This is a genomic window from Rothia sp. P13129, assembly GCF_048512865.1.
In the GTDB taxonomy this organism is placed as follows: domain Bacteria; phylum Actinomycetota; class Actinomycetes; order Actinomycetales; family Micrococcaceae; genus Rothia.
In genome coordinates, this window is record NZ_JBLXYA010000007.1 from 57,672 (window position 1) to 115,342 (window position 57,671).

Sequence of the window (57,671 nt, forward strand, 5' to 3'; positions counted from 1 at the left end):
TTTGACGACTTCTTATTCGAAAGCGAGTCAGAAAACTGATGGAAACCCTATGAGTGCCGCACGATGAGTACTATTACGTGCTCTGACACTGGCAAAACGATGGGTGGTTACAACCGTAATACACCCGTTTATCTCAAGTACTGAAGGTTCGCGCCGTCCTCGGCGTGAGCCAGGACAGGAGAAAAGTGGCTAAACCCCGCGTACACGAGATCGCGAAAGATCTCGGTATCACCTCTAAAGAAGCCGTCGCAAAGCTTCAAGAACTCGGCGAATTCGTCAAAAGTGCGTCTTCGACCGTTGAACCTCCCGTAGAGAAAAAACTACGTGCAGCGTTCCCCAAGAAAGAAAACTCTGCAGAAAAAGCTGAAAAAGCTCCGCAGAAGAGTTCTTCCCCTAAAACAACAGGTGCAGCGAAGCCTGCGCCTAAACCTTCTACCAGCTCAGCTGTTAAACCTGGACCTAAACCTCCAGCTAAAGCACCAGTTGCGGAAGCTAAAACTTCTCAGCCTTCACCTGTTGCTAAGCCTGCAGCGCAGCCAGAGAAACCCGCTCAGCCTAAGAGCTCTGCAAAGCCCTCTGGTCCTCGCCCCGGCAACAACCCCTTCTCTACGCAACAGGGAATGGCTCAGCAGGCACCCACACCGGCTAATACCCCTAAACCAGGTGCTGTCTCTGCTAAGCCTGGGCCTAAACCTGGCCCTCGCCCCGGCAACAACCCCTTCTCTACACAACAGGGAATGGGCAAGAGCTCTGAACGCGGTGGACGCCCCGAACGTGGCGGTAATGCTTCTGCTCGTGGCGGACGCAACCAGCGTGGTGGCAACAACGCTCCTCGCCCCGGTGGTGGACGTAATCCACGTCCTGCCGGAAATGGTGCTCCTCGCCCCGCAGGTAATAATGCTCCTCGCTCTGGTGGTGCAAATGCTCCTCGCCCAGCGGGTAATAACGCTCCTCGTCCTGCAGCTAACGCAGGTAGCGGAGCAAACCGTCCATCACCTAATATGATGCCGACGAAGATGACCCCTGGTGCTAGCCCTCGTGGTGGCGGCGCTGGTGGCAACTCTCGCCGTGGCGGCAATTCCGGTGGCGGATTCAACCGCGGACCAGGACGTGGTGGCCCCGGTGGTGGACGTGGAAATGCGCAGGGTGCTTTCGGCCGCGGAGGTGCCGGCTCTAAACGCAAGAGCAAGAAGCGTGCACGCATCAATCGTGACCTTGAAGAGATTCTACTACCGCACTTGGCAGGTGTTCAGATTCCTCGCGGTGACGGAAACACTCTCGTTCGTCTTCGCCGTGGTGCATCTATTACCGACTTTGCTGAGAAAATCAATGCAAATCCTGCATCGTTGATTACCGTGCTATTCCGTCTTGGCGAAATGGCAACGCAAACTCAGTCATTGGATGAAGAAACCTTTGAACTGCTCGGCGCAGAACTCGGTTACGTTGTTAAAATCGTTTCCCCTGAAGACGAAGAACGCGAACTCTTTGAATCCTTCGACATCAACCTTGAAGCAGAAACTGCTGCAGAAGATGACGATGTCCTAGAGGTTCGTCCTCCAGTGGTAACTGTTATGGGTCACGTCGACCACGGTAAAACCCGTTTGCTTGACGCTATCCGTAATACGAACGTGATTGAGGGAGAAGCCGGCGGTATTACCCAGCACATCGGCGCGTACCAGATTCACACGACTGTTGAAGGCGAAAAGCGAGCCATCACCTTTATTGATACTCCCGGTCACGAAGCGTTCACCGCAATGCGTGCCCGTGGTGCTAAAGTCACTGACATCGCAATTTTGGTGGTTGCAGCAGACGACGGCGTAATGCCTCAGACTGTTGAAGCTATCCGTCACGCACAGGCCGCTAAGGTTCCTATGATTGTGGCTGTCAACAAGATTGATAAAGAGGGCGCTTCACCTGATAAGGTTCGTGGACAGCTCACTGAATACGACCTCATCCCTGAAGAATACGGTGGAGACACCATGTTTGTGGATGTCTCAGCACGCGATAACCTCAACATTGATGCTCTCTTGGAAGCTGTCTGCCTCACTGCAGACAACACCATGGTCCTTAAAGCGAACCCCCATAAAGAAGCTCGTGGCGTTGCTATTGAAGCAAACCTCGACAAGGGACGCGGCGCTGTGTCCACTGTGCTGGTACAGTCCGGTACCTTGCATATTGGTGATGCGATTGTTGCCGGTGTGGCTTATGGTCGTGTTCGTGCAATGTTCGATGAGAACGGTCAAGCCCTTACAGAAGCTGGGCCTTCACGTCCAGTTCAGGTACTTGGTCTTTCTACCGTTCCTCGTGCAGGCGATACGTTCATCTCCACCGAAGAAGAACGTACTGCACGTCAAATTGCTGAAAAGCGTGAAGCTGCAGACCGTAACGCACAGCTTGCGAGCCGTCGTAAACGCGTCACCTTGGAATCCTTCGATGACGCAGTTGCTGAAGGCAAGATGGACACCTTGAACCTCATCATTAAGGGTGACGTCTCAGGTGCTGTTGAAGCTCTTGAAGAGTCCTTGATGAAGATTGAAGCTGGCGGAGATGAAGTTCAGCTCCGTATCATTCACCGTGGTGTTGGTGCTATCACTCAAAATGACGTGAACCTTGCAACCGTTGATAACGCTGTGATTATTGGCTTCAACGTTCGTCCGGCCGAACGCGTGGCAGAACTGGCAGAACGCGAAGGCGTAGAAATGAAGTTCTACTCCGTGATTTACCGTGCAATCGAAGAAATTGAGCTTGCTGTCAAGGGCATGCTCAAACCTGAATACGAAGAAGTGGAGCTTGGTTCTGCTGAGATTCGCGAAGTATTCCGTTCTTCCAAGTGGGGTAACATCGCTGGTTCTATTGTCAAAGATGGAATTATCAAGCGTAACGCTAAGGCTCGTCTGGTTCGTGATGGCTCCGTTGTTGCAGATAACCTCAACATCGAGTCATTGCGACGATTCAAAGATGACGCTACTGAAGTTCGTGAAGGCTACGAGTGTGGTATCGGACTTGGATCCTTCAACGATATTCACGAAGGCGACATCATTGAGACGTGGGAACTCCGAGAAAAGCCACGCGTCTAAAAAACATATGATGCTAGGGTGAACACTACGTTAGATAGATGTGGCGGTTCACTCCGCTAATCTATCAAGGGTGAGAGCGCAGGTGAATCTGTGCTCTCACCCTTGATAGTTTTTGAGTGCGTTGACCTTTAACCGGTAGACTGACATAAGAACCGGTATATTAAAACTATTTTTCAAGGAGAGACTGATGGCTGATGCAGCTCGCGCCGCACGCTTGGCAGATCGTATCAAAGTGATTGTGGCTCAGGCACTAGAACGTCGCATTAAAGACCCTCGTCTAGGGTTCGTGACAGTAACAGATGCTCGCGTTACCAACGATTTGCAACATGCAACCGTGTACTACACCGTATACGGCACCCCCGAAGAACAAGAATCAACAAAAGCGGCTTTAGAATCAGCTCGTGGTATCTTGCGTTCTGAGGTAGGAAAAAATATTACTGCTCGTCTGACTCCGACATTAACTTTTGTTCCTGACGAGGTGCCGGTCAATGCTTCTCATATTGAGGAGTTGTTGCGTCAGGCACGCAGCCGTGATGAGGCTCTGGCACAAGAATCTGCTCAAGCTCAGTACGCAGGTGAAGCTGACCCTTATAAAAAACCTGCTGAAGATACCGAAGACGAAGAAGCATAACCGGTGGCACGCCGAGCACCTAACGGACCTTCGGGAATTGTTGTTATTGATAAACCTGCAGGTCTAACGAGTCATGATGTCGTTGGGAAAGTGCGCCGTTTAGCGCAGACCCGACGGGTTGGACATGCCGGAACTTTAGACCCTATGGCAACGGGCGTTCTCATCGTAGGCGTTAATAAAGCAACTAAGCTGTTGACGTGGATTACGGGGGAGTCGAAGAGCTATACGGCAACCATTCGTCTGGGTGGTACGACTCATAGCGACGATTTTGATGGTCAGCTTCGTTGGTTATGTTCTTCTGAACATCTCAAGACCATACGTGATGAAGATATTGTTCAGCAGACACAGAAACTGACCGGAGACATTATTCAAGTACCTTCATCAGTTTCTGCTATTAAGGTCGATGGTGTGCGTTCTTATGCACGTGCCCACCAAGGTGAAGACGTTGAGCTTGCTGGGCGTGCCGTGCATGTGGCGGCGTTTGAGGTACTTGATATATCTCATCAGATGGTACATATCGGACAGATGTCCCGTGAACTATCTGATGATGTCGTATCAGAATATGCTGACGATACAATCGTTCCTGTCATTGATGTACGTGTTGACGTGTCTGTTTCTTCTGGTACGTACGTACGTGCTTTGGCTCGTGATTTAGGGAAGAGTCTTGGTACCGGAGGGTATTTGACAGAATTACGTCGTACCCGCATTGGCAGTGTGAACTTAGAACAATCGGTGTCTTTAGAAGAACTGGCTGCCCAAGAAGAGACTGACGGGAAGATACAGCTGATTTCTTTGGAAGATTCTGTTCGAGCTATTTTCTCTTCTCGTACCCTCTTAGCAGAAGAAGCGACAGACATTTCTTTTGGTCGAGCCATTAAAGCTCGCTCTGAGGACGTCGCTTTATACGTGGCCCCTCAAGAGCCGAATGAGCACCCCCGTACTGAAGGTGTAGAAGCCGTTTTTGCTCCTGACGGTACCTTGGTGGCGTTGGTAAAAAACCAGAAGAAGCGTGGAAAGGTCTTGAGTTTTCCATTATTGGTGTGGGAATCAGGAAAAATATTTGAGGATCCAGAAGCATGATGTTTGCTGGTTTAGACCTATGGTTTTGGGGGACTGCACTTTTAGGTGGGGTATCTTCTCTCATCTGTTGTTGGCAGTTTCTGCGAGGCCGTGTTCCCGATGACTGGTCTCAAGGTTCTGTTCTTATCCTTGAGCTATGGCTGGTGATATATCTCATCGGTTCAGTGATCATGCAACTAACTACTGACGGTCCTCGCGGAGACTGGTTAGAATACTATGGTTATCTCATCACCGCGATGCTCATTCCTGCCGGAACTTTTTTCTGGTCACTGTCAGAACGCACCCGTTGGTCTACTTTAGTGTTGGCGTTAGCTGGCGCGGTTCTGATTGTGATGGTGCACCGGATGAATATGCTCTGGTACTACTATTAGGCCGAAGCGTTTCTGCTCTATAGTGCAGGGCGGATGGGGTGCCACACTACCATGCACCTGATAATGGTGCTCGGGTTCTTTCCGAAAGATAAGAAGAGAAAAAGAGAATATGTCTAATCTCCCCGCAACAAAGTCTCGTGGCTTTGGCAGACTACTCATCGTGATTTATTGGGTGTTTTCTTTGTCTGCAACTGCCCGAGCTGGATACCAGCTGATTCGTAAGTTTGACCAAGCTCCAGTGTCTATTACGCTTTCTGCAATCTCTGCGGTGGTGTATATTGTGGCAACTATTTTTCTTGCTCGAAAAGATGCAACCTCGTGGAAGCTCGCTGTTGGGGCAGTCAGCTTTGAACTAGTAGGTGTTGTGTCGGTGAGTATCCTTTCGTATGCGCGCCCTGACTTATTTCCTCTAGCGAGCGTGTGGTCTCACTTCGGTCAAGGGTATGGGTATATACCGTTGGTATTGCCTATCGTTGGTCTTTGGTGGTTGATGCGTACTCGGAAGCTTTCTACACCTTAATGGTGCATGCTATACCAGCTCGTAAGCTCTGAAACTTTTCTGTGAGTGTGTCCTGAACCGTGATGTGTTCTTGTGGTACGGGGTTCATTGCGTAGGATAGAGATAAGAGAACCAAACTCAAGGAGAACTGTGGACGTCTACCGTCATCTCAACGATATACCTGAACAAGGTGCACCTTCTGTGGTGACTTTAGGGAACTTTGACGGTGTGCATACCGGTCATGTTGCTGTACTCAAAACTGTTGTTGAGTATGCGCAAAAACATGCGTTGCGGTCGGTTGCTATTTCTTTTGACCCTCACCCAGCGCGGGTTCATCGTCCAGAGGTTTCTTTGGAAGAGATTATGGGTCAAGAAGATCGCCAAATTTTCTTAGAAGAGGTGGGTATTGACCATTATCTTCTCATGGAATACACTCACGATTTTTCTCTTCAAAGTCCTGAAGATTTCGTAGAGTCTACTTTCATACAATCTCTTAACGCTAAATATGTGGTGATTGGTGAAGACGTACGTTTTGGGCGGAATAATAGTGGCGATTTAGCTACGATGCGCCAGCTTGGGCAACGTTATGGGTTTGACGTTGTGACCATTTCCGACCTTAAAACAGGTGATGGGCAGCGAGTGTCCTCGACCCGTATTCGTGAATTATTAGCGCAGGGTAAGGTACGTCAGGCTTCCGAGCTTCTAGGGCGTCCTCACCGTATGCGTGGAGAGATTGTTCATGGTGCAGCTCGTGGACGTTTATTAGGTTTTCCCACGGCAAATATGTCTGCTGAGGCTGAAGGCTTCATACCAGCTGATGGCGTTTATGCAGGATGGCTGATAGATGAACAGGGAACTCGTCACCCTGTGGCAACATCGGTTGGGACGAATCCAACGTTTGAAGGTATTACACGCCGACAAGTTGAGGCTCATGTGTTAGGTCGTCCTGATGAGCCTATTGAAAACTTTAATCTTTATGGCCAACATGTTGTTTTAGAGTTTACGGAGCATCTTCGGGACATGGTTGCTTATACCGGTGTTGACGCTTTGGTTGAACAGATTGCTCAAGACGTCGTTGATGCTGAACGTGTTCTCTTATCGAAAGACGTATCAGCTTAGAATAGTCGTGAATATACACGTGGGGGTGAACCGTTACAGGTTCACCCCCACGTGTATGGTCAAGGATTTTTTACATTTCTTCGTGCTCTCGTGGATCGTACCCTTTGCACGGGGCGACTTTATCGTATTCGGTAATACGTTTCATCTGTTCAGGGTTGAGTTCCCACGTGAAGACGTCGATATTCTCTTCCATGCGTTGTGGGTTAGCACTCTTAGGGATAGGTACCATCTGTTGTTGTACTGCCCAGCGAAGTGCAACCTGTGCTGGGGTGACCCCAAGTTGCTGTGCAATGTCAGCAAATACTGCGTCATTTTTGAGGGTTTTCATACGGCCTAATGGTGACCAGCATTGGGTAATAATTGCATTTTGGGCGTTGTACTCGGAGAGCTCTTTTTGACGGTAGAAGGGGCTTAGCTCAATTTGGTTGACGGCGGGGGTGACACCGCTGTCTGCCACGATACGTTCAATATGTTCGGGGAGGAAATTTGAGACTCCGATAGAACGAATTTTTCCTTCTTCTTGCATACGTACTAACGCTTTCCACGTGGGTACGTAGAGGTTTTGAGAAGGGTTAGGCCAGTGAATGAGGCACAGGTCAAGATACTCAACTTTGAGACGTTCTAAAGATGAGTGAACCGAATTAATCGTGGCGTCAAAGCCGTGGTCACGCCCTGGTATTTTGGTGGTGACGAAAAGTTCTTCTCGATCAACTCCGCATCGTTGAATAGCTTGCCCTACACCGTGTTCGTTGCGATAGTTTTGTGCGGTGTCAATGAGTCTGTATCCTCGTCGGATAGCTTCTGCAACGGCAACTTCTGCTTGCACATCGTCCATACCGTAGGTGCCTAAGCCGATGGGCGGAATAGTATTTCCGTCACGCATAATGTGGTCTTGCATCTTAACCTTCCCCTGACAATTATTTCTTTATTTTTTCTATCATACGGAGTATGTATTGCGCTGAACGTGGAGCGACGATGTCCATGGAAAGATGAAAATCTTGGTCTGCAGCTGGTCCACAAAGATCTGAGACGCATCGGACTGCGATAAATGGTACGCGATAGCTGTAGCATACTTGGGCGATTGCGGTGGTTTCCATATCGGTAGATAGGGCAGTGGGGAAGACCGCTCGCGTGTCTTTGACGTTATGTGCAGTGACGAAAGAACCGCCAGCTAACATTAATCCAATTTTGACCGGGTGAGTGCTTTCTGCTTCTACAGTGCGTGCATTCTCTAGGAGTTCGGTATTGCTGTCGTAGTATGTTGGCATGCTGGGTACTTGTCCGCGTTCGTACCCGAATGCGGTGGCGTCTGCATCGGTGTAGGTGTATTGTGTGCCGATGATGACATCCCCAACGTTAACGTTTTGGTGGAGTCCTCCGGCTGTTCCACCGCATAGGACTGCGCTGGGATGTTTAATCTGTGAGAGGGCGAAACTGGTCGCGCTGGCGGCATTAACTAACCCGATTTTTGAGCGCACAAGCAAAATGGGGTGTGCTGTTTCTTGGTGCATATAGTAGCGGGGGAAGAACTCTGCTTCTCCGATGGTGTAGCTAGATGCCGCTTCGACGGTGCTATCGAGTAGCGGTGCAGCTTCTTCGTCCATAGCGACTTGGACGATGGTAGCGTGCGAGAATGCTTCTGGTAGGTCAGGTGTTGTATGTTCCATATGTCTTATTCTCTCTCACCTCTATGTTTTTAGCTACTGGGGTGGGTATCTCTCATCTTGTTTGGGCGGGGTGCGAGAGATTATTCGGGTTTTACTCTGGTGTTTCTCAGGAGTGAACCATAGACTACAGAAGATGACTTTTGGCAGGTCGATACAAGAAAAATGTATTGACTGTGATTCCTTTGAGGAGAATAAGATGAGCGTGATGGTTCCTACGATTGCTAGCGTTACTGGTTTGATGGGCGGTTATAAGATTGCTCGTGTGACGGGTGTTCGTGCTCTTGGTGGTGTTGTGCTTGCTGCCGGTGGTGCTGTTGCGTATTCGGGGTGGAAGAAGAATGCGGGAACCTCTACTGCTCTTGCTTTAACGGGTGTGTATCTTGGTAGTTTTGGTTATTCTCATGTTCTTGCTCATAAGATTGGGGCGTGGCCTTCGGTGTGTGCTGTAACAGGTGCGACGGCTGCTGCCTCTGTGGTGTTTGGTCGTCAGGGGCGTTAACGTCTTGTATGGGGTTTTGTGACGGTAGTTGTCGTAGTTTTTTGAGTTTTAGTGTTTCTTATATCTCATATATGAGAATAACTATGCATTATTTTGTGTATTTATGTAACAATGAGGGGTCAGATTGATTCCCTAATTATTCAGGAATAGCTCATGAATGCTACCGCCTCCCCATCAACACCGGATACTTCCTCAGCGCTGAGGCGAGGACTATCTCTTCGCCACATCCTTTTTATCGCCCTCGGTTCAGCCATCGGAACCGGACTCTTCTACGGTTCTGCCTCAGCCATTTCTCTTGCTGGGCCCTCCGTCCTTTTGGCATATATGATCGGCGGCGCAGCTGTTTTTATGGTCATGCGCGCGATGGGGCAGATGGCTCTAGCACATCCTGTCTCAGGTGCATTCTCTGAATACGCCACTCGATACCTTGGCCCTTGGGCAGGCTTCACCACCGGATGGACCTATGCATTTGAAATGGCACTTGTCGCTATCGCAGACGTGACAGCTTTTGCCGTTTACATGCAGTTTTGGTTTCCATCTTCTCCTGCATGGGTATGGATTGGCGTAGTTCTATTGCTCATCATGGCCATTAACCTTGTCCAGATTAAAGCTTTCGGAGAAAGTGAGTTCTGGTTTACCACCATCAAAGTCGGCGCAATTATTGCGATGATTGCCGGTGGTATTGTGCTAATGCTCGTCGGCACCCAATCCGTTGCCGGAAACACCGCCTCCATTACAAATCTTTGGAGTCACGGGGGATTCTTCCCTCACGGCATTGCCGGTTTTGTCGCTTGCTTCACCGTTGTGATGTTCGCCTTCGGTGGTATTGAAACAATTGGTATTGCTGCTGGAGAAGCAGAAAATCCTCAAGTTTCTATTCCGAAAGCCGTCAATACCACGCCTGTGCGTATTCTTCTTTTCTACGTTTTAGCGCTAACTGTCATTATGTCTTTGATTCCTTGGAACCAGATTCAAGGGCAGAGTTCACCTTTCGTACAAATTTTTAGCGCATTAGGTATTCCAGCAGCAGCTCATATTCTTAACTTTGTTGTGCTCACAGCGGCTGTTTCTGCTATCAACGCTGATGTTTATGGTGCTGGTCGTATGCTGTATGGTCTTGCCCAACAAAAAATGGCACCTCAGACGTTTACTCGTACCGCGAAAAATGGGGTTCCCTACATGACTGTTGTATGCACAGGTTTAGTCCTTATCGTGGGTGTTTTCGTTAACGTCTTCTTTGAAAATGCGTTCTTAGTGGTTGCTTCTCTTGCAACTTTTGCAACGGTCATGGTGTGGGTCATGATTCTCCTATCTCATATCGCTTTTGCGCGAAAGAGCCAGCATAACGTTTCTTCGCGTGGCTCTTATGTGGCATTGGCATTCATGGCCTTTATTGTGCTGCAATTTGCATTCTTTGCAGATACCCGTTTAGCACTGGTTGTTGGTTCTATTTGGTGTGTATTCCTTGGCGTATTTTATGTAACTTTTGTCAAAAAGAATCAAGGAAGTTCGCTCCTGTAGTTCTCCTAGCGTTTTCTTTCAGGTAGAGTAAGAGAGATATGAGACTGCAGTCCGTGGTTGTCTCATAGTGTTCTTATTACTTCTCGGCTCTTAGCGTTGCTAAATCTGAGGCGTAATATAACGAATCCCCGACAACAAAAATGTTGTTCGGGCCGTACACGGCACTAACTCTAGGAGTTATAACAGTGGCGCTAGATCCCGCAGTTAAACAGGAAATTATCAAGGAATACGCAACTCACGAAGGTGACACCGGTTCACCCGAGGTGCAGATTGCAGTTTTGACTCGTCGTATCACCGACTTGACCGAACACTTGAAATTCCACAAACACGATCACCACTCTCGTCGTGGCTTGATGATCCTCGTTGGTCGTCGCCGCAACATGCTTGGCTACCTCAAGAGTGTTGACATCGAACGTTACCGTGCTCTTATCGAGCGTCTCGGTATCCGCCGATAAACAATAAACTTTGGGAGGGCGAAACCGGTGTAACATACTCTAACGGCTACGGCGATAAGAGTATGAAACGTCGGTGACGCCCTCTTTCGGCTTTAGAGAGTTTCCTAAACCTCTCAAAAGCCGTCACCTACTAAAAACAAAAAAATAAGAACCGATACTCACTCAGAGGATTGACCGGTCCTCGGTTGCGGTTTGCGGAGCACCACATCAACTCGTGCGTGTGCCGAAAACTTCCATCGAAGATCGATCTTGTCTGAGAGAGATATCGGCAGAGAAGAAATGGAGGAACCTTGGAAGGTCCCGAAATTAAATTTGCAGAAGCTATTATCGACAACGGAAAATTCGGTACTCGTACCGTCCGTTTTGAAACTGGACGTCTCGCAAAACAAGCAGCAGGTTCAGCTCTCGTCACCATCGACGAAGACACCACCTTGCTTTCCGCTACCGCTATTAGCAAGTCTCCACGCGAAGGCTTTGACTTCTTCCCGCTGACCGTAGACGTCGAAGAACGCATGTACGCAGCAGGAAAGATTCCTGGCTCATTCTTCCGCCGTGAAGGACGCCCCACCACCGAAGCAATCCTTGCAGCACGCCTCATCGACCGCCCACTTCGTCCAGCCTTTACCAAAGGTATCCGCAACGAAGTTCAAGTAGTCGTTACCGTTCTGACCATTGACCCTGACGAAATCTACAACACCGTAGCAATCAACGCAGCATCATGCTCCACCACTCTATCGGGCGCTCCATTTAGTGGTCCTATCGGTGGTGTGCGTATCGCCCTCATCGACGGACAATGGGTGTGCTTCCCGAAACATTCACAGCTGGAAAACGCCGTTTTCGATATGGCTGTTGCTGGTCGTATCGTCACCAAAGCTGATGGAACAGAAGACGTTGCCATCATGATGGTTGAAGCAGAAGCAACCGACAATTCTTGGACACTCATTAAAGATAACGGTCAGCAAGCACCCACCGAAGAGGTTGTTGCACAAGGCCTCGAAGCAGCAAAACCCTTCATCAAAGCGCTATGCGAAGCTCAGCTAGCCCTTAAGAATGAAGCAGGTAAAGAGCCTCTTGATCTACCAACTTTCGGTTCACACGACGAAGACGTAGACAACGCTGTCAAGAACTTTGCAGCAGACAAGCTCGTTGAAGTGTACTCCATCGCTGGTAAACAAGAACGCGAACAGGCTGCTACAGAACTACAAACTGCGCTACTTGAAGCACTCACCGCTGAAGGACAAGAGTTCGAAGGCCGTGAAGACGAAGTAGAAGCAGCTTTTGCCGCTTTGACAAAGCACACCGTACGTCAGCGTATTCTTACCGAACAGGTACGTATTGATGGACGTGGTCTCACCGATATCCGCCAGCTGACCGCCGAAGTTGAAGTTCTTCCTCGCGTACACGGCTCAGCAATCTTCGAACGCGGAGAAACCCAGATTATGGGTGTCACCACGTTGAACATGCTCAAGATGGAACAGCAGCTTGACTCTCTACACCCTGTCAAAGCAAAACGCTACATCCACCACTACAACTTCCCCCCATACTCCACCGGCGAAACCGGTCGTGTTGGCTCACCGAAACGACGCGAAATCGGACACGGTGCTCTAGCAGAACGTGCCCTTACACCAGTGCTGCCTTCTCGTGAAGAATTCCCTTACGCAATCCGTCAGGTTTCTGAAGCTCTTGGCTCCAACGGCTCCACATCTATGGGTTCTGTATGTGCTTCAACCCTTTCACTACTCAACGCAGGTGTACCGCTACGTGCACCTGTTGCAGGTATTGCTATGGGACTTGTCTCCGATGAGGTTGACGGAGAAACCCGCTACGCAGCATTGACCGACATCCTTGGCGCAGAAGATGCTCTAGGCGATATGGACTTCAAAGTTGCCGGAACCAGCGAGTTCGTCACCGCAATTCAGCTCGATACCAAACTCGACGGCATCCCCGCATCTGTTCTTGCCGCAGCGCTAACTCAAGCTCGTGAAGCACGCCTTCACATCCTCGAAGTTCTCAACGCAGCTATCGACGCCCCCGACGAGATGAGCGACTACGCTCCTCGCGTGATTTCGGTACAAGTTCCTGTCTCAAAGATTGGTGAAGTCATTGGTCCTAAGGGCAAGATGATTAACCAGATTCAAGAAGATACCGGAACCGATATCTCCATCGAAGATGACGGAACCGTCTACATCGGCGCAGTGGACGGGCCTTCAGCAGAAGCTGCTCGTGCGGCAGTGAATGCTATCGCGAACCCACAGGTTCCCGAAGTCGGCGAACGCTACCTCGGAACCGTCGTCAAGACCACAACTTTTGGGGCGTTTATCTCTTTGACTCCCGGTAAAGACGGTCTGTTGCACATTTCTGAACTTCGTAAGCTCAACGACGGCAAACGAGTCAACGATGTTGAAGATGTTGTCTCAGTGGGACAGAAGATTCAGGTTGAAATCGCCAAAATCGATGATCGTGGCAAGCTATCTCTTGCTCCTGTCGTCGCCGGCGAAGAAAACACCGACGAAGAAGAAAACGACAACGAATAATCTCGTAGGTCGTTTCTGAAAAGACGCTACATCTGTAGCGTATTGTTTCAGTAGCCTGCATAAGTGTCTTATGTACTTGTGCAGGCTACTCTTTTATAAGTTTTTAACCTTTCTAGAACAACGCCCAAAAATATACCCCCCATCTAACGGTAAAAGCTGAGCGGGCTGAATAACAGACTTAAAACACACACATTTAGGGGAATAATGGCTATATTGCTTCCAACTTCATGGAACGAACTTCGTGATGAACTAGACTACGAAAACGGAAAAATCATCGAACAAGGAGAAGGCGGCCACGAAGTCCGTCGTTCTGTTCTACCTGGTGGTATTCGAGTCATCACCGAAAAAATGCCAGCATTACAAAGTGTCTCTTTAGGTTTTTGGGTAGGTGTCGGCTCACGAGATGAACAAGCTGGAATGTACGGTTCCACCCACTTCCTCGAACACCTCCTCTTCAAAGGAACCGCTCAACGAACAGCTCTAGATATCGCCGAAGCCTTTGACAGCGTCGGCGGAGACTCCAACGCCTTCACCGCAAAAGAACAGACCTGCTACTATGCTCGAGTTCTGACAAAAGATATGCCCCTCGCCATAGACGTCATGGCAGATATGCTGGCGCACTCTTTACTGGATGAAGAACTTTTAGAAAAAGAACGCCAAGTGATTCTTGAAGAACTTGCTATGGGCCAAGACGACCCTGTAGACGTAGCATTCGAAAGTTTCACAGAACAACTCCTTGGCACACACCCATTAGGGCGACCCGTGGGCGGTACGGTAACCGAAATTGAAGATGTACCTCGCCAATCTGTGTGGGAACACTACCGCCACTACTACACCCCTGAACAGCTAGTTATTACCGCCGCTGGTGGGTTAGAACACCGCGAGGTCGTCCAACAGGTTCTCGAAGCATTCTCTCGGTACGGCTGGGAACTACCCGAGAACACTGCTCCTATTGAACGACGCGCTCAAGGAATCAGTCATATCGCTGATGGAATAAACCACAAAATTATTGATAAAGGTTGCGAACAAACACACATCTTATTGGGCGTTCACGGCATTATCTCTCAAGACGATAGACGCTATGCACTGAACGTTTTAAACTCAGCTTTTGGGGGAGGGATGTCCTCACGTCTTTTCCAAGAAGTTCGTGAAAAACGTGGACTAGCATATTCGACCTCTGCCTTCTCGAACTCATACTCTGATGCCGGAATTTTTGGTATGTACGCAGGATGTTTACCCGATAAAGCTGAACAGGTACAAGAAATCCTCCGAACAGAATTCGATAAGCTAGCTCAAGACGGCCTACACCCAGAAGAGCTGAAAAAAGTAATTGGGCAGATGCAAGGCTCTATGTTGCTTGGTTATGAAAGTCCTGAATCACGTATGACTCGTTTAGGGGTTATCGAATTAGGTTCAGGTATCTATCGAACGTTAGAAGAAAGCAGCCAGAAATTATGTGAGGTCACTTTAGAGCAGGTACAAGAGCTAGCACAATTTCTCGCCCAACAAGAGATGACAACAACAATCGTCCGATAGAACACTCCAGATTCGTGTGCCTATCCGACACACGACAAGACCTTTACCATGCGGGGGAAGTGGCTGGCTGAACAGGTTCTGCCAGCTCTTCCTCCGCCGTATCTTGGCGCTCTAAATCTTTTTCCGCCTGAGCTACTGCTGTAGCAATAGTTTGGGCATAAACCTTTTGACCGATAGCTTGAGGATGCACCCCATCCGAGACAAGATACTCTGGATGACGTTCAGCAGCCTTCGCCCAATCCGCAACAACAATATTCTTCGGATATTTTGCGGCAGCTTCTTTAATGATCTTATTAGAATCTTGAACCCACGTCAGATGCGCAGGAGCAGCACCCGTGACAAGAACAATTTTTCGTTGACCATGATCCGAAATATCTTTAACGAGCTGGTCAATCTCCTCCATCGAATACGTAGAATTAGTTGTTACCGAAAGTACGACAACAGAACCTAATTGTCCATGCTCGTTCAGACGAGAAATCACGGGGAAAGCTTTGACGATAGTGCGAGAGACTTCTCCGTCAATAATCGCTTCAGGCAACGCCTCGTGAAGGGCCTCTGCCGAAGCTAAAGACACTGAATCCCCAATAACCGTTACCGAAGGATTCTCTTCCTTCCTCGTCGCTTGTTTAGAGGAGCTTTCTTTCTCCGTAGCAGCCACAGAATCAGCGTCGGGTGCAGGCGTGGGCTTTGGGGCGGCGATATGTTCTTCATGCGCCTTTTGCGCTTGTGCTCCAGCTGCCACAATATCTTCTGCAGAGGTTGTCTTGGGTGCGGTAATGACTGCCGCTGTGGTAGCAGCAGTACACAGAAGAACCGCACCTAAAGCCACAAAAGAAGGTACTTTTTGTGCGCCAGAGAAAGCACCCCACACGGAGGAAGCACATGCCAGAAAACCGTGTTGGCGGATAGGCTCCTCAACGTACATATATGACAAGCCCGAAATGATTAAAGTCAAAAAGAGAACAAAGAACTCAACCCAAAATTTCTGATGGACACCAAAAGTGTAGTGTGCAAGAACATAGAGCGGCCAATGCCAGAGGTAAATACCGTAAGAACGTCGCCCAATCCACACTAAAGGAGCCCACGAAAGAACCTGACGTAGAACATCTGAAGCAGGATTATGCACGTCAGGTAAGAGAGCCTGAATCACCGCCAACGCTAGGAAACCAGCAAAGAACAATCCACCAGGCATAAAAAATATTTGGGTCTGTTCTAAAAGCGTTGCATAAAGTGCTAAACCAAAAAGGGCTAACCAACCGGCACCTGAACGTAAAGCACCCTGCCAATGCTCCCCATAACCGACCAGCTGATATAAACGAGAATCAGCTGGAGGATACATGCTCCACGGAATCATCAGCGCTAAAAGAACACCCAACATCAAAGGAAAAAGATGCGTATCCGTACCATAGTAGATACGGTTTGGAGAAACCTCGAAAACGTTGAGAACAACACATAATAGAACCGATAGCAACCCCAAAATAACGGGGATAAGCGCACGACGACTCCACCGCGAAACAAACATGAAAACAATAACAAGCACTACCGGCCACAGAATATAAAACTGCTCTTCAACCGCTAAAGACCAGAAATTAGTGAGCAACTCAGGGGAAGTCTGTGTGAAATAATCATTGCCAGAAAAAATATAGAGCCAGTTAGAAGAAAAAGTGAACGCACCAAAAATTTGACGCCCCAGATTCACCTGCGCATCATGGCCAATGATGAGCGTAAGCGTACCAACAACAATGATGAGCAGAACAATCGCTGGAATGAGTCGACGAGCACGACGAACCCAAAAATCAATGATGTTCATCTTGCCGGTGTAGGCACCTTCACGCAAAAGCAAAGCAGTAATGAGGTAACCGGAGATGACGAAAAAAATATCGACACCAATCATGCCCCCTGGAAGAACTCCCGGCCATAAGTGATAGACCACCACACACAATACGGCTAACGCTCGTAAACCATCTAAACCAGGTAGACGATACTTCCGTTGGCCTTCTGCAGGGTCAACACTGGAATAAAAGACATGCTCTTGATTCAACTGTTACCTCTAATTACCTACTGAGTTACTTCACGAGAAACGAAGTAACTGTATAAGTTTATGGCACAGTTGAGAATATATCCGCAATTTTTCTGCGCTACATTTAGAGTGTTATACAGACGCCGAAGAGAATAACGACCCTCTTACCTGCATCAAAACACACCTCAAGGAGAAAACGTGAGCATGAGCACCCCCTGGAAAGTTGCCATCGCCGGAGCCTACGGAAAAATGGGACAAGAAGCCGTACGAGCCGTAGAAAACGCACCTGACATGGAACTCGTCGCTCAACTTGGCTCTCACGATCCTCTAGAAAAGATGATTGAAGCGCAAGCACAAATTCTGGTAGATCTCACCGTCCCCAATAGCACCGAACAAAACGTCCATTTTGCTATTGAACACGGAATCCATGCCGTCGTTGGAACCACCGGATGGGATGAAGAAAAACTCAACCGGCTTACAGAAAAACTGACACAAAATCCAACAACCGGAGTGCTTATCGCCCCGAACTTCGCCATCGGAGCCATTCTCGCCACAGAATTTGCAGCACGGGCAGCCCAATACTTTGAATCAGTAGAAATTATTGAACTTCACCACCCACAAAAATTTGATGCACCATCTGGTACGGCCGTACACACCGCACATAAAATAGCTCAAGCACGCAAAACAGCAAATCTGCCAGTATCTCCTGACGCTACTGTCACAGACACCGGAAACTCTCGTGGAGCACTCATCGACGACGTCAGAGTACACGCTGTACGCTTGCGAGGGCTCACTGCAAGCCAAGAGATACTTCTCGGAGACGAAGGGCAACAGCTGACCATCCGCCACGACTCCTTTGACCGTTCCTCGTTCATGCCTGGGATATTACTGGGCATCCGAAAAGTCAGCTCTCACCCTGGCTTAACACACGGACTCGACCATTACCTCGAACTGAACTAAAAACCATGAACTCGCTACGAAACTTCACAGCGAGCGCATGTGTGCTCTTAGTCCTCACCATCTTCATACTGCCCTTAGAAAATCACACGAAACTTTCTCTAATCGCGGTTTTAGCCTGTAGCGCTCTATTCCTCTTCTGGGAGGTAACCGGACGAACCAAAGCCTTTGCATGGGCTATCATTATCGCGCTCACTCTTTACCTACTGATGAGCATGAGATATGCTCTGGCTTTATTCCAAGCAGGAACACCCACCGGTTATCTGATGGGCGCTGGCATGATAGGCCTACCAATACTAGGGGGGTGGGCCATGATACGAGAAATACTCTTTGGTATACGTGTTGAAAAACTTGAACAACAACTCCACCTCGACGACACCTCCAACTCGTATCGTGAACTGCTCCAACAATTAGATGACGGACAAGCCCAAGAGCTCTTTAATAGCGTAGAAGATCGTATTAAACACGAACCCCACAGCTGGAAGAACTGGTTTGTTCTTGGACGCATCTATGAAGTACTCAAAGACCGTAAACGGGCCAGAAAATCTATACGTATAGCGCTCGCCTTATCTGAAGGTAAAACACCCGCATCGTTAGAGGTGTAGAGGTGTTAGCGGAGATGATGAGTCGGCAAAATACAAAAACTGAGCAAAAGAGGGTAGTCTAAAGAATATGTCTGAGTCCTTAAACCACACTAAAGGTACGTTTGTTGAGCCGATTTTTGGCAGAATGCTCACCGCTATGGTGACTCCTTTTTCTGCTGACGGCTCTGTTGATGAAGAAAAAACAGCCCAACTGGCACAATACCTTGTTGATCATGGTCACGATGGGTTAGTTGTTTGTGGCACAACAGGCGAGTACTCCACCATGACAGACGAAGAAAATGAGCGGGTTTTCCGTATCGTCAAAGATGCGGTGGGGCAGCGTACCACGATTATTGCTGGTGTTGGTTCTAATGATACTGCCCATACTTTGCATTTGGCTCAGCGTGCTGAAGCAGTTGGTGTTGACGGTCTTTTAGTGGTGACACCGTATTACAATAAACCGACTCAGTCTGGTTTGCTCGGGCATTTTACAGCTATTGCAGATGCTGTACATACTCCTGTAATGCTTTACGATATTCCTGGGCGTGCGGGTATCCCTATCGCTCCAGCTACTTACCAGAAGCTTGCTCAACACGAAAATATTGTTGCTGTCAAAGACGCTAAGGCTGACTTTTCTGCGGCAACAGAAGTGATGGCAACAACCGATTTACAGTTTTATTCTGGTGACGACGGGCTCACCTTGCCATGGTTGGCTATGGGAGCTGTCGGACTGATCGGCGTGACAACTCATATTGCACCGCAATTATTCCGAACATTGATTGATGCCGTCGTCGCTGAAGATTTATCTCGAGCGCAACAGTTGCATCGAGAGCTCACTCCTATTGTTACGGCAACGATGTCGTGCGTTCCAGGGTGTGTAGCTGCCAAAAAGATTCTTACATGGCAAGGACTTTTGGATTCTCCAACGGTTCGCTTGCCACACGTGGAGCCGACGCAAACAGAGGAGACCCTCATGCGTTCTTATCTAGAGCAATCGTCGATAGCTTCCACTCTTATTCGCTAAAAACTCGGATGAAGCGGGTTCATGAACTCTTCTAGTTTGTGGACTCGCTTTTGCCATGACATATATTGAAGGACATAATATTGGCAGTATTTGATACAGAACTTCGCCAACCTAAAAAGTTGAAAAAAGACACTCTACGTGTTGTTCCTCTTGGCGGGCTAGGCGAAGTCGGACGTAACATGACCGTATACGAGATTAACGGCCAGCTTCTCATCGTGGACTGTGGTGTGCTCTTCCCTGAAGAATCACAGCCTGGTGTCGACCTCATTCTGCCCGATTTGAACTACATCAAAGACCGTCTTGACGACATCGCGGCAGTTGTCCTCACCCACGGACATGAAGACCATATCGGTGCGGTACCGTATCTATTGCGCCGTCGCCCTGATATTCCGTTGATTGGTTCTCAGCTAACTTTAGCGTTGGTTGAAGCGAAGCTTGCTGAACACCGCATCAAACCCTATACCCTCACTGTTGTTGAGGGGCAGACCGAAAAAATTGGTCCTTTTGAATGCGAATTTGTGGCTGTTAACCACTCCATTCCAGACGCTTTAGCAGTATTCATTCGTACAGCTGCCGGTAAAGTACTTCATACTGGCGACTTTAAAATGGATCAGCTACCTCTAGACGGTAGGCTCACTGACCTTCGCCATTTTGCGCGTTTAGGAGAAGAAGGCATTGACCTCTTCTTACCAGATTCAACCAACGCTGAAGTTCCTGGTTTCACCCCGACTGAAAAGAACATTGGTAAGGTTCTTTCTCAGGTTTTCCGTGACGCTACCCAGCGTATTATTGTGGCGTCTTTCTCCTCTCACGTGCACCGCGTTCAACAGGTACTTGAAGCTGCCCATGAGCGTGGCCGAAAAGTCGTATTGGTTGGACGTTCAATGGTCCGTAATATGACCATCGCCGAGAAATTGGGATACTTGAAAGTTCCTCCAAATACTTTGGTTGATTTGAAGAAAATTGACCAATACCGTCCTGATGAAATCGTCATGATGTGTACCGGTTCTCAGGGAGAGCCTATGGCAGCTTTATCTCGTATGGCTAATGGGGATCATAAGATTCAGGTTGAACAAGGTGACACTATTGTTCTTGCTTCTTCTTTGATTCCCGGTAATGAGACGAGCGTTTATCGCGTTATTAACTCTTTGTTGAAGCTCGGTGCTGAGGTTATTCATAAGGGCAACGCAAAAGTTCACGTTTCTGGGCATGCGGCTGCTGGAGAGCTGCTGTACTGCTATAACATTCTCAAACCTAAGAACGTTATGCCTGTTCACGGTGAAGTTCGACACCTTATTGCAAATGGTAATTTGGCAATTGAGACGGGTGTTCCTGAAGAAAACGTCTTATTGTGTGAAGGCGGCACTGTTGTTGACTTGGCAGATGGTGTAGCTCAAATCGTCGGTCAAGTACGCTGCGACTACGTTTATGTTGATGGCCGTTCGGTGGGAGAAATTACCGAAGAAGACCTCAAAGACCGCTTGGTCTTGAGTGAAGAAGGCTTTGTCTCTGTTGTTGCTGTGATTGATCGTGAAGCAAAACGCGTGGTCTTCGGGCCAGACATTCACGCTCGAGGAGTCGCTGAAGACGATTCTGTCTTTGAAGATATTGCTCCTAAGATTACCGCTGCTCTTGAAGACGCGTTGCATCTTGCTCCCGAGAAGGTTCATACGACGCATCAACTACAGCAGATTGTCCGCCGTACGATTGGTTCGTGGGTTGCTCGTCGTCTGCGACGTAAACCCATGATTTTGCCAACGGTTTTGGACACTCCTTCGGCAAAGACTTCAACAACTGAATAAGTTAAAGATAAGGTTTAACTTATTAGTTTTTATTCGTTATGATTCAAGCGGGTGAAACGACCTTTGGGAAGGTTTCACCCGCTTGAACCCACTGAAAACTTACGGGATGTATGGCACGCAGAACAGCATCAGCTCAGAAATCGAACACGAAGCGTTCTTCAACACGCACGCAAACTCGAAAGAAGAGCACTACTTCGCGCTCTTCGGCACGTTCAACAGCAAAAGTTGAGCGTCCTTCATGGTTCTCTCGTACCATTCTTGGTACGTGGAATGGTTTTGCGCACCTGATAGGTGGGGCTATTCGACGTATGGGCGAACTCCGCACTGATATTGCACCAGAAGACCGTCGTGACGGAGGCGCTTTAGTCGTTCTGTTAATGGGTCTTATTACTGCCGGTGTTGAATGGTGGGCATGGGGCACCGTTGTTTTACCCTCTTGGGTTGAAACTCCTCTGCATGGGTGGCATGTGCTTGTAGGGGGAGTATGGGGGCAAGGCGCTCTACTCATTCCCTTCTTTGCGGTCTTCTTCGCCGTTCGTATTTTCCGCCATCCGTTAGAGGTTCGTTCGAATAACCGTATTGCTGCTGGGCTGACGATTATGCTCGTTGCAGCGTCGATGGTTGCCGCGAAACTGAATGATTTTCCAACCTTTGCTCAAGGTTTTGAGGGAGTGTGGAACGGCGGTGGCGTTGTTGGGCTGGTGGTTTCTGCTCCTGCGGTACGTCTTGTTGGCGGTATTAACATTCTTGAATGGGTTCTTTGTGGATTTGTCTTTGCCTTAGGTCTGTTGATTGCGACAAAGACTCCACTGCGCCATGTTGGCCCTCGTCTCGTGCATATTATGGGGATTCTCTTAGGAGAGCCTCCTGCTAAAATGCCTAAAAAGCATGAACCTGAAGATAAGGTTGAATCACAGGTTCCGGTGTACCACGACCGTAGTTACCTCTACGAGAACGAAACAACAGCTTCAGAGCCCTCTTCTTCACGTGGCTTACTCGCTTGGTTAGGCTTTGGCAAAAATGCCCACCGAGACACCTCACTGGATCGTTACGACGGAGATGAAGCCTTCGAAACTGCTCTGCTCACTGAAGAACTAGAACCGCACGAACAACTCTCTTCAGAATCTGCTGCACCACCACAAAAAGGTCGTTTTAAACGCCGTTCAGCACGAACCGAGCCTGACACACAAAACTTAGAGACGCTCGCCTCTGCCCAAAAACTTCACAAAAAAACACCTACTATTTCTCAACCCACACCAAAACTCTTTGACCAAGACCAGTGGGCGACAAAAGAAACGAGCACTCTTGACGCTCCTGCTCAGCGTTTAGCGCAAGCTCAACAAGCTGCTATCGTTCATGGGCGACGAGAAGAACCTCAAGAACATGAAAAAATCTTCTCAACGCCTGAAGAACCTGCAACTTCTTACATTGAGCCGTCCTTTGACGCACCAGAACCTGCTGTTGCTAATATAGAGCCACCTAACACGCCAGTAGAGCTAACACCTCCACCGGCTGAAAAAACCGCAACACCAAAGCCCGCAACACCAAAGCCCGAAGTGGCCGAAAAACCTGCAATAAAGTCACCGCTAACAAACAACACTCTTAAACCAGCGGTGCAAGAGGCTCGCCCGCAACAGGTCGTACCGCTATCCACCGGCACTTACGCCCTGCCCGAAGAATCCATGCTGGTGGCAGGACCTCCTGCCAAAGAAAGCTCCGAGGTCAACGCTCAAGTCGTAGAATCTTTGACGAACGTCCTTGAACAATTCAACGTTGACGCAGAAGTGACTGGATTCTCTCGAGGACCTACCGTTACTCGCTATGAAATCGAACTAGGTGCTGGCACTAAAGTTGAACGTGTTACTGCACTATCCAAGAACATTGCTTATGCCGTGGCATCTGCAGACGTACGCATTCTTTCCCCTATCCCCGGTAAATCCGCAATTGGTATCGAAATTCCTAATACCGACCGCGAAACCGTAGCTTTAGGTGACGTACTACGTTCGAGCCAAGCACACCATAACGACCACCCCATGATTATGGGTGTGGGTAAAGACGTTGAAGGTGGATTCGTTCTAGCTAACCTTGCAAAAATGCCGCATATGCTTGTTGCTGGTGCTACCGGTGCCGGTAAATCCTCGTTTGTCAACTCAATGATTACCTCCATCTTGATGAGGGCAACACCAGACCAAGTACGTTTGGTCATGGTCGATCCTAAACGCGTAGAACTGACCGCATATGAGGGTATCCCACATCTGATTACACCCATCATTACGAACCCTAAGAAAGCTGCTGAAGCTTTGCAATGGGTTGTTCGTGAGATGGACGCTCGCTATGACGACTTAGCACACTACGGTTATAAGCATATTGATGACTTTAACAAAGCGGTCGAAGCTGGAAAGATTCAACCTGACCCAGGTAGCAAACGCACTATCAAAACATACCCGTATCTTTTGGTCATCGTCGATGAGCTTGCTGACTTAATGATGGTTGCTCCACGCGACGTTGAAGAAGCCATCGTTCGCATTACTCAGCTTGCGCGTGCTGCTGGTATCCACCTTGTCCTAGCAACACAGCGTCCTTCTGTTGACGTCGTCACCGGTCTGATTAAAGCGAACGTTCCTTCTCGTATGGCGTTTTCGACGTCTTCAGTCACCGACTCTCGAGTGGTCTTGGATCAGCCCGGTGCTGAGAAACTCATTGGGCAAGGTGACGCTCTATTCTTGCCGATGGGTGCTTCAAAACCGATGCGTGTACAGGGCGCTTGGGTGAGTGAATCAGAAATTCATCAGATTGTTGAACACGTCAAGACTCAGATGCCGGTGAACTACCGTGAAGATGTTCTACAATCGGCGCCGAAGAAACATATAGATGACGACATTGGCGACGACCTTGACGTTCTCTTGCGTGCTGCCGAGCTGATTGTGACCACACAATTTGGTTCTACCTCAATGTTGCAACGCAAACTGCGTGTAGGCTTTGCTAAAGCAGGACGTCTGATGGACCTCCTAGAATCTCGCGAAATCGTTGGCCCCTCAGAAGGCTCGAAAGCACGTGATGTCCTTGTTCCACCTGAAGAATTACCCGCTGTGCTTGCACGTTTACGAGGTGAAGATGTGCCAGAGCCATCTGCTGGTTCACAAAATACAGGTGCTGATGAGTACCTGAACGTTGATGAGCCGTCATCGGATGATGACTCAAGCGAAGATGCGTGGAGTTTAACCGGTCGGTAAAAATGACGACAGAATAGAGGAAGGTTCTATCATGGGCAGAAAAAAACAGCAGACGCTATGGAACGTGCCTAATATTCTCACCATGTTGAGAATTGCAATGGTGCCTTTATTTATGGTGCTGTTGCTGGCGTCAGGCCCATATGGGCATTCCTCATCGTCGGCACGCTGGTGGGCAGTTGCTATTTTTGCGCTCGCTATGCTAACGGATTGGCTTGATGGGTATATTGCTCGTTCTCAGAACCTCATCACAAATTTTGGAAAAATTGCAGATCCCATTGCTGACAAATTGTTGACCGGTGCCGCCTTTATCGGATTCTCACTATTGGGCGAGCTGTGGTGGTGGGTGACAGTCGTTATTCTCCTGCGTGAATGGGGAATTACGCTCATGCGTTTCTTTGTGATTCGTTATGGCGTGATGGCCGCTGGCAAGGGTGGAAAACTTAAGACTGTCTTGCAAACTATTGCCGTGATTCTTATGCTTCTTCCGTTAGGTCTATTAGGTTTCTGGGCTTTATTGCCGGGGTATGTGGTATTAGCTGCGGCAACAGTTTTGACGGTAACTACTGGCGTTGAATACGTGCGTCATGCTTTAGAACTGCGTCGTACTGCTCGTAGAAGAAGGTTCTTATGACTTCTCAGACACTTGCGGAACAAGTGGTATTCTATGCGCGACAACGACAGATTCTTATCGCTACTGCCGAGTCTTTGACCGGTGGAATGGTATCGCAACAGTTGTGTTCTGTTGCGGGGGCTTCTTCGGTGTATCGCGGTGGTATCGTTTCGTATGCAACAGATTTGAAGGCAAAACTTTTAGGTGTAGACGAGCAACTTCTAAAACGTGAAGGTGCTGTTCACCCTGAGGTGGCTCAGAGTATGGCTTTTGGTGCTGCTCAAGTGTGTGGGGCTGATTATGCTCTTGCTACGACGGGTGTTGCTGGACCTGAACCGTTGGATGGTCAACCCGTTGGTCGAGTATTTTTGGGTCTTTGTACTCCTGAGGGTAATTTTGCTCAGGGGAAGATGTATCAAGGTACACGTGATGAGATTCGTAAAAGTGCTTGTCAAGATGCTTTAGAACTCTTGTTGGGCTATGTGAAATGATTCAGCAAAAGATGTTTAGCTGAATTTTCAGTAAAACTACAGAAAACTTTGAGATAAAAGGGGAATGAAATAGCCTCTTTGTGCTGTTATATATAATGCATCTTTCAAGAACTTGATGATTCAAAAGTTCTTTGTGAATCAAGATAGTAGATGAGTGCTTGAAGATTCATCATGCGTTAGGCTATAGAAAATATAGCTTCGAAGATTCGAAGCCAGAAATATCAGGAGTTAGGTATAAAAATGACCAAGCAACCCGTATCCGTGAACGGTGTCGTCCGTTGGAAGGATGTGGGTCAGTCCACCAACACTGCACCCACTCAACACGAGCCAAAAGTACTTCTTTTGCGTCAAGCTATTGGTGAGGTGCTTCGCGATGTTCGTCAGCGTCAAGGACGTACGCTTCGTGAAGTTTCGCATAGTGCCCGTGTTTCTCTGGGATATCTTAGCGAGGTGGAGCGTGGGCAGAAGGAAGCTTCTTCTGAGCTTCTTGGTTCTATCTGTCAGGCATTAGATATTCCGTTATCACAGATGTTACGTGAGGTTTCTGACCGCATTTCTGGAGAAGAGCGATTCAGTGTTCCCGATACTGTTCCTACAGAATTTTCAGAGCAGTTTAATCGTGAGTATGGTATTGCTGCAACATCTTCTAAAGATATCCCTGCTGAATGTGCCACAACACGCTAAAGTGTAGCGGTTCATAGAATATGAAGTACGGTTGCTTACTACGGTGGGCAACCGTACTTTATCTGTGAGGACGTCATGCGTTTAAGTGAATTTTGGAGATTGATGGATGATGAGTTTGGTGCTCATTATTCTCGAGTGCTTGCCAAAGATGTTGTGTTGGGTGCTTGTGGTGATGTGACTGCTATCGAAGCGCTAGAGCAAGGTGTTGAGGTGCGTCGAGTATGGGAAGCTGTGTGCGATGTGCAGGATGTTCCTGAGTCTCGTCGTTTGGGGCGAGATATACCACCGCGAAAAAATTAGTAATTTTGTTCTATTTTATTTTCTGTGTTAGTAGAAAATGTGTTCGACAGAGGGTATGCTCTGTATTCGGAGCTTGAAGATATAACGCACGGTATCTTATCCACAGTTTTGTACTTCTCTGTTTTTCAGCGCTAACGCTTGTAGAGTGGTAACTAACAATAACAATAGTCATTCGGACGTGCCGAAGTGAGGTAACACAATATGGCAGCTAAATCTCGAAATACTCAGCAGGTAAGCCGAGTATCTGATGAAGGTCGCGAAAAAGCTTTAGAGACTGTTCTTGCCCAAATCGACAAGAACTACGGTAAAGGCGCTGTGATGCGCCTTGGCGACAAAGAAGCCGTTAAAGTGGAGACTGTCTCAACCGGCGCCTTGTCTCTGGACGCTGCTTTGGGTATTGGCGGATTGCCTCGTGGTCGTGTCATCGAGATTTATGGTCCTGAATCTTCTGGTAAAACAACGGTAGCTTTACACGCCGTTGCTGATGTTCAAAAACGTGGCGGTATCGCTGCATTTATTGACGCTGAGCATGCACTTGACCCAATCTATGCTGCAAAACTTGGTGTCGATACAGATGCCTTGCTTGTTTCTCAGCCTGATACTGGCGAACAAGCTCTAGAAATTATGGACATGCTCGTTGGCTCTGGTTCCGTGGACATTATCGTCGTAGACTCTGTTGCTGCTTTGGTTCCGCGCGCTGAGATTGAAGGCGAAATGGGGGATTCCCACGTTGGTCTACAGGCTCGTTTGATGTCTCAGGCGTTGCGTAAAATTACGGGTCGTTTGGCACAGACCGGTACTACCGCAATTTTCATCAACCAGCTACGCGAAAAAATCGGTGTGTTCTTTGGTTCTCCAGAAACAACAACCGGTGGTAAAGCTCTTAAATTCTATGCTTCCGTTCGTATCGACATTCGTCGTATCGAGACGCTAAAAGACGGTGCGCAGCCTATCGGTAACCGTACTCGAGCTAAAATCGTTAAAAATAAGATGGCTCCACCTTTCAAACAAGCTGAATTCGACATCCTATACGGCGAGGGCATCTCCGTTGAAGGTGGCATTATCGATATGGGCGTTGACAACGGCATCGTTAAAAAATCTGGCGCTTGGTTTACTTACGAGGGTGAACAGCTTGGGCAAGGTAAAGAAAACGTTCGTAAGTTCTTGAAAGACAATCCGGAGCTCACCGAAGAAATTAAATATAAGACCTTAGTTAAACTCGGCATCATCGAAGACGATACGCAGATTGGGGAGAGTGAAATTCAGGAGAGTGACCCTCTCAATAGCTCTTCAGACGGGCTCTAATATTTCTTAGATAGTGGGGTAAGGAGCGTATGCTTCTTACCCCACTATTTATTCGTGAACCATTGACGTTTCATGTTGAGCTATATTGCCTAGCATCAAAGTTGAGGAGAAGAACATGGAATCTTTTGACGAAGAGAACTATCCTTCATGGCACCCTGCAGCATGGGGCGCTGCAGAAGAAGACCTACTTAAAAGTTCTCAGGACTTCTCTGGCTCATCTTCAGCGGGGCAAAACCCTTGGGGTGATCAAAATGCCTCTGAGAGCAAAGATCTCAGCGAAGAACAGAAAGCCCGCGAGTTTACGCACGCAAAAAATATTGTGTACCAGCAACTAGCGGCTTCTGCTAAGTCACGTTTTCAGCTTGAGAAAAAACTATCCGATAAAGGAATCTCTGCAGAAATTGCAGAAGATATTTTGCAACGTTGTGAAGCTGTTGGACTTGTTGACGATGAAGAATACGCCCAGATGTATGTGCGTACAACAGCAACGCTGAAGAAATTATCTCGTGCAGCACTACGACGAGAACTACAAACTAAAGGGATTCGTGAAGAATATATTGAGCAGGCGTTAGCTCAACGTAGCGACACTGACGAATACGAAGATGCTGTGAGCCTTGTGCAAAAGAAATTACGTCCGTCAATGAATTTCAGCGACTATCGAGAAAAAGAGAAAATTATGCGTCGTCTTGTCTCCATGCTAGGACGTAAAGGATACTCTTCTTCTCTGGCATTTTCTGTAGTGCGTTCGGAAGTAGAGCGTATGGTACGCGAACAAGAGCATCTGTCGTATGAGTGAGTATTTGGGTAGGTATGCAGGGGGCACTATAACTAAACGGGGCTGATTGGTTGCTTTGGTATGAGTGACCAAAAACCCGTAAAATCTACTCTTAGTGACAGCCTGACAGTATATTTCATCGAGTAGGGTTAAAGAGTGACTTTGAATCTTCCTGAACAACAGACTTCTTCAACTACGTGTGCAACAACCTCTAAGCCTTCACGAACCTATGAAGTTCGTACTTTCGGCTGCCAGATGAACGTCCACGATTCTGAACGCATGAGCGGATTGCTCGAAGCTAATGGCTATGTACCCGCCAGTTCAGAACAAACACCAGATCTCATCGTCTTTAACACCTGCGCTGTACGTGAGAATGCTGACAACAAGCTGTACGGTAACCTTGGTCAGCTTGCTCCTGTCAAACGAGCCCATGAAGGAATGCAAATTGCTGTTGGCGGATGTCTTGCACAAAAAGATCAAGACACCATCATCAAAAAAGCGCCGTGGGTAGACGTCGTTTTCGGAACACACAATATCGGTTCACTACCAACATTGTTAGAACGCGCGCGACATAACCACCAAGCCCAAGCAGAACTTCTTGAATCTCTCGAAGTTTTTCCCTCCACGCTACCTACCAAACGCGATAACGTGTATTCTGGGTGGGTTTCTATCTCTGTAGGTTGTAACAACACCTGCACTTTCTGTATCGTGCCAAGCCTACGCGGTAAAGAGAATGACCGCCGCCCAGGAGAAGTCCTCGCAGAAGTTCAAGCACTTGTCGACGACGGAGCTATCGAAGTGACCTTGCTTGGTCAAAATGTGAACTCGTACGGGGTAGACTTTGGCGACCGTCAGGCCTTTTCAAAACTTCTACGTGCCTGCGGAAATATTGAAGGGCTTGAACGAGTCCGATTCACCTCACCGCACCCTGCAATGTTTACCGACGACGTCATCGACGCAATGGCTGAGACGCCAAACGTTATGCCCGTGCTACATATGCCTTTGCAATCTGGCTCAGATAAGGTGCTTAAAGATATGCGTCGCTCATATCGGTCTAAGAAGTTCCTCGGCATCTTAGATAAAGTTCGTGCACGTATTCCTGAGGCCGTCATCACCACAGATATTATTGTCGGGTTCCCTGGAGAAACTGAAGAAGACTTCCAAGAGACACTAAAAGTTGTTGAACAAGCACGTTTCTCTTCTGCTTTTACCTTCCAATATTCGATTCGTCCTGGTACTCCCGCTGCAACTATGGAGAATCAAGTACCTAAAGAAATTGTTCAAGAACGCTATGAGCGTCTCATTGCTTTACAAGACCGTATCGCTGGTGAAGAAAACCGTAAACAGCTAGGTAAAACGGTAGAGCTGATGGTGGTTGCAGAATCCGGACGTAAAGCAGAACAAACTCATCGTCTTGCAGGACGTGCTCGAGATCAGCGTCTGGTGCACTTCTCTGTTCCTGCCGGTTGTGAGCAGCCTCGACCCGGAGACCTCGTCACTTTACCCATTACGGAAGCCGGTTCTTTCCACCTTATTTCAGACCCTAGCGCTGAAGAGTATTCTTTACGTCGTTCACGTGCCGGTGACGCTTGGGATAGAGCACAAGCTGATTCTTGCGGTACAACTGGCACTACTCAAGTTCCTGGGACACCGGTGAACTTGGGGTTCCCCACTTTTCGTTCCTAGCCGTTAAAGGTACTGTGTGATAGCCATGTTTGCTTCTCAAATGCAAGAAGAACACAATTTACCCGTTATTGCTGTTGTCGGCCCAACGGGTGCAGGGAAAACGGACTTTGCGATTGAGTTAGCTCAACATCTTGGTGGAGAGTGTATTAATGCTGATTCGATGCAGTTCTATCGTGGGATGGACATCGGTACGGCTAAAGTCACAGTAGAAGAGATGCGGGGGATTCCTCACCATCTTCTGGATATTCTCGACATTCGTGATGAAGCGTCTGTAGCTATTTTCCAGCAGCAGGCAAGAGAACTCTTCGACCAGATTCGTTCACGTGGAAAATATCCCATTATGGTGGGCGGCTCTGGGCTTTATGTTCGTGCAGCATTGGATATTTTAGATTTTCCTCCCACTGATGCTCAGATGCGTCAACGCCTAGAGCGAGAGCTTATTGAACAGGGGCGTGGCGTTCTTCTCCAACGTTTACAAGAAGTTGATCCTGTATCTGCTGCTCGTGTGCGTGACGATAGACGTCTTGTGCGCGCTTTGGAAGTCTGGGAAATATCAGGGCGACCGTTCTCGTCCTTTATGCCAGAACGTGAGTATTATCAGCCTGCTGTACAAGTCGGGATTAATTGTGACCGTGCTCAGTTGCATCAGCGTTTAGAAGCTCGGGTTGAGAAGATGGTTCAACGCGGTCTTGTGGATGAAGTCCGAACACTAGAATCTTTAGGCCTTCGAGAGGGAAAAACGTCATCTCGTGCGATTGGGTATCGGGAGTTCTTACGTCTTATCGAGGCGGAAAGTTCTGCGTCAAAGAGCTATTCTTTGGAACAGGCTATGATGGATACGACGACTGCGACCCGTCAGTTTGCACGCCGTCAAATCACATGGTTTAACGCTGATCCTCGAGTCACGTGGCTTGATGGCGATACCTGCGAAAAACTCGCTCAGACGCAACAGCTTCTGGCAGAATACTGATAAACATTTTGATATCACAAGCAACGATAACGCGTGTTCTCATCGACGGCGAAAGGCAATGAGTATGACAGAAAATATGTGGGGAGATTTGACCGGTGTTCCACTCACCAAAGGACATGGAACCGGCAACGACTTTATTTTCGTCACTGACCCTGAAAAACAATTAAAACTACCAGAAGAACTCATTGCCCGTGTCTGCGATCGTCACTTTGGTATTGGTGCTGACGGTTTTATTCGTGCTGTTAAAGCGCAGATGATGGAATCTGACGCACCTGAAGACCGCTGGTTTATGGATTATCGTAATGCTGACGGAACCATCGCTGAGATGTGTGGTAATGGTGTTCGAGCTTTCGTAGAATATTTGGTTTCTGAAGACTTGTTGACACTTGAAGAAGGCGATCGGGTTCGTATCAGCACCCGTGCAGGGGTGAAGACTGTCGGCAAAACAGACAACGGATATGCCATTGATATGGGGCCATGGAGTTTCATCGATGGAGATGTCGCCCGTGAAAGTGGCGTAGACTCGCAGGTGAGCGTCCGAGGGCTTAAGACACCTCGTTCGGCGCTCTCCATTTCTATGGGGAACCCTCATACTGTTGTTGCTCTGGGCACTGATGGAAAACTTGATGGGCTGAGCCTTGATGCTGCTCCGAAAGTGAGCCCGACACCTGCCCACGGTACGAACGTTGAGTTTGTTGTTCCTGAAGAAATTGAGGATACAGAAGCTGAAACAGGGTTAGCGCATGTGGGCGCTATTCGGATGCGCGTTTATGAGCGTGGTGTGGGAGAGACTCTCTCCTGCGGAACCGGCGCTTGTGCAGCAGCTGCGGCAACCCGCTTCTGGGCTGGAGATGACGCCCCCGATGAATGGCTCGTGTACGTTCCTGGGGGAACTTTAGCTGTCACCTTTGTAACGGGCCCTGACGACCTCGAACATGTGGTGCTAGCAGGTTCGGCTAGTATGGTTGGAAAAGTCGTTCTTGTATAGTCGTGATGATGTGAAGTTCTATGTTTTGAGAACCTCACATCATCTTTTTATGCGTTGCGAATTAAGCGTTGCGAACAACTTCAAGGATTCGGAACCCCTTAGAGGTACTGTAGCGTGATACTTGAAAAGTTCCCTGTGGCTGTTCTTCTAATTCGTGTGCTAACCATTTTTGTAAAGAATCTGCCCCGAGGTTCTTTTGAACCACGAGATATGCGCATCCGCCCACGTTTAACCGTGGAATCCATGTACGTAATATGTTGTGTAGGACATCTTTTCCTACACGGATAGGTGGATTAGACCAGATGGTGTCAAACCGTAAATCTTGAGGTACTTCCTCTGGAGAGTAGACCGTCACATTGGTCAGCCCTAGCTTTTGCGCGTTGGTACGGGTGAGCTGCGCAGAACGTTCGTTAACCTCAACACCGGTGACCTGAGCTTGAGGGTTTTTTAATGCCAATGTCAGGGTAATAGGGCCCCACCCTGTGCCGATATCAAGAAAAGAGGTGCCTTCTGGCTCGGGTACATTTTCAAGGAGTATTGCGGTGCCTTTGTCGATACCGCTGGGACTAAAAATACCTGATGCGCTTTGTACTCGTACTCGTTGGTTTGCTAGAGTGACGTCAATTTCACGAGGGGAGAAATCGCTATTGGGTGTAGCGGAAAAATAATGTTCGGCAACCATAGCTCACTACTTTACGGGAAAACAGAAGCTGGCGCTTGAACCTTCTTCCTCTGAGCTCGAAGAAATATCGTGGCTTCATACTGAATAAGGGCTGTAGAATGAGAGCAGATTGACGAAAGGTACTATGAATACTTCTGAATTTAATGAGCAGAATCCTCAGAAACTCCCTAGCGACGAACTGTTGAGGGAAACAGTAGACCGTGTTCTTGGGCGTTCTGCATCTTCTCGTTCTGGGGCGCGTGTTTTGGACGAACAAGCACGCGAAATATCTGCCGTGGATGTTGAACATTCACACTATGATGGCGCTCAAGAAGATCTTGCTGAGCGTCGAGCCTTGCGACGTGTTGCGGGTCTATCAACAGAACTTGAAGACGTTACAGAGGTTGAGTACCGTCAGCTTCGTCTAGAACGTGTGGTTCTTGCCGGATTATGGACAGAAGGTACCGTTGCCGATGCAGAAAATTCTTTGCGTGAGCTTGCTGCCTTGGCGCAGACAGCGGGTTCAGAAGTCTTGGACGGCATTATTCAACGTCGTTTAAAACCAGATCCGGGTACTTTTCTCGGTTCAGGTAAAGCACTTGAACTTAAAGATATTGTGCAGGCGACTGGTGCTGATACTGTTATTGTTGATTCAGAGTTGGCTCCTTCTCAGCGTCGTGCGTTAGAGGATATTGTGAAGGTCAAAGTCATTGACCGTACTGCTTTGATTCTTGATATTTTTGCTCAACACGCAAAGTCCCGTGAGGGTAAAGCTCAAGTTGAGTTGGCTCAGCTTGAATATATGCTTCCTCGTTTGCGTGGTTGGGGTGAGTCTCTGTCTCGTCAGGCAGGTGGACGTGCTGCTTCTGGTGAGGGTATTGGTTCTCGTGGTCCTGGCGAAACTAAAATTGAGATGGACCGTCGTCGTCTTCGCGCTCGCATGGCAAAGCTACGTCGTGAGATTGCGGCGATGGCGCCCTCTCGCCAGACCAAGCGTTTGAACCGTCAGCGTCATGACGTTCCTTCTGTGGCGATTGCTGGCTATACCAACGCTGGTAAGTCTTCTTTGTTGAACCGTTTGACTGATGCTGGTGTCCTCGTTGAGAATGCTTTATTCGCGACTCTTGACCCTACGGTACGTAAAGCCCAGACACCTGATGGTGTGGGGTACACGCTTTCTGACACGGTAGGTTTTGTGCGTTCTTTACCTACTCAGCTGGTAGAGGCTTTCCGTTCTACGCTTGAAGAAATTGCTGATGCTGATGTGATTGTGCACGTGGTCGATGGGTCTCACCCTGATCCTGAGGGGCAGATTAAGGCGGTTCGTGAAGTTTTACACGAAGTGGATGCACACGAGATTCCTGAGATTATTGTTCTGAACAAGGCAGATGCCGCTGACCCGATGGTACTTGAACGTGTGCAACAACGTGAGCGAGATACTGTGGTGGTGTCTGCTCGTACGGGGCAGGGGATAGCGGAGCTTCAAGAGGTTATTGCGAAGCGTATTCCACGCCCTTCGGTTCAGCTGAATCTGCTTATCCCATATACGCATGGTGAGGTCGTTTCTCGTTTGCACCAGTGGGATGCAGAGATTCTATCAACAGCTTTTGTTTCTGATGGGACATATATTCAAGTGCTGGTTCGTGAACAACTTTCCTCTGAACTAGCAGAATATGCTTTAGACGACGAATTGATGGAAGTCTTACGACCAGAGATTGAACAAGCTCGTCAGGATGGTGCTGTTGAGGTTTCTTCTCGATGAGTTCTTGTGAAGAACCGGTGAGCGCTCCTACTGGAGAAGAGCTTGAGACGTTGCCTGGAGCGAAGCCTGCTCTTGAACTACTCGATCATGTGATTGCTTCTAGCGGGGGAGAACAGCGTGCTGGGCAACGGAAAATGCTCGCTCATGTGGCTCAGTCCTTTGAACTGAAACGTCATCTGCTGGTCCAAGCTGGTACGGGAACGGGAAAGTCTTTGGGCTATCTGATTCCTGCTGTTCATTATGCTCAATTTTCGGATAAGCCTATTGTGGTTGCGACGGCGACTTTGGCGTTGCAAACACAGATTATCAATCGTGATTTACCGCGACTTTTAGAAACCCTTTCGAATGTTCCTGAGGGGCAAACTGATGTTGCTGTTCTCAAGGGCCGTAATAATTATGTGTGTGTTCATAAGCTTGAGGGCGGTTACCCTGAGGATGAACAAGAGGACACTCTTTTCGCTGCAGATGTGGCCAGTGGTTCTGTTGGCCGTCTTGGTCAGGAAGTGTTGCGTCTTCGTCAGTGGGCTCAGACAACTGATACTGGTGACAGGGACGATATCAAACCCGGTGTCTCTGATCGTGCTTGGCGTCAAGTCTCTGTATCTGCTGCTGAATGTTTGGGTAAACGCTGTCCTTTGGTGGAGTCTTGCTTTAGTGAGCTTGCACGTGAGAAGGCCGCTCAATCAGACATTATTATTACGAATCATGCTCTTTTAGCGATTAATGCTTTTGAAGGTATTGGTGTTTTGCCGGAGCATGAGGTTGTTGTTATTGATGAGGCACATGAGCTGGCAGACCGTGTGACGGGTGCTGTGACGGGATCTCTTTCTGCCGGAATGGTATATTCGGCTGCTCGTTTGGTGCGTAAACACACGAAAGCTAGTTCTGATCCTTTAGAGCATGCTGGTAGCGCTTTAGAAACGTCTTTACGTGGTGTTGCTGCAGAGCTTTTACCTCGTGGCTTGACGGAGAGTATTGCTCATTCTGTGGAGCTGGTGCGTGAAGCTGCACGTGTAGCATTATCTGATACGAAAAGTGATTCTAAAGATAGCGATGCTCCTCGTCAGCTAGCTCGTAGCGCGCTGTCTGAGTTATTAGAGATAGCGGAACGGTTATTGGGCGCTGATGAGCATCATGAGGTGGTGTGGTTATCTCGTCCACAATCGTGGGAAGCTGGGCGTGGTTATGCTCCTGCCTCTGATGATGACCCCGCAACGTTATATATTGCTCCCTTATCGGTTGCGATGCAGATGCGTGATGGGCTTTTTGATGGGCGAACTGTGGTATTGACTTCTGCAACATTAAAGTTGGGGGAGTCCTTTGATATGGTTGCTCATTCTTTGGGGTTAAGTGGTGCCGGTGCTCCTCGTTGGGAGGGGCTAGATGTTGGTTCTCCTTTTGATTACCCTAAGCAAGGTCTGTTGTATGTTGCTGCTGATATTGCTAAACCATCTCAGGGGATTTCTACTGCTCAATTAGAGCGTATGCGTGAGCTGGTAGAGGCTTCTAACGGTGGTGCTTTGGGGCTTTTTTCTTCAAGGCGTGCGGCTGAAGAAGCTGCGGAGTATCTTCGTGAACATACTGATGTTTCTGTTCTGGTGCAGGGGGAGTCTTCGCTTGGCTCTTTGGTGAAGGAATTTTCTGAGGATAAAGATTCGTGTCTTTTTGGGACGATGAGTTTGTGGCAGGGTGTTGATGTGCCGGGGGATTCTTGCCGTTTGGTGCTGATTGACCGTATTCCGTTCCCTCGCCCTAACGATCCTTTGATGCAGGCTCGTACTCGGGCTGTTGCTTCTCGTGGTGGTAACGGTTTTATGAGTGTTTCTGCGTCATATGCGGCTGTTCGTATGGCTCAGGGTGTGGGGCGTTTGATTCGTTCTAGTGATGATCGTGGTGTGGTTGCTGTTCTTGATTCTCGGTTGGCTACTCAACGGTATTCTGGATATTTGATGAGTGCTTTGCCTCCTTTTTGGAAGACTACAAGAACTGATGTTGTATGTGGCGCTTTGCATCGCTTGCATGCACAAGTGAGTTAGCGCACAAAAATATTGGGTGTGTTCCTGTGAGAGGCAGGAATACACCCAATATTTTTTATGTGGTTTTGGTATTAGAGACTTCGTAATACTGATACGACTTTGCCCATGATGGTGGCGTTGTCGCCGAGTATGGGTTCGTATCGGGTGTTTTGTGGTAGTAGCCAGGTGTGTCCGTCGCGTTGGCGGAAAGTTTTGACGGTTGCCTCGTCTTCGAGGAGTGCTGCAACGATATCTCCATTATTTGCGGTGTGTTGTGCACGGACGACAACCCAGTCTCCGTCACAGATTGCTGCATCAATCATGGAGTCTCCTTTGACATGGAGCATGAATAAGTCTCCGTTGCCAACAATTTGGCGTGGCAATGTCATGACGTCTTCGACGGATTGTTCTGCGGTGATGGGACCGCCTGCGGCGATTCTTCCGACTAGGGGTACTACCGCAAAATCTTCGCTGTTGTGTTGAGGTGTTGGTAACTGAACGATGACCGATTCGGTGCTTTTTTCTTCAGTTGTTTCTTGTTCTTCTGCGAGTATTTCGATGGCTCGTGGGCGCTTGGGGTCTCGTCGGATGTAGCCTAATTTTTCTAGTTGTGAGAGCTGGTGTGTCACTGATGATAAGGATGCGAGACCTACGATATCTCCAATTTCTCGCATTGAAGGGGGGTAACCGTGGGTGTCTATAGCTTCAGAGATGGCAGTCAAGATGTGTTGTTGACGCGAACTGAGAGGTTTTCTGCCAGATTGTGGCGCAATAGTAGCGCTGGAGTATGTGTTATCGCTCACGGCGTTCCTTTGTCCATATTGAGGGGCTTGTCTAATGATGTTCTGGCGTAGCACCCCTAGCCATTGCTGAGATAGGGGATTTTAAAAGTCGTTAAACACTACCTGCCAATAAACAGTGTTAGGACAAGAGTATGGCACGTATCGAAAAAGTTCAAACATTTGTTCTAGTTTTTCTCGACTATATTCGAATTTTCTGATAGAACATATGTACTATATAGAACATAGTTTCGATTTATTCAGGGTGAATATTCGATATATAGCTCTATTGCTATCAGGAGGAAATATGTCAAACGTTCTGTATCTTCAGAGTTCAGCGTCTACACGTACCGCAGGTGCTTCACATCCAAATGCGCAGAACGCCTCAGATATTTACTGGGGTAAGTATCGTATTTCCTTCTTGTTGGGTATCGCTCTTTGCTTCATAGCAATATTGACCTTATTGACTTCTCTCTACCTCGCAAATACCGCTCATGCTTCAACGATGCAAGAATTACAACAGGTGACGGAGCAAGTTACGGTTGGATACGGGGATACTTTATGGAGTATTGCCGAAGAACATTCTGCCGGTATGGACGTTCGTGACGTTTTGCTTCACATTATGCACATTAATGATTTATCATCAACATCCCTAGATGTTGGGCAAAAACTTGAAGTGCCTCTTTACTCATTATGAGAAGTATAAGAGAAGAATATGCGAGGGGTATCTGTTCTCGTTAGACTGTAAGAGTGAATGAAGCATTAGACCCCCTTTCAGTATTACCTATTCGTGACGACTTACGAGGGCGCTCCCCATATGGTGCTCCCATGATTGACGTTCCCATTACCCTTAACGTCAACGAAAATACGCACCCTATGCCTCAAGAAGTGATTGACGCAATCAGCTCAGAAATTGCGACAGTGGCGCAAACCCTTAACCGTTACCCCGATAGAGAGTTTACGACTCTTCGCGAAGAACTTGCCCAGTATCTAGGGCACGGTCTTAAACCTGAGAATATCTGGGCTGCTAATGGCTCTAACGAAGTGCTACAACAACTCTTTCAAGTGTTTGGCGGGCCTGGGCGAAGCGTCATGAGCTTTGTTCCCACCTATTCGATGTACCCTCTCTTAGCTGATGGGACAAATACTCGCTTCATCGCTGGGCAACGTGGCTCCGACTTCTCTCTTGGCCTCGAATCTGCCGTAGCTCAAATTCAAGAACATCGACCAAATATCGTGGTTTTGTGTTCTCCTAACAACCCCACGGGAACAGGGCTTGGGCTAGATGTTATCGAAGCTGTCTATGATGCGATGCAAGAACATGATGGCATTACCATCGTGGACGAAGCATACGCTGAATTCGCTCAAGATACCTCTGCGCACGCGCTAACACTTCTTCCGGGGCGCCCTCGACTAGTCGTAAGCCGTACTATGAGTAAAGCTTTTGCCTTTGCCGGTGCCCGACTAGGATACTTCGCTGCAGACCCCGCAATTGCTGATGCGGTACGACTTGTACGTTTGCCATACCATCTTTCTAGTGTCACTCAGGCTGTTGCAATAGCCGCCTTGCGCCACCGAGAAGGACTGCTCGCTAACGTGCAAGATATTAGAAACCAACGTGACCGTATCGTAAAAACTCTCAAAGAATATGGGCTACAGCCAGCCGTATCAGATTCTAATTTTATCTTTTTTGCTGGACTACGTAACGAAAAAGAAGCTTGGCAATGGCTCCTTGACGACGGCATCTTAGTCCGTGATAACGGCATCGCAGGACATCTGCGAGTGACTGCCGGAACAGCATCAGAAACAACAGCTTTCCTTGAAAGTCTTAAGAAGTATTTGGAACATTCTGGAGAACTACCCGCATCTTGCTAACATCATCGTGAGATGATTCTGGTAGTAGAACATTTCTCCTGAACTATCACTAAAACTAAGGTATCTGTCACCTAGTAGCGATAGATACCTGACGTGTACATCATATAAACCAAGAATATATAGGTAACCAATGCCAGCAAGCACTACAGGAATTGGCCCCCGCACCGCCAGACTAGAACGCACAACGAGCGAGTCCTCTGTCTTCGTTGAAATAAACTTAGACGGTGAAGGACGTTCTGACATCGACACTAGCGTGCCTTTTTACGACCATATGCTCACAGCTCTTGCGAAACATTCCCTGATTGATATGACGATCAAATGCAGTGGCGATACCCATATCGACGTGCACCATACGGTAGAAGATACCGGCATCGTCATCGGCGAAGTCTTACGCGAGGCTCTTGGTGATAAAGCTGGTATCCGTCGTTTTGGGCAAGCAACAGTTCCTTTGGACGAAGCATTAGCACAATGTGTTGTTGATATTTCAGGACGCCCCTATCTTGTGCACACGGGAGAGCCAGCAGGCTACGAATTTCACCTCATCGGAGGGCACTTCACCGGTTCGATGGTTCGCCACGTTCTTGAAGCTATCGCTTACCACGCAGGAATCTGCTTGCATATGACGGTGCTAGGAGGGCGAGACCCCCACCATATTGCAGAGGCACAGTTCAAAGCACTTGCACGTGCGTTGCGTCAAGCGGTTGAACCTGACCCTCGTCATTCTGGTATTCCTTCCACGAAGGGGGCGCTCTAACCATGGGCGTAAGCGTTCAATCCTCTCAGGACAAACCCGTTGTCGTCGTTTTAGATTATGGTGCTGGCAACGTTCGTTCTGCTGTGCGTGCTTTAGAGCAAGCCGGAGCTGACGTAATTCTTTCTCGCCAAGAATCCGATGTGCTTGGCGCAGACGGTTTGGTTGTGCCAGGAGTCGGAGCCTTCGACGCGGTAATGACGAGTCTGAAAAAAATTGATGCTCCTCGTCTAATTGGCCGGCGTATTGCTGGTGGACGCCCTGTACTAGGCATTTGCGTCGGATTGCAGATTTTCTTTGAACAAGGTAACGAACACGGGGTGCTTTCTCAAGGTATGGGAGAGTGGCCAGGTACGGTTGAAAAACTACGTGCTGAAGTTATTCCACATATGGGGTGGAATACTGTCTCTGCCCCCGAAGGGTCAGTGCTCTTTGACGGAATCGAAAACGAACGCTTCTACTTTGTGCATTCCTATGCTGTACAAGAATGGTCTTTTGACCAGAATAATGAAGCGATGTTGCCCCCACAGGTGACGTGGTCTACTCACGGCGTGCCCTTTGTTGCAGCTGTCGAAAATGGTCCGCTGAGCGCAACACAATTTCATCCAGAAAAGTCTTCTCACGCCGGTATTCGCCTCTTGCGGAACTGGATTAATTCTTTGCCTCGCACGGGGCGCCTTAACTCCTCAGAAGGGAAGGAGCAATGAGCCCTTTTCTCTCTGGAAGCTTGTTGATGTTAGTGGGAGCTTTTTGCCTTGGTGGCACAATTTCTCTACGACAGCAAAAAGTTCCTCTTGTCGTTCAGGTCGCGATGCTGTGTGTGGCTTTACTGTTCATCGGCTATGGGGGATACGTCCTCTTTGCCTACAACTAAACTTTTACTTTTAAGGAATATGCGATGACAAATCTTTTAGAACTTCTTCCCGCCGTGGACGTTGCAAATGGTCAAGCAGTACGCTTGGTGCAGGGCGAAGCCGGCTCAGAAACTGGGTATGGTGATCCTGTTGAGGCAGCTCTTGCATGGCAGGATGCCGGCGCACAGTGGCTCCACCTTGTTGATTTAGACGCAGCATTTGGTCGTGGACATAACCTTGAGGTGCTCACCTCTGTTGCTAAACACCTCGATATTAATATTGAAATGTCGGGCGGTATTCGTGATGATGAGTCTCTAGAGCGCGCACTGTCTTTGAACCCTGCTCGCATTAATCTGGGTACTGCAGCTCTCGAAAATCCTCAATGGACTCGAAAAGTTATCGCAGAACACGGTGAGAAAATTGCTGTGGGGCTCGACGTGCGTGGAACAACTTTAGCTGCTCGCGGCTGGACTAAAGATGGCGGTAACCTGTGGGACGTACTAGAACGTTTAGAAGCTGACGGTTGCGCTCGTTATGTGCTCACCGACGTAACCAAAGACGGCACTTTGACTGGACCAAATCTTGAGCTTCTTAAAGAGGTCGCGCAAAGAACCGATAAGCCGGTGGTTGCCTCTGGCGGTATCTCTACCCTTGAAGATATTCGCGCATTACGGGAATTAGTTCCTTATGGTGTTGAGGGTGCCATTATGGGTAAGGCTCTTTATGCCGGAAAGTTCACTTTAGAACAAGCCTTGGACGTTGCTGGCTATCCAGCGCAGAACGTTGCACCATAATGAGCAATCATCATTCTTCGAAGCCTCCTGCATCGCGTTCTTTGCCCGCTCATATTCAAGCTCAGCTCAATAGTGCTGGGGGTGAGACTGATACGGGTGGGCAGCCTTGGAAGGGGCGAAATTTAGGTGAAGGAACGAGTCATCGTCATCAATTTTCTGAGGATGATGGTGCGCGTGATGCTGTTATTGCTGAGGTTTTTGAGAAGTTCGTTTCTGGTTCTTGTCGGGAAGAAGATGTTGTTCGTGCTCTAAGCCAATGTCGAGTGTTTGTTCCCGTGGTTGCTGAGGTATCTCATTCGGTTGTTACTGATGAAGGTCTCGTTGCCGATAAAGAAGCAGATATGGCGTTAGTAAGTATCCAAGCGCCCGATGGGAGAAAAGCTCTTCCCGTCTTTACCGATGTGAAAGCTTTGCAACGATGGCATCCTGATGCGCGTCCTGTTGCGGCTTCGATGAGAAAGACTGCTCTTTCTGCGGTAGAAGATGGACAGCAGTTGTTGGTTGTTGATCCGAGTGAGCCGATAACATTTGTGGTGCGCCGTCCTGCATTATGGGCATTGGCTAAGGGTGAGCCTTGGATTCCCTCATATGCTGATGCGCGCGTAGAAGAAGCGTTGAATGCGTTGATTCCAGAGGGTAGCGGTATTGTCCGTGTCCGTGCTGTAGCTGGTGACGGTGTTGCCTCTCAGACGGCTGAGGGGCAACGTCTTTCTGGTGGCGGTGCTGGGCCAGAGCTGAAGATGATGGTGGAGCTGGTTCCTGGCCTGACTCAATCAGAGCTAAATATTGTGTTGGAAGAGTTTCAACGGCGTTTGGCGTCGGATGAGTTGGTTGGGCAGCAGGTAGACTCTGTGCAGTTAGTTTTATCCATGGCGTATTCGTCATAAAGAGTTCATCGTTTTTTCGGTAGAGATGAGGATATATGTCTGAGCGGTATTCGTTCGATGAGGAGCAGAAAAAAGTTCAGGAGCAGGTGCGTGATATTGCGGAGGTGCCTGCTGTAGAGATTATGACAACGGCTGCGGTGCATTTGATGAGTGCGGCTGCTGTGAAATGTGGTTTAGCTGAGGGTGAGGACGCTCAAGACCTTAAGGATTTGGACGAGGCTCGTAAGCTGATTACGGCTCTTGCTGGGTTGGTGACGGCGGCGGCTCCCGAAATTGGTTCTCAGCATGCAGCTCCGTTGCGTGACGGTTTGCGAACTTTGCAGTTGGCTTTTCGTGAAGCGTCGATGATTCCTGATGCACCGGGACAAGGACCAGGGGAGAAGTTCACTGGTCCTGTAATGTGACCTATCTTGTGAGCATCTTTGTGTTTTGCGTTGAAATGCATGCGTAAAGCCGATAGACTATACACAGTTTGCAAGCGGAGGCTACTCCCACCTGCTTCAGCCACATTCATCCATGTGATTAGGTTGACGGGTTATTCCAAGTGTTCATAAGAGTGAATACTTGAGAAGTACACCTTCGTTTGCTGTGCATCGAAGGTGTTTTTTACATCTTCTATGTACTGATTATTATTCACGGGGAAACCCACTGAGCTAACAGGAGCTACTCATTAGCGATCCACGCATTAATGAACGTATTCGTGTCCCAGAGGTCCGCCTCGTTGGGCCAGGCGGCGAGCAGGTAGGCATTGTTCGTGTTGAAGATGCTTTGCGTCTTGCACAAGAATCTGATTTGGACCTCGTAGAGGTTGCACCATCAGCGAAACCGCCTGTATGTAAGCTCATGGACTTCGGCAAGTACAAGTACGAAGCCGCAGTTAAAGCACGTGAATCCCGAAAGAAGCAAGTTAACGCTTCTTTGAAGGAAATCCGTTTCCGTCTCAAAATTGATACTCATGACTATGAAACTAAAGTGGGACACGCGCGTCGTTTCCTATCTGGTGGTGACAAAGTCAAAGCGATGATTCAATTCCGTGGTCGTGAACAGCAGCGCCCCGAGATGGGTGTGCGGTTGCTAGAGCGCATGGCAGACGATTTGGTCGAGGTTGGTTCTGTAGAGTCAACCCCCCGAATTGACGGTCGTAACATGGTAATGGTTCTTTCTCCGCTTCGTGGTAAAGCTGAAGCACGTAAAGAAGCACAACAACGCTCAGGCGGACGCAAGGGTCGCGAACGTGTCGACACTACTCAGGCTACTCCTGTGAAGAACTCTTTGGCAGATGCAATGCCAGCAGAGCTCAAGGCACAGGCGCAAGCTGAAGCGGAATAGAATAACAAAGTAGAAACGGCGCGGATAGCCATCTAGCAGTGTTATTTGAACGTTGCAGGTGTCTTTCCGATTGTCATGTTTTCTCAGTTTCCGTAGAAAACATGAACCTACCTTGTACATGCGAAGAAATTCGCTCAAGAGTTCTTTTGGATACCCTCCAAAAGCAGAACGTAAGGAGAACGGCAGCTATGCCGAAGCAGAAGACCCACTCTGGTGCTAAAAAGCGCTTCAAGCTCACCGGTACCGGCAAGGTTAAGCGCCAGCAGGCCAACCGTCGCCACTACCTCGAGCACAAGTCCTCTCGCCTCACCCGCCGTCTGGCTTCTGACCAGATTGTTACCGGCGGTCAGGCTAAGGTCATCAAAAAGATGTTGGGTAAATAAGCCCTCTCATCTTTGAGAAACTTGTGCCTCAACGGGCAATAACTTTTTAGACTCGCTCCTTGACTGGCATCAGCTAGCAAGGACAATAAGACGAAGGAGACACACGTGGCACGTGTGAAACGCGCGATTAACGCGCATAAGAAGCGCCGAGTAATTCTTGAACGCGCATCCGGTTATCGCGGACAGCGTTCACGCCTTTACCGTAAGGCAAAAGAACAAGTCATCCATTCATTGGTTTACAGCTACGACCACCGTCGTAAAAAGAAGGGTGACTTCCGCCGCCTATGGATTCAGCGTATCAACGCTGCAGCTCGTGCTGAAGGCCTCACCTACAACCGTTTCATTCAGGGCTTGAAAGCTGCTGAGGTTGAAGTTGATCGTCGTATGTTGGCTGAACTAGCAGTCAACGAACCGGCAGCTTTCTCTGCACTTGTAGAGATTGCTAAGAACAACTTGCCTGAGGACACTTCTGCACCTAAAGGTGAATAATTCTTAAAAGAATACGATTGTGCCGTTCTCTACTACATGTAGAGAACGGCACAATCGTATTCTGGGCTTTTACACGGTAAAAGATACAGAAAAATATATATCCGGTAGAGTGGAGACCGTGGATTTTAAAAAACGTTTAAGTACCCCCGTTGTCATGGAAAACCCTCAGGCTGACCGTGTTAAAGATATTGCAACACTAGCAACACGTCGTGGGCGCAATAAGAAAAAACAATTTCTCGTAGAAGGCCCACAAGCCGTGCGTGAAGCCCTCACCTCACATCTTCATACCCCACTTCTTGACGCCGTATACGTCACAGAACGTGCCTTCGACCGTCACCGTGATATTGCTGAACTACTCGAAAAAGTACATGGCACGCCAACACCAGAACAAGGACGTAAAGTCTTCATGCGTATGGTGACTGAAGAAGTACTTGAAGCCATGTCAGACGCCGTCACCCCACAAGGCATGATTGCGGTAGCGTTCATTCAAGAACCTGACCTATCACGTATCTTCTTCGCTGAAGGAAAGATACCGCAATTGGTGGCTGTACTTGCACGCTTGCAAGATCCCGGTAACGCCGGCACCATCATTCGTGCCGCCGATGCCGCCGGCGCAGATTTAATCGTGACCACCACCGACACCGTAGATATTTATAACCCCAAGACGGTACGTTCTACTGCTGGGTCACTTTTTCACCTTCCTGTGATAAGTAACCTTGCGCTCACAGAGTTTCTTGATACTGCACGTCGTTACGGTATGGGTATTCTTGCTGCAGATGGTTATGGTGCGCTGGACCTTGACGAATTATCGGATATTGCGGCAGCTAAACGATGGGCAGTTCCTCACGACGAAAGCTCATACGATCTGTCACAACCGACAGCATGGCTTTTTGGTAATGAGGCTCAAGGGCTAAGTACCGATGAGAAAACTCTAGCTGATGAGCGCGTTGCAGTTCCGGTTCATGGTTCTGCAGAGTCTCTCAACGTTAGTGTGGCAGCTGCCCTGTGTCTCTATGCTTCAGCTCGAGCGCAACACGGAACGAAAAAATGACCCAGATTTTTCCTCTCCAAGTTGTTGGTGGGGCTATCGTAGATTCTCTTGAGAAACCTACTCGACTTCTGATTGGGCAACGTCATGCTCCCAAAGAACTTGCTGGTTTATGGGAGTTTCCTGGCGGAAAAGTTGAGGCAGGTGAGAGTTGTGAACAAGCCTTAGCACGGGAACTCGACGAAGAACTTTCGATACACGTCACTCTTGGCCAAGAAATTACAGGACCTCACCGGCAAGGTTGGGCGCTATCGGAGCATGCTGCTATGCGTGTATGGTTCTGTACCATCTCGTCAGGAGAAGTCCACATGATTGAAGGACACCAACAAATACAATGGGTCGATATCAACCACAATCTATTATCTATTGACTGGATACCGGCAGATTACCCAATTGTTCAACAACTGATTAAGATGACAACAAGCTCTTACCTGAGTGAACCGTGTACAGAGAACGCTGAAGGTACACTAAACTAGGATGAAGACGAGAATAGAAGGCGCATACCGCGCTGTACACTATGCAACGAGATGAGTTATTAATGACTGATTCATTATCTGAAAGCACCAATCTGCCAGAGTCTTACCATATTCTGGCGAACCTTCAAGAAGTTCTTGAAGCAGATTCTGCGCAGGGATTAGAGCGAGTGAAGGATGCTTTTTCCCAAGAACTTTCACGCGCATTAGCTGCCGTTGAAGAATCTTCAAGTACTTTTGACGAGCTAAAACAAACACGTTTAGCGTTCCTTGGTGATAAGGGAAGTTTCACTCTTGCGAATAAGCAGATGCGTCACCTCTCTAAAGAGCACAAAGCTGAGATTGGCAAACTCATGGGGCAGGCGCGTGGACGTCTGACTCAAGCCATTGAAGCGCGTAATGCTGAGCTTGAACAAGAACATGCGGCTCGTATTCTCGTTGAGGAAGCTGTAGATGTTACTGCTGTTTCTGCACGTCGTGCACTAGGCGGACGTCACCCTATTAACATTTTGCAAGATCGTCTCACCGATATTTTTGTGGCTATGGGATGGGAAGTTGCTGACGGTCCTGAAGTTGAATCAGAATGGTACAACTTCGACTCCTTGAACTTCCCGCCAGATCACCCCGCTCGAGAACTACAAGATACATTTTTCGTCGAACCTGTACAGGCGCATTTGATGCTACGCACTCACACTTCACCAGTGCAGATGCGTTCCTTGCTCACTCGTGAGCTCCCGGTATATGTTGTCTGCCCCGGTCAGGTGTATCGTACTGACGAACTCGACGCAACTCATACACCAGTATTCCACCAGATTGAAGGTCTTGCCGTAGATAAAGGGCTCACCATGGCAGACCTTAAAGGCACTCTCGAACACATGGCTCGAGAAATGTTTGGTGATGACGCAAAAATTCGTTTACGCCCCAATTACTTCCCATTCACAGAGCCTTCTGCCGAACTAGACCTTTGGCACCCTGGTGCTAAGGGCGGTCCTCGTTGGATTGAATGGGGCGGTTGTGGCATGGTTAACCCGCAGGTGCTCCGAGCAGCAGGTATTGACCCAGAAGAATACTCCGGATTTGCTTTTGGTATGGGTATTGAAAGAACTTTGATGTTCCGCAACGGAGTAGAAGATATGCGCGACATTATCGAAGGCGACGTTCGCTTTTCACAGCAGTTTGGAATGGAGATTTAAAAGATGCGGATACCTCTTTCATGGTTGCGTGAATACGCACCAGTCCCTGAAGACGCACGTTCCGAAGACGTTATGGAAATCTTGGTGAAGGTTGGCTTAGAAGAAGAAGACGTTCACCGCCCTACGGATGAAATTTCAGGGCCGATTGTTGTCGGACAAGTTCTCTCTCAAGAACCAGAAACTCACTCTAACGGCAAAACCGTGAACTGGTGTCAGGTGCGTGTTGTCCCTGAGGGACAGACACAAACCCTCACCGGTAAAGGGATTGAAGAATCTGGTATTCAGGGAATTATCTGTGGCGCCCATAATTTTAGCGTAGGCGATAAAGTAGTCGTGACGCTCCCCGGCGCTGTACTACCTGGCGGTTTTGCTATTACCGCACGTAAAACATACGGTCACAAATCAGCTGGTATGCTTGCATCCGCTCGTGAACTGGGCTTAGGAGAAGACACCGGCGGGATCATCGTCTTATCTGATTTGGGTCTAGACCCCGAAATTGGTACTGACGCAATGGAATTGCTGGGCCTATACGATGAAGCAGCAGAAGTTAACGTCACCCCGGACCGTGGATATGCTTTCTCTATCCGAGGTATCGCACGCGAATACTGCCATGCTGTTGGAGAACCCTTCAACGACTTTGTCGTAGAACTAGCAGAACGTGCACCAGCAACACACCAAGCAGAAGCAGCAGTTTCTCTGAACGATGATGCACCTATCCACGGAAAACTTGGATGTACCCGTTTCGTGACGCGTAAAGTAACGGGTGTTTTGGCAGACACTCCCACCCCACCATGGCTAGCTTCTCGTTTACGTTTAGCAGGAATCCGTTCGGTATCTCTTCCTGTAGACATCTCGAACTATGTCATGTTAGAGACAGGGCAGCCACTCCATTTTTATGATGCACAGAAACTTTCTGGATCGTTGTCTGTACGTCGCGCCCACGAAGGTGAAACCCTTCGTACTCTTGATGAGAAAGAACGTACTTTACACCCTGAAGATCTTGTCATTTGTGATGATTCTGGTGCTATTGCTCTTGCCGGTGTGATGGGGGGAGCAAGTACTGAGGTGACGACTGAAACTACTGAGATTCTGATTGAGTCTGCACGTTTTGACGAGGTTTCTATTGCTCGTTCTTCACGCCGTCATAAGCTTTCTTCAGATGCTTCTAAACGTTTTGAACGTGGTGTAGATTCTGCGTTACAGGCAGCTGCCGCTCAGCGTGCTGTTGAACTATTGGTGGAGCTTGCTGGGGCAACTATCGTTTCAGAGTCTAGCGACGTGAACCGTACAGAAAAACCTCAAGCGATTTCTCTTCCGATGGATTACACTCCATCCCGTATTGGTGTTGCATACACTCAGGATGAGATTGTTGGCACTCTAGAGTCTATTGGCGCTCAGGTCACGGCTGGTCGTGACACTTATGAGGTGATTCCTCCTACCTGGCGACCTGACCTAACGGATAAAGAGGACCTCACAGAAGAAGTTGCTCGTCTTATCGGGTATGACAAGATTCCTTCAACTGTTCCGGTTGCCCCTCCTGGTCGTGGATACACTGTTGAACAGATGACTCGTCGTCGTGTTCTTGATGCGCTTGCATCGAGTGGTTTGACGGAGGTCTATGCGTATCCATTTGTTTCTTCTCAAGCAAATAATTTGTGGGCGCAGCCTGTTGCTGGTGAGGACGTCGCGTCTATTCAACTTGCTAACCCTATTTCAGAGGCTCAAGGGCTTTTGCGTCGTTCTTTGCTTCCAGGGTTGGTAGAGGTTCTCAAACGTAACCTTTCTCGTGGGTTCCGTAATCTTGCTCTTTACGAGACAGGCCATATTTTTGTTCCTTCAACACAGCATGGTTCTGAGAGCATCCCCGGTTTGGGGCAGCGTCCTTCTGACGAGGTTATTGCTGATTTGAATGCGGGTATTCCTCATCAACCACGGTATATTTCTGGTATTTTCAGCGGTTATGAACATGAACAGATGCCTGGTGCTTCTGCTCGTGCTTATGATTGGCGTGATGCGATAGATGCTGTGGGTTTGATTGCTGATGTTGCCGGTGCCGAGTTTAAGATGGCTCAAGGCACTCATCAGGCTTTCCACCCCGGTCGTACTGCTGTGTTCTCTGATTCTTCTGGTGCTGTGATTGGTTACGCTGGAGAGTTACACCCACAGCTGCTCAAAGATCATGATCTTCCTGAACGTACCTGCGCTTTTGAGATTAACTTCTCTGCGTTACTTGAGGATAAAGCTGAGGTTGTTGAGGCTTATAGTATTTTTGGTTACCCAGCAGCTACTCAAGATGTGGCGTTGTTAATCGATGCGGATGTTCCTGCTGCTGATGTGGCTCTTGCACTTTCTGAGGGTGCGGGTGAGCTGCTAGAAGATTTACGAATCTTTGACGATTATCGCGGTGAGGGCATTCCAGAAGGTAAGAAGTCTGTGGCGTTTGCTCTGCGTTTTAGGGCTTCTGACCGTACCTTGACAGCTGAAGAAGCTAGTGCTTCTCGTGAGGCTGCTGTGGCTGTGGCGGTGGAACGTTTTGGTGCTGTTCCTCGTGTGTAGTGAGTAGCGTGTTCTTCGTCTATAGACGGTAGCTCTTGATGGTGCTGATGTTGGCTTGTGCTGGCATCAGCACCATTTTTTCAGGAGTTTGTGAGGTTCGTCGTGGAGAATGGAAGAATCCGAAATCTCTGAGGAAATCGGGGGACTCTAGTTGTTATCTAACGGGGCTTTTTATGAAGTACACGTACAATGGTGTCTTATCCTCAGTGAAAGAAAAATTATCTAAAACATCGGGAGATACTATCGTGACTGAAGAACCCGACAACGATTCGTTCTTCGGCTTTGATAAGGCTGAAGATTATGATGATGAGGTTGTTGACCACCGTAGCCGTTGGCTGACCGTCGGAATTATTATCATTGCGATTATTTCTTCGGTATTTTTGGGCATTCAAGGGGCTCGTTCGTTGTCTGCGGCGTCTTCGCATGCTGGTTATGAAGACCGCACGTGGGTTTTGACTGGGGCCTATAAGGATTTGACTCCTGATTTAAAGACTAAAGATAATGTTGCGATTTATACCGGTAAGTTGCCGGTGGATCAGCAGCTTGATAATAAGTTGTTTATTTCTGAGCTGGGGGATCCCGTAACCGTTCATGCTGGTGAGATGATTGAGTTCCGTGGCTCTGAGGCTGGTCGTGTTCGAGCTGATTTTCCTCAGGAAGTAGACGCTTTATTGGCTACGACAGAAGGTAACTCGATTGAGGTGATTCGTACTGGTGCTAAGGGTACGTTGAAGCCTATTACTGCTGAGGTAGTGTTTTCAGAGCGGCTTAGTGGTTGGGCATATATTATCGGCGCTTTTGTAATTTTTGCTGGTGGTATTTTTGCGTCGGTGAAGATTAATCGTCGTCGTTCTATCGTGGAAGATGACGAGTATTAGTCTTGTTGTGAGAGCTTTGTGACTTCATGATAAGGAAGCCTTTTGTGATGGTGTTTGACCATCGTGAAGGGCTTCTTTTATTGTTTGATGGTATCCGTTAAAGAGTATGTTTATGCTTATTTGGTGGTTATCTTTGAGTAGTTTTCGCTCAATTTATGGGGTTTATCCGTGTATTTTTCCTATAAGTGTATAAATATCGCAAAAATACTCATATAATCGGTGTGTGCTGTAGAAGATGTACAGCAAGTCTAGTTTTCTTATTGTTCAGATGTTGGGGGACTAGGCTAACTAGCAGGTTGCTTTGCTGAGAAAGAGAATGAATAGAATGTCTATCCCCTCGACGAAAACGGCTCGTCAAGCTCGAATTGTTGATTTACTGCAAAAACATCATGTTCGTTCCCAAGCTGAGTTAGCGCAATTACTCGTCGACGATGGTGTCAAAGTAACGCAAGCGACCTTGTCACGTGATCTTGTTGAGATCGGTGCTGAGCGTGTGCGTGATGAGAAGTCCGGATTGATTTATGCTGTTCCGCATCATCCTGTTCGTCGTTCATCGGCTGAAGGTGTTGATGCGCGCATGATTTCTTTGTTTAGGGAACTTCTCATCACTGCTGAAGCCTCGGCGAATTTGGTGATTCTTCGGACTCCTCCTGGGGCTGCACAATTTATGGCTTCTGCTATTGACCAAGCGAGTATTGAGCCTATTCTCGGGACGATTGCGGGGGACGATACGGTGATGGTTATTACTCGTGACCCGCTTGGTGGAGAGCAGATGGCTCAGAAGTTTTTGGAGTGGGCAGCTTAGCCTTGTTTCTGGTGTTCTTCGATGAGTTGTTGCATTTCTTTTAGCTGGAAGAACTGAGCCACTTCGAGGGGATGCTGCACTCCGATGGTGAGGTCTGCGCCAGCGTTGAGAAGTCGTTGTGCGATATCTTGGCTATTTTTGAAGACGGCACACAATAATGCGGTTTGCCCTCTGTCGTTGAGGCGGTTGACGTCTGCTTGGTGTGTGAGGAGTAGTTCTACGACGTCGAGTTGTTGGTGGTAGCTTGCAAGAATAAGCAAGGTGTCGCCTTGGGCGTTGGTGAGATTGGCTGGGATACCTTGGTTGAGTAGTGGTTCTAGCTCTTCGGTGTTTCCTTCTCGTGCAAGGTCAAAGACTCTGTTCAGTAGGTCAATTTCTGCGGGGGTTAGGTCTGTCATGAAAATCTCCTGTGTTATTGTGAGTAACTCATAATAACAGATTTGTTGTGAGGAATAAAGAAAACCTTGACACGATGAAACCTTACGCAATCTTCGCAGAGAAGAGGACGCTGTCGCTGCTTTAACAAGGTGCTGGCGTGCACTAATATGAGAACGTATGCAACCCCTGAATGAATAGAACGCATTGTGACAACCTTCAACGAAACCCCCTGTAATGTAGCTAGCCTTCTCCTCTCTTGTGCTCACCTCGAGCGTGATGCATTGTTCTACCAAGATACTGTTCTGAGCTACCGACAATTACAAGTAATGGTGTCTCAAGCTCAACTAGAGCTACGAGAACTTGGAGTGGGGTATCAAACACCGGTGGCTCTTTCCCTGCCTAATATCGTGGCGATGCCGGTGTATTACTATGCAATCGTTTCATTGGGGGCAATTTGCGTTCCATTGAACCCGCTGCTTTCCGAACGTGAAGTGCGGTATCACCTAGAAGACTCTGGTGCGCAGCTATTCATTGCATGGGAGGGGTCGCGTGTGATGATGGAGAATATCTCTTTTGAGGGGGTCCAACAGCGCATTGTAGGTGCTGAAACTTTTGCAACTCCCTTGGATGTGGAGGCTTTAGAAGAATTTGCTATTGAACCGGTTAGTGTTCATGCTCAAGATCCTGCTGTTATTCTCTATACTTCTGGTACAACAGGGCAACCCAAAGGTGCTGTTCTGACTCATCAAAATCTTTTATCCAATGCGATGACGGTGGCAGAATTTTTTGACTACACCCCAGAAGACGTCTTTTTTGGAGGGCTGCCGCTTTTTCATTCCTTCGGGCAAACTGTGTCGATGAACGCGGTCTTCGCTGCGGGTGCTTCGGTTGCCTTATTGCCACGCTTTACTCCTGAGGCGGCTATTGAATTATGCGTTGAAGCTGATGTCAGCATTATTGCTGCCGTCCCGTCGATGTATGCTGCAATGTCGGCCTCTTTAGAGGGACAAAAATCTTCAGTGCTCATGGGTAAGATTCGTTACGGAATTTCTGGTGGGTCTCCTTTGTTGGCCTCAATTCATGAGGACTTCTATAAGTTGGTTGGCTGTCACATTCTTGAAGGCTACGGTTTGTCTGAGGCTTCTCCGGTTGTTTCCTTTAATCAGCCTTCTCGCCCTCCTGTTGTTGGCTCTGTGGGGACTGCTTTAACGGGTATTCGTGTGCAGGTGCGTGACAGTAACGGAGAAGTGCTTCCTGCTGGTGCGCCAGGGCAGTTGTGGGTTAACGGGCCTAATGTAATGTTGGAGTACTGGAATAATCCTGAGGCAACTTCTCAATCATTATCTGATGGATGGTTGGCAACGGGGGATATTGCAACAATTGATGAGCAGGGAAATATTTTTATTGTTGATCGGCTCAAAGACATGATTTTGCGTCATGGATATTCTGTATATCCGCGAGAGATTGAGGATGTTATTGCGACGCATCCTCAGGTGCGTATGGTGGCTGTTGTGGGGCGAAAAGATATGCGTGTGGGGGAGGAGATTTATGCTTTTGTTCTTCCTCGTCAGCAGTGTTCTCCATCGCAAGAGGAAGCTCTTTGTTTGGAGGTTGAACACTTGTGTGTTCAGCAGCTTGCGGACTATAAGCGCCCTCGTCATTATCGGGTTGTTGATACGTTACCCTTGGGTGCGACTGGAAAAATTCTCAAGCGTGACTTGAGTCAATAGCGTATTATGTGACTTTTTGAGAAATATTATCCATAGGTTTGCATATTTATAGATAATTATTCATACTTGTTGATAACGAACAAACCCACCCCACTATCAACAAGACAAAAGGAATACCCCCATGAAAGAGCGCGTCGTCCTCGCATACTCCGGCGGACTAGACACATCCGTAGCCATCGGTTGGATTGCAGAAGCCACCGGAGCAGAAGTCATCGCCGTAGCAGTAGACGTAGGACAAGGCGGAGAAGACCTCGAAACCATCCGCCAACGAGCACTAGACTGCGGAGCCATCGAAGCCTACATCGCAGACGCACGCGAAGAATTCGCCACAGACTACTGCATGCCAGCACTAGCAGCAAACGCCCTCTATATGGACGCATACCCGCTCGTCTCCGCACTATCGCGCCCCGTCATCGTCAAACACCTCGTACAAGCCGCCCAAAAATTCAATGCAACCACCGTCGCTCACGGATGCACCGGAAAAGGCAATGACCAAGTCCGCTTCGAAGTAGGCATTCAAACCCTCGGACCAGAACTCACCTGCATAGCACCAGTACGAGACCTAGCGCTGACCCGAGAAAAAGCAATCAACTACGCAGAACATAACAACCTACCCATCGTCACCACCAAGAAAAATCCCTTCTCCATCGACCAAAACGTCTGGGGACGAGCCGTAGAAACAGGATTCCTCGAAGACATCTGGAATGCGCCGACCAAAGACGTCTACGACTACACCGACGACCCCACCTTCTCACCAGCACCAGACACCCTCACCATCACCTTCGAACAAGGAATCCCCGTCGCTATCGACAACAAACCCGTCACACCGCTAGAAGCCATCACCGAAATGAACCGCCGAGCTGGCGCACAAGGCGTTGGAAGAATCGACATCGTCGAAGACCGCCTCGTCGGCATCAAATCCCGAGAAATCTACGAAGCGCCCGGGGCCATGGCACTCATCGCAGCTCACCGAGAACTCGAAAACGTCACCATTGAACGTGAACAAGCACGCTTCAAAAAAATTGTTGGCCAACGCTGGAGTGAACTCGTCTACGACGGACAATGGTTCTCACCCCTAAAAAAATCTCTCGACGCTTTCATCCAAGACACCCAACAAATGGTCAACGGAGAGATCCGCATGGACCTACACGCCGGACGAGCAGTCGTCACCGGACGACGCTCCACAAGCTCCCTCTACGACTTCAACCTCGCCACCTACGATGAAGGTGACTCCTTCAACCAAGCACACGCACGCGGATTCATCGAAATCTTCGGACTCTCCTCAAAAGTTGCCTCCGCACGCGACCAGCGCCTCAACCCCTAAACCACATACACGACCACCCTCTACCAAGGCTCAAACCATGTCTTCAGACCAAAAACACGGCACCAACTCCGGTTCACTCTGGGGCGGACGGTTCACCTCAGGACCAGCAGAAGCCCTAGCAGCACTCTCCAAATCAACTCATTTTGACTGGCGACTAGCACCCTACGACATCGCTGGCTCCCGAGCACACGCCCGCGTCCTGCACCGAGCACACCTACTCAACGACGCCGAACTAGAACAGATGCTCACCGCCCTAGACACACTAGAACAAGACGTCCGTCACGGAACCTACACCCCAGCAGAAGACCACGAAGACGTTCATGGCTCTCTCGAGCAAGGACTCCTCGAACGGGCAGGAGAACAACTCGGCGGAAAGCTCCGTGCCGGGCGCTCCCGCAACGACCAAATCGCAACCCTCGGCAAAATGTACCTACGTGATAGTGCAACCTCGCTCTCCGCCCACCTCCTGAACGTTATCGACGCACTACTCCACCAAGGAGAACAACACCCCTACGTCCCCATGCCCGGACGAACCCACCTACAACATGCACAACCTATCCTCCTATCCCACCACCTCTACGCCCACGCTTGGGCACTCAGCCGAAACCTCGAACGCCTCCAAGACTGGGACCGTAGAGCTGCCATCTCACCCTACGGATCAGGTGCGCTCGCAGGCTCCTCTCTAGAACTCGACCCAGAATCTATTGCACAAGAATTAGGGTTCAGCTCTGCAAGCTATAACTCTCTTGACGCAACAGCTTCACGTGACGTCTATGCAGAGTTCCTCTGGATTACATCGATGATTGCCATCGACATATCCCGCCTCTGTGAAGAAATCATTCTTTGGTCAACTCAAGAATTTTCCTTCGTGACCCTCGACGACTCCTTCTCTACCGGCTCATCGATTATGCCCCAGAAGAAAAACCCAGATATCGCCGAGCTTGCTCGTGGCAAAACAGGTCGTATCATTGGCGACCTCACCGGACTCCTCGCCACCCTCAAAGCTTTACCACTTGCCTACAACCGAGATTTACAAGAAGATAAAGAACCTCTCTTCGACGCCATCGATCAGCTCCATCTTCTCTTACCTGCTATTGCCGGCATGGTTACCACGTTGAGCTTTAACACTAAACGTATGAGTGAGCTTGCACCCCAAGGTTTTGCCCTAGCTACCGACATCGCTGAATGGCTTGTACGTGAAGGAGTGCCCTTCCGAGAAGCACACGAAATAACCGGAGAAGTAGTTCAACGCTGTGAAAAGAACCAATGCGAGTTATGGGAACTTAGCGAAGACGACTACCTGAACATCTCCGCTCACCTACATGCTGGTGTACGTGAAATACTCACGTTAGAAGGTTCCCTCAACTCCCGAAAAACTCAAGGTGGAACAGCACCAGAGGCTGTTGCAGAGCAACGTGAAAAACTTCTCGAGGTACTCGCTTCGCACCGAACCTTTGCGACGCGAAAACATCTCGTAGAGCCATGGAAGATTACCTAAAAATATGTATGCTGTCATCCTTCGCAAAGGTATTTTAAAAACTACACAGTATCACTAAGATTTTTGGCGTATAATCTCCTACGGACTTTCTACTGTTATAAACGCCGTTACCGTACGGCACGTAAGGTTTACATCACTCATGCATCAGAATGTATCTGCCGATATGCCCATCGACGAGTTAATTCCCGCCGCATGCGCACAAATACCGGACTACCCTAAAGAAGGTATCCTCTTCTACGACGTCACAACACTTTTTGCTCATCCAGAGGTGTTTAAACGTTCCATTGACGAACTCGTTTATCGTTTTAAAGGAACCTTCGACATCGTGGCAGGTGTTGAAGCCCGCGGATTCCTCATGGCATCCGCCATCGCCTACGCTGCAGGCACCGGAGTGATGACCGTACGCAAAGCCGGAAAACTACCTCGAGATACCTTCACCAAAGAATACGAACTCGAATACGGTTCCGCAGCCATTGAAATCCACCGAGACGATATCCCCGCAGGAACACGCGTACTCATCGTCGACGACCTCCTCGCAACAGGCGGCACTCTCGCCGCTGCCGCATTCTTAATGGAACAAGCCCAACTCAAAGTTGCTGGTATCGGCGTCCTTCTTGAACTCGACGGGCTCGGTGGACGCGAAGCCATCGGAAATTACACCATCGAAGCGCTCAGCACCGTGACTGAATAATAGATGACTCACCAAAACCACTAGCGGGGGAATAAGTTGTGTAAAACAGCGACACACAACTTATTCCTCCTTCTATTTCCACTAGAGTAGTAGCTCAACA

The 57,671-nt window shown here is 48.6% G+C and carries 54 protein-coding genes; 48 read left to right on the forward strand and 6 right to left on the reverse strand.

Annotated features, from left to right (window positions below):
* Nucleotides 1-185 precede the first annotated feature (185 nt).
* The 6 genes from infB (at nt 186) to ACN081_RS06040 (ending at nt 6,777) form a co-directional block, all read left to right on the forward strand.
* Nucleotides 186-3,077, forward strand: a complete 2,892-nt coding sequence (gene infB / locus ACN081_RS06015) for a translation initiation factor IF-2 (protein WP_419107250.1) — start codon at nt 186-188, stop codon at nt 3,075-3,077.
* A gap of 187 nt (nt 3,078-3,264) precedes the next feature.
* Nucleotides 3,265-3,708 (forward strand): 30S ribosome-binding factor RbfA, encoded by a 444-nt coding sequence (gene rbfA / locus ACN081_RS06020; protein WP_419102167.1) that lies wholly within the window; start codon nt 3,265-3,267, stop codon nt 3,706-3,708.
* Nucleotides 3,709-3,711: 3 nt separating this feature from the next.
* Nucleotides 3,712-4,788, forward strand: coding sequence for a tRNA pseudouridine(55) synthase TruB (truB, locus tag ACN081_RS06025; protein WP_419107251.1), 1,077 nt, complete (start codon nt 3,712-3,714; stop codon nt 4,786-4,788).
* Nucleotides 4,785-5,159, forward strand: a complete 375-nt coding sequence (locus ACN081_RS06030; RefSeq protein ID WP_419103268.1) for a hypothetical protein — start codon at nt 4,785-4,787, stop codon at nt 5,157-5,159. The genes truB and ACN081_RS06030 overlap by 4 nt, the downstream gene beginning before the upstream one ends.
* 109 nt (nt 5,160-5,268) lie before the next feature.
* Entirely contained in the window at nt 5,269-5,679 is a 411-nt protein-coding gene (locus tag ACN081_RS06035; RefSeq protein WP_419103267.1) for a hypothetical protein, read from the forward strand.
* 129 nt (nt 5,680-5,808) lie between these two features.
* On the forward strand, nt 5,809-6,777 hold the full coding sequence (locus ACN081_RS06040; protein WP_419107252.1) for a bifunctional riboflavin kinase/FAD synthetase: 969 nt from the start codon (nt 5,809-5,811) through the stop codon (nt 6,775-6,777).
* 70 nt (nt 6,778-6,847) lie between these two features.
* Here ACN081_RS06040 and ACN081_RS06045 read toward each other — a convergent pair whose 3' ends face one another.
* Both ACN081_RS06045 and ACN081_RS06050 read right to left on the reverse strand, forming a co-directional pair.
* A complete protein-coding gene (locus tag ACN081_RS06045) occupies nt 6,848-7,675 on the reverse strand; it encodes an aldo/keto reductase (protein WP_419103265.1) in 828 nt (275 codons plus the stop codon).
* 19 nt (nt 7,676-7,694) lie between these two features.
* On the reverse strand, nt 7,695-8,444 hold the full coding sequence (locus tag ACN081_RS06050; RefSeq protein ID WP_419107253.1) for a 5'-methylthioadenosine/adenosylhomocysteine nucleosidase: 750 nt from the start codon (nt 8,442-8,444) through the stop codon (nt 7,695-7,697).
* Nucleotides 8,445-8,577: 133 nt separating this feature from the next.
* Here ACN081_RS06050 and ACN081_RS06055 point away from each other — a divergent pair, with 133 nt between their 5' ends.
* The 5 genes from ACN081_RS06055 (at nt 8,578) to ACN081_RS06075 (ending at nt 14,989) form a co-directional block, all read left to right on the forward strand.
* On the forward strand, nt 8,578-8,943 hold the full coding sequence (locus ACN081_RS06055; RefSeq protein ID WP_419107254.1) for a hypothetical protein: 366 nt from the start codon (nt 8,578-8,580) through the stop codon (nt 8,941-8,943).
* A 153-nt stretch (nt 8,944-9,096) separates the two neighbouring features.
* The gene (locus tag ACN081_RS06060) at nt 9,097-10,464 is read left to right on the forward strand and encodes an amino acid permease (RefSeq protein WP_419103262.1); all 1,368 of its coding nucleotides are present in this window, start codon (nt 9,097-9,099) and stop codon (nt 10,462-10,464) included.
* Nucleotides 10,465-10,649: 185 nt separating this feature from the next.
* Nucleotides 10,650-10,919 (forward strand): 30S ribosomal protein S15, encoded by a 270-nt coding sequence (gene rpsO, locus ACN081_RS06065; RefSeq protein WP_419102176.1) that lies wholly within the window; start codon nt 10,650-10,652, stop codon nt 10,917-10,919.
* 290 nt (nt 10,920-11,209) lie between these two features.
* Nucleotides 11,210-13,453: a polyribonucleotide nucleotidyltransferase gene (locus tag ACN081_RS06070; RefSeq protein ID WP_419103261.1), complete on the forward strand. Its 2,244-nt coding sequence runs from the start codon at nt 11,210-11,212 to the stop codon at nt 13,451-13,453.
* 204 nt (nt 13,454-13,657) lie between these two features.
* Nucleotides 13,658-14,989, forward strand: a complete 1,332-nt coding sequence (locus ACN081_RS06075) for a M16 family metallopeptidase (RefSeq protein WP_419107255.1) — start codon at nt 13,658-13,660, stop codon at nt 14,987-14,989.
* A 43-nt stretch (nt 14,990-15,032) separates the two neighbouring features.
* Here ACN081_RS06075 and ACN081_RS06080 read toward each other — a convergent pair whose 3' ends face one another.
* A complete protein-coding gene (locus ACN081_RS06080; RefSeq protein WP_419107256.1) occupies nt 15,033-17,030 on the reverse strand; it encodes an acyltransferase family protein in 1,998 nt (665 codons plus the stop codon).
* A gap of 183 nt (nt 17,031-17,213) precedes the next feature.
* On the opposite strand from ACN081_RS06080, the gene dapB reads away from it, so the two are divergent.
* From dapB to dapF, 14 genes are all read left to right on the forward strand, one after another.
* Nucleotides 17,214-17,969: a 4-hydroxy-tetrahydrodipicolinate reductase gene (gene dapB / locus ACN081_RS06085; protein ID WP_419107257.1), complete on the forward strand. Its 756-nt coding sequence runs from the start codon at nt 17,214-17,216 to the stop codon at nt 17,967-17,969.
* Nucleotides 17,970-17,974: 5 nt separating this feature from the next.
* Entirely contained in the window at nt 17,975-18,571 is a 597-nt protein-coding gene (locus ACN081_RS06090) for a hypothetical protein (protein WP_419107258.1), read from the forward strand.
* Nucleotides 18,572-18,638: 67 nt separating this feature from the next.
* A complete protein-coding gene (gene dapA, locus ACN081_RS06095; RefSeq protein ID WP_419107259.1) occupies nt 18,639-19,574 on the forward strand; it encodes a 4-hydroxy-tetrahydrodipicolinate synthase in 936 nt (311 codons plus the stop codon).
* Between the two features lie 80 nt (nt 19,575-19,654).
* Entirely contained in the window at nt 19,655-21,376 is a 1,722-nt protein-coding gene (locus ACN081_RS06100) for a ribonuclease J (protein WP_419103255.1), read from the forward strand.
* Nucleotides 21,377-21,486: 110 nt separating this feature from the next.
* The gene (locus ACN081_RS06105; protein WP_419107260.1) at nt 21,487-24,609 is read left to right on the forward strand and encodes a DNA translocase FtsK; all 3,123 of its coding nucleotides are present in this window, start codon (nt 21,487-21,489) and stop codon (nt 24,607-24,609) included.
* A gap of 31 nt (nt 24,610-24,640) precedes the next feature.
* Complete coding sequence (pgsA, locus tag ACN081_RS06110; RefSeq protein WP_419107261.1) at nt 24,641-25,240, forward strand: CDP-diacylglycerol--glycerol-3-phosphate 3-phosphatidyltransferase; 600 nt, start codon at nt 24,641-24,643, stop codon at nt 25,238-25,240.
* A complete protein-coding gene (locus ACN081_RS06115; RefSeq protein ID WP_419107262.1) occupies nt 25,237-25,710 on the forward strand; it encodes a CinA family protein in 474 nt (157 codons plus the stop codon). The genes pgsA and ACN081_RS06115 overlap by 4 nt, the downstream gene beginning before the upstream one ends.
* 240 nt (nt 25,711-25,950) lie before the next feature.
* Nucleotides 25,951-26,394: a helix-turn-helix domain-containing protein gene (locus ACN081_RS06120; RefSeq protein WP_419103251.1), complete on the forward strand. Its 444-nt coding sequence runs from the start codon at nt 25,951-25,953 to the stop codon at nt 26,392-26,394.
* A 75-nt stretch (nt 26,395-26,469) separates the two neighbouring features.
* Nucleotides 26,470-26,694 carry a DUF3046 domain-containing protein gene (locus ACN081_RS06125; protein ID WP_419103250.1) on the forward strand — a complete coding sequence of 75 codons (225 nt, stop codon included), beginning with the start codon at nt 26,470-26,472 and terminating at the stop codon, nt 26,692-26,694.
* Between the two features lie 201 nt (nt 26,695-26,895).
* A complete protein-coding gene (gene recA, locus ACN081_RS06130; protein ID WP_419103249.1) occupies nt 26,896-27,999 on the forward strand; it encodes a recombinase RecA in 1,104 nt (367 codons plus the stop codon).
* Nucleotides 28,000-28,114: 115 nt separating this feature from the next.
* Nucleotides 28,115-28,795 (forward strand): regulatory protein RecX, encoded by a 681-nt coding sequence (locus ACN081_RS06135; RefSeq protein ID WP_419107263.1) that lies wholly within the window; start codon nt 28,115-28,117, stop codon nt 28,793-28,795.
* A 141-nt stretch (nt 28,796-28,936) separates the two neighbouring features.
* On the forward strand, nt 28,937-30,460 hold the full coding sequence (miaB, locus tag ACN081_RS06140) for a tRNA (N6-isopentenyl adenosine(37)-C2)-methylthiotransferase MiaB (RefSeq protein WP_419107283.1): 1,524 nt from the start codon (nt 28,937-28,939) through the stop codon (nt 30,458-30,460).
* Between the two features lie 25 nt (nt 30,461-30,485).
* A complete protein-coding gene (gene miaA / locus ACN081_RS06145) occupies nt 30,486-31,430 on the forward strand; it encodes a tRNA (adenosine(37)-N6)-dimethylallyltransferase MiaA (RefSeq protein WP_419107264.1) in 945 nt (314 codons plus the stop codon).
* A 58-nt stretch (nt 31,431-31,488) separates the two neighbouring features.
* The gene (gene dapF / locus ACN081_RS06150; RefSeq protein ID WP_419107265.1) at nt 31,489-32,418 is read left to right on the forward strand and encodes a diaminopimelate epimerase; all 930 of its coding nucleotides are present in this window, start codon (nt 31,489-31,491) and stop codon (nt 32,416-32,418) included.
* A 61-nt stretch (nt 32,419-32,479) separates the two neighbouring features.
* Here dapF and ACN081_RS06155 read toward each other — a convergent pair whose 3' ends face one another.
* Nucleotides 32,480-33,100, reverse strand: coding sequence for a class I SAM-dependent methyltransferase (locus ACN081_RS06155; protein WP_419107266.1), 621 nt, complete (start codon nt 33,098-33,100; stop codon nt 32,480-32,482).
* 124 nt (nt 33,101-33,224) lie between these two features.
* On the opposite strand from ACN081_RS06155, the gene hflX reads away from it, so the two are divergent.
* The gene (gene hflX / locus ACN081_RS06160; protein WP_419103244.1) at nt 33,225-34,841 is read left to right on the forward strand and encodes a GTPase HflX; all 1,617 of its coding nucleotides are present in this window, start codon (nt 33,225-33,227) and stop codon (nt 34,839-34,841) included.
* The gene (locus ACN081_RS06165; RefSeq protein WP_419103243.1) at nt 34,838-36,877 is read left to right on the forward strand and encodes an ATP-dependent DNA helicase; all 2,040 of its coding nucleotides are present in this window, start codon (nt 34,838-34,840) and stop codon (nt 36,875-36,877) included. Before hflX ends, ACN081_RS06165 begins: the two co-directional genes overlap by 4 nt.
* Before the next feature lie 71 nt (nt 36,878-36,948).
* Here ACN081_RS06165 and lexA read toward each other — a convergent pair whose 3' ends face one another.
* Nucleotides 36,949-37,659 carry a transcriptional repressor LexA gene (gene lexA / locus ACN081_RS06170; RefSeq protein ID WP_419103242.1) on the reverse strand — a complete coding sequence of 237 codons (711 nt, stop codon included), beginning with the start codon at nt 37,657-37,659 and terminating at the stop codon, nt 36,949-36,951.
* Nucleotides 37,660-37,942: 283 nt separating this feature from the next.
* On the opposite strand from lexA, the gene ACN081_RS06175 reads away from it, so the two are divergent.
* From ACN081_RS06175 to ACN081_RS06255, 17 genes are all read left to right on the forward strand, one after another.
* Nucleotides 37,943-38,332, forward strand: a complete 390-nt coding sequence (locus ACN081_RS06175) for a LysM peptidoglycan-binding domain-containing protein (protein ID WP_419103241.1) — start codon at nt 37,943-37,945, stop codon at nt 38,330-38,332.
* Between the two features lie 53 nt (nt 38,333-38,385).
* On the forward strand, nt 38,386-39,510 hold the full coding sequence (locus ACN081_RS06180) for a histidinol-phosphate transaminase (RefSeq protein ID WP_419107267.1): 1,125 nt from the start codon (nt 38,386-38,388) through the stop codon (nt 39,508-39,510).
* 130 nt (nt 39,511-39,640) lie between these two features.
* Nucleotides 39,641-40,264: an imidazoleglycerol-phosphate dehydratase HisB gene (gene hisB, locus ACN081_RS06185; protein ID WP_419103239.1), complete on the forward strand. Its 624-nt coding sequence runs from the start codon at nt 39,641-39,643 to the stop codon at nt 40,262-40,264.
* 2 nt (nt 40,265-40,266) lie between these two features.
* A complete protein-coding gene (gene hisH, locus ACN081_RS06190) occupies nt 40,267-40,968 on the forward strand; it encodes an imidazole glycerol phosphate synthase subunit HisH (protein ID WP_419107268.1) in 702 nt (233 codons plus the stop codon).
* The gene (locus ACN081_RS06195; protein ID WP_419103237.1) at nt 40,965-41,135 is read left to right on the forward strand and encodes a hypothetical protein; all 171 of its coding nucleotides are present in this window, start codon (nt 40,965-40,967) and stop codon (nt 41,133-41,135) included. Before hisH ends, ACN081_RS06195 begins: the two co-directional genes overlap by 4 nt.
* A gap of 24 nt (nt 41,136-41,159) precedes the next feature.
* Nucleotides 41,160-41,909, forward strand: coding sequence for a bifunctional 1-(5-phosphoribosyl)-5-((5-phosphoribosylamino)methylideneamino)imidazole-4-carboxamide isomerase/phosphoribosylanthranilate isomerase PriA (gene priA / locus ACN081_RS06200; RefSeq protein WP_419107269.1), 750 nt, complete (start codon nt 41,160-41,162; stop codon nt 41,907-41,909).
* The gene (locus ACN081_RS06205) at nt 41,909-42,796 is read left to right on the forward strand and encodes an SseB family protein (RefSeq protein ID WP_419107270.1); all 888 of its coding nucleotides are present in this window, start codon (nt 41,909-41,911) and stop codon (nt 42,794-42,796) included. Before priA ends, ACN081_RS06205 begins: the two co-directional genes overlap by 1 nt.
* A 35-nt stretch (nt 42,797-42,831) precedes the next feature.
* Complete coding sequence (locus ACN081_RS06210; RefSeq protein ID WP_419103234.1) at nt 42,832-43,200, forward strand: DUF1844 domain-containing protein; 369 nt, start codon at nt 42,832-42,834, stop codon at nt 43,198-43,200.
* Between the two features lie 292 nt (nt 43,201-43,492).
* Nucleotides 43,493-44,125 carry a translation initiation factor IF-3 gene (gene infC, locus ACN081_RS06215; RefSeq protein WP_419107284.1) on the forward strand — a complete coding sequence of 211 codons (633 nt, stop codon included), beginning with the start codon at nt 43,493-43,495 and terminating at the stop codon, nt 44,123-44,125.
* Nucleotides 44,126-44,313: 188 nt separating this feature from the next.
* On the forward strand, nt 44,314-44,508 hold the full coding sequence (gene rpmI, locus ACN081_RS06220; protein ID WP_135011425.1) for a 50S ribosomal protein L35: 195 nt from the start codon (nt 44,314-44,316) through the stop codon (nt 44,506-44,508).
* A 105-nt stretch (nt 44,509-44,613) separates the two neighbouring features.
* Nucleotides 44,614-44,997 (forward strand): 50S ribosomal protein L20, encoded by a 384-nt coding sequence (gene rplT, locus ACN081_RS06225; RefSeq protein WP_419102204.1) that lies wholly within the window; start codon nt 44,614-44,616, stop codon nt 44,995-44,997.
* Nucleotides 44,998-45,151: 154 nt separating this feature from the next.
* On the forward strand, nt 45,152-46,048 hold the full coding sequence (locus tag ACN081_RS06230) for a TrmH family RNA methyltransferase (protein ID WP_419107285.1): 897 nt from the start codon (nt 45,152-45,154) through the stop codon (nt 46,046-46,048).
* A complete protein-coding gene (locus ACN081_RS06235) occupies nt 46,045-46,521 on the forward strand; it encodes a (deoxy)nucleoside triphosphate pyrophosphohydrolase (RefSeq protein WP_419107271.1) in 477 nt (158 codons plus the stop codon). The genes ACN081_RS06230 and ACN081_RS06235 overlap by 4 nt, the downstream gene beginning before the upstream one ends.
* Before the next feature lie 62 nt (nt 46,522-46,583).
* Nucleotides 46,584-47,711, forward strand: a complete 1,128-nt coding sequence (pheS, locus tag ACN081_RS06240; RefSeq protein WP_419107272.1) for a phenylalanine--tRNA ligase subunit alpha — start codon at nt 46,584-46,586, stop codon at nt 47,709-47,711.
* Between the two features lie 3 nt (nt 47,712-47,714).
* Nucleotides 47,715-50,267 carry a phenylalanine--tRNA ligase subunit beta gene (pheT, locus tag ACN081_RS06245; protein ID WP_419107273.1) on the forward strand — a complete coding sequence of 851 codons (2,553 nt, stop codon included), beginning with the start codon at nt 47,715-47,717 and terminating at the stop codon, nt 50,265-50,267.
* A gap of 245 nt (nt 50,268-50,512) precedes the next feature.
* On the forward strand, nt 50,513-51,145 hold the full coding sequence (locus ACN081_RS06250) for a hypothetical protein (RefSeq protein WP_419103230.1): 633 nt from the start codon (nt 50,513-50,515) through the stop codon (nt 51,143-51,145).
* 325 nt (nt 51,146-51,470) lie between these two features.
* Complete coding sequence (locus ACN081_RS06255) at nt 51,471-51,950, forward strand: arginine repressor (protein WP_419103317.1); 480 nt, start codon at nt 51,471-51,473, stop codon at nt 51,948-51,950.
* Here ACN081_RS06255 and ACN081_RS06260 read toward each other — a convergent pair.
* The gene (locus ACN081_RS06260; protein ID WP_419103229.1) at nt 51,947-52,348 is read right to left on the reverse strand and encodes an ankyrin repeat domain-containing protein; all 402 of its coding nucleotides are present in this window, start codon (nt 52,346-52,348) and stop codon (nt 51,947-51,949) included. The genes ACN081_RS06255 and ACN081_RS06260 overlap by 4 nt on opposite strands.
* Nucleotides 52,349-52,534: 186 nt before the next feature.
* On the opposite strand from ACN081_RS06260, the gene ACN081_RS06265 reads away from it, so the two are divergent.
* The 4 genes from ACN081_RS06265 (at nt 52,535) to ACN081_RS06280 (ending at nt 57,571) form a co-directional block, all read left to right on the forward strand.
* Complete coding sequence (locus ACN081_RS06265) at nt 52,535-54,058, forward strand: AMP-binding protein (RefSeq protein WP_419107274.1); 1,524 nt, start codon at nt 52,535-52,537, stop codon at nt 54,056-54,058.
* A gap of 121 nt (nt 54,059-54,179) precedes the next feature.
* The gene (locus ACN081_RS06270) at nt 54,180-55,382 is read left to right on the forward strand and encodes an argininosuccinate synthase (protein ID WP_419107275.1); all 1,203 of its coding nucleotides are present in this window, start codon (nt 54,180-54,182) and stop codon (nt 55,380-55,382) included.
* A gap of 37 nt (nt 55,383-55,419) precedes the next feature.
* Nucleotides 55,420-56,880 (forward strand): argininosuccinate lyase, encoded by a 1,461-nt coding sequence (gene argH / locus ACN081_RS06275; protein ID WP_419107276.1) that lies wholly within the window; start codon nt 55,420-55,422, stop codon nt 56,878-56,880.
* A gap of 139 nt (nt 56,881-57,019) precedes the next feature.
* On the forward strand, nt 57,020-57,571 hold the full coding sequence (locus ACN081_RS06280) for an adenine phosphoribosyltransferase (RefSeq protein ID WP_419107277.1): 552 nt from the start codon (nt 57,020-57,022) through the stop codon (nt 57,569-57,571).
* Nucleotides 57,572-57,671: the final 100 nt, after the last annotated feature.

Coding starts and splice junctions, on each gene's coding strand:
- ACN081_RS06120 (WP_419103251.1), top strand. CDS start 25,951: ATGACCAAGCAACCCGTATCCGTGAACGGTGTCGTCCGTTGGAAGGAT.
- ACN081_RS06055 (WP_419107254.1), top strand. CDS start 8,578: ATGACTTTTGGCAGGTCGATACAAGAAAAATGTATTGACTGTGATTCC.
- ACN081_RS06115 (WP_419107262.1), top strand. CDS start 25,237: ATGACTTCTCAGACACTTGCGGAACAAGTGGTATTCTATGCGCGACAA.
- ACN081_RS06205 (WP_419107270.1), top strand. CDS start 41,909: ATGAGCAATCATCATTCTTCGAAGCCTCCTGCATCGCGTTCTTTGCCC.
- ACN081_RS06165 (WP_419103243.1), top strand. CDS start 34,838: ATGAGTTCTTGTGAAGAACCGGTGAGCGCTCCTACTGGAGAAGAGCTT.
- ACN081_RS06125 (WP_419103250.1), top strand. CDS start 26,470: ATGCGTTTAAGTGAATTTTGGAGATTGATGGATGATGAGTTTGGTGCT.
- dapA (WP_419107259.1), top strand. CDS start 18,639: ATGTCTGAGTCCTTAAACCACACTAAAGGTACGTTTGTTGAGCCGATT.
- pheS (WP_419107272.1), top strand. CDS start 46,584: ATGACTGATTCATTATCTGAAAGCACCAATCTGCCAGAGTCTTACCAT.
- ACN081_RS06235 (WP_419107271.1), top strand. CDS start 46,045: ATGACCCAGATTTTTCCTCTCCAAGTTGTTGGTGGGGCTATCGTAGAT.
- ACN081_RS06050 (WP_419107253.1), bottom strand. CDS start 8,444: ATGGAACATACAACACCTGACCTACCAGAAGCATTCTCGCACGCTACC.
- ACN081_RS06255 (WP_419103317.1), top strand. CDS start 51,471: ATGTCTATCCCCTCGACGAAAACGGCTCGTCAAGCTCGAATTGTTGAT.
- ACN081_RS06155 (WP_419107266.1), bottom strand. CDS start 33,100: ATGGTTGCCGAACATTATTTTTCCGCTACACCCAATAGCGATTTCTCC.
- ACN081_RS06135 (WP_419107263.1), top strand. CDS start 28,115: ATGGAATCTTTTGACGAAGAGAACTATCCTTCATGGCACCCTGCAGCA.
- ACN081_RS06090 (WP_419107258.1), top strand. CDS start 17,975: ATGAACTCGCTACGAAACTTCACAGCGAGCGCATGTGTGCTCTTAGTC.
- ACN081_RS06280 (WP_419107277.1), top strand. CDS start 57,020: ATGCATCAGAATGTATCTGCCGATATGCCCATCGACGAGTTAATTCCC.
- ACN081_RS06195 (WP_419103237.1), top strand. CDS start 40,965: ATGAGCCCTTTTCTCTCTGGAAGCTTGTTGATGTTAGTGGGAGCTTTT.
- ACN081_RS06060 (WP_419103262.1), top strand. CDS start 9,097: ATGAATGCTACCGCCTCCCCATCAACACCGGATACTTCCTCAGCGCTG.
- ACN081_RS06030 (WP_419103268.1), top strand. CDS start 4,785: ATGATGTTTGCTGGTTTAGACCTATGGTTTTGGGGGACTGCACTTTTA.
- miaA (WP_419107264.1), top strand. CDS start 30,486: ATGTTTGCTTCTCAAATGCAAGAAGAACACAATTTACCCGTTATTGCT.
- ACN081_RS06045 (WP_419103265.1), bottom strand. CDS start 7,675: ATGCAAGACCACATTATGCGTGACGGAAATACTATTCCGCCCATCGGC.
- ACN081_RS06105 (WP_419107260.1), top strand. CDS start 21,487: ATGGCACGCAGAACAGCATCAGCTCAGAAATCGAACACGAAGCGTTCT.
- hisB (WP_419103239.1), top strand. CDS start 39,641: ATGCCAGCAAGCACTACAGGAATTGGCCCCCGCACCGCCAGACTAGAA.
- hisH (WP_419107268.1), top strand. CDS start 40,267: ATGGGCGTAAGCGTTCAATCCTCTCAGGACAAACCCGTTGTCGTCGTT.
- ACN081_RS06270 (WP_419107275.1), top strand. CDS start 54,180: ATGAAAGAGCGCGTCGTCCTCGCATACTCCGGCGGACTAGACACATCC.
- dapF (WP_419107265.1), top strand. CDS start 31,489: ATGAGTATGACAGAAAATATGTGGGGAGATTTGACCGGTGTTCCACTC.
- pgsA (WP_419107261.1), top strand. CDS start 24,641: ATGGGCAGAAAAAAACAGCAGACGCTATGGAACGTGCCTAATATTCTC.
- ACN081_RS06035 (WP_419103267.1), top strand. CDS start 5,269: ATGTCTAATCTCCCCGCAACAAAGTCTCGTGGCTTTGGCAGACTACTC.
- hflX (WP_419103244.1), top strand. CDS start 33,225: ATGAATACTTCTGAATTTAATGAGCAGAATCCTCAGAAACTCCCTAGC.
- pheT (WP_419107273.1), top strand. CDS start 47,715: ATGCGGATACCTCTTTCATGGTTGCGTGAATACGCACCAGTCCCTGAA.
- priA (WP_419107269.1), top strand. CDS start 41,160: ATGACAAATCTTTTAGAACTTCTTCCCGCCGTGGACGTTGCAAATGGT.
- recA (WP_419103249.1), top strand. CDS start 26,896: ATGGCAGCTAAATCTCGAAATACTCAGCAGGTAAGCCGAGTATCTGAT.
- ACN081_RS06230 (WP_419107285.1), top strand. CDS start 45,152: ATGGAAAACCCTCAGGCTGACCGTGTTAAAGATATTGCAACACTAGCA.
- ACN081_RS06175 (WP_419103241.1), top strand. CDS start 37,943: ATGTCAAACGTTCTGTATCTTCAGAGTTCAGCGTCTACACGTACCGCA.
- rpmI (WP_135011425.1), top strand. CDS start 44,314: ATGCCGAAGCAGAAGACCCACTCTGGTGCTAAAAAGCGCTTCAAGCTC.
- ACN081_RS06210 (WP_419103234.1), top strand. CDS start 42,832: ATGTCTGAGCGGTATTCGTTCGATGAGGAGCAGAAAAAAGTTCAGGAG.
- ACN081_RS06260 (WP_419103229.1), bottom strand. CDS start 52,348: ATGACAGACCTAACCCCCGCAGAAATTGACCTACTGAACAGAGTCTTT.
- rbfA (WP_419102167.1), top strand. CDS start 3,265: ATGGCTGATGCAGCTCGCGCCGCACGCTTGGCAGATCGTATCAAAGTG.
- dapB (WP_419107257.1), top strand. CDS start 17,214: ATGAGCACCCCCTGGAAAGTTGCCATCGCCGGAGCCTACGGAAAAATG.
- ACN081_RS06075 (WP_419107255.1), top strand. CDS start 13,658: ATGGCTATATTGCTTCCAACTTCATGGAACGAACTTCGTGATGAACTA.
- argH (WP_419107276.1), top strand. CDS start 55,420: ATGTCTTCAGACCAAAAACACGGCACCAACTCCGGTTCACTCTGGGGC.